Source organism: Streptomyces sp. NPDC086989, from assembly GCF_044745505.1.
GTDB lineage: Bacteria > Actinomycetota > Actinomycetes > Streptomycetales > Streptomycetaceae > Streptomyces.
The window spans coordinates 447578-494214 of record NZ_JBIVAL010000007.1 but is presented as its reverse complement, the minus strand read 5'-3'; the positions used below and the strand labels follow the sequence as shown (position 1 = coordinate 494214).

Annotated in this window: 38 protein-coding genes (1 of these 38 cut by a window edge); 20 read left to right on the top strand and 18 right to left on the bottom strand. The window is 73.7% G+C overall.

Annotated elements, in window-relative coordinates; translation table 11 throughout:
• Together ACIPK4_RS20160 and ACIPK4_RS20155 are read right to left on the bottom strand one after the other, a co-directional pair.
• Positions 1 to 728 (bottom strand): SidA/IucD/PvdA family monooxygenase (locus ACIPK4_RS20160; RefSeq protein ID WP_402314371.1); only part of this gene is annotated, 728 nt, incomplete at its 3' end.
• A gap of 136 nt (positions 729 to 864) precedes the next feature.
• On the bottom strand, positions 865 to 2319 hold the full coding sequence (locus ACIPK4_RS20155) for an MFS transporter (RefSeq protein WP_402314368.1): 1455 nt from the start codon (positions 2317 to 2319) through the stop codon (positions 865 to 867).
• A gap of 149 nt (positions 2320 to 2468) precedes the next feature.
• Between ACIPK4_RS20155 and ACIPK4_RS20150 the strand changes: the two genes are divergently transcribed.
• Both ACIPK4_RS20150 and ACIPK4_RS20145 read left to right on the top strand, forming a co-directional pair.
• Entirely contained in the window at positions 2469 to 2870 is a 402-nt protein-coding gene (locus ACIPK4_RS20150; protein ID WP_402314367.1) for a DUF1992 domain-containing protein, read from the top strand.
• Positions 2871 to 2972: 102 nt separating this feature from the next.
• A complete protein-coding gene (locus tag ACIPK4_RS20145; RefSeq protein ID WP_402314413.1) occupies positions 2973 to 5630 on the top strand; it encodes a SpoIIE family protein phosphatase in 2658 nt (885 codons plus the stop codon).
• Positions 5631 to 5669: 39 nt separating this feature from the next.
• On the opposite strand, the gene ACIPK4_RS20140 is transcribed toward ACIPK4_RS20145, so the two are convergent.
• Together ACIPK4_RS20140 and ACIPK4_RS20135 are read right to left on the bottom strand one after the other, a co-directional pair.
• Complete coding sequence (locus ACIPK4_RS20140) at positions 5670 to 6413, bottom strand: carbonic anhydrase (protein WP_402314365.1); 744 nt, start codon at positions 6411 to 6413, stop codon at positions 5670 to 5672.
• 91 nt (positions 6414 to 6504) lie between these two features.
• Positions 6505 to 7707 (bottom strand): Gfo/Idh/MocA family protein, encoded by a 1203-nt coding sequence (locus ACIPK4_RS20135; RefSeq protein ID WP_402314363.1) that lies wholly within the window; start codon positions 7705 to 7707, stop codon positions 6505 to 6507.
• A 123-nt stretch (positions 7708 to 7830) separates the two neighbouring features.
• On the opposite strand from ACIPK4_RS20135, the gene ACIPK4_RS20130 reads away from it, so the two are divergent.
• Positions 7831 to 8181 (top strand): hypothetical protein, encoded by a 351-nt coding sequence (locus tag ACIPK4_RS20130; protein ID WP_402314361.1) that lies wholly within the window; start codon positions 7831 to 7833, stop codon positions 8179 to 8181.
• Between the two features lie 14 nt (positions 8182 to 8195).
• On the opposite strand, the gene ACIPK4_RS20125 is transcribed toward ACIPK4_RS20130, so the two are convergent.
• On the bottom strand, positions 8196 to 8849 hold the full coding sequence (locus ACIPK4_RS20125) for an isochorismatase family protein (RefSeq protein WP_402314358.1): 654 nt from the start codon (positions 8847 to 8849) through the stop codon (positions 8196 to 8198).
• Between the two features lie 138 nt (positions 8850 to 8987).
• Positions 8988 to 9968, bottom strand: a complete 981-nt coding sequence (locus ACIPK4_RS20120; protein WP_402314356.1) for a GlxA family transcriptional regulator — start codon at positions 9966 to 9968, stop codon at positions 8988 to 8990.
• A gap of 168 nt (positions 9969 to 10136) precedes the next feature.
• Here ACIPK4_RS20120 and ACIPK4_RS20115 point away from each other — a divergent pair, with 168 nt between their 5' ends.
• The 4 genes from ACIPK4_RS20115 to ACIPK4_RS20100 all read left to right on the top strand — a co-directional run bounded on the left by ACIPK4_RS20115 (position 10137) and on the right by ACIPK4_RS20100 (position 13196).
• Entirely contained in the window at positions 10137 to 10835 is a 699-nt protein-coding gene (locus ACIPK4_RS20115; RefSeq protein WP_402314354.1) for a DUF4389 domain-containing protein, read from the top strand.
• Positions 10836 to 10927: 92 nt separating this feature from the next.
• Positions 10928 to 11563 carry a metal ABC transporter ATP-binding protein gene (locus ACIPK4_RS20110; protein WP_402314352.1) on the top strand — a complete coding sequence of 212 codons (636 nt, stop codon included), beginning with the start codon at positions 10928 to 10930 and terminating at the stop codon, positions 11561 to 11563.
• Positions 11560 to 12426 (top strand): metal ABC transporter permease, encoded by an 867-nt coding sequence (locus tag ACIPK4_RS20105; RefSeq protein ID WP_402314350.1) that lies wholly within the window; start codon positions 11560 to 11562, stop codon positions 12424 to 12426. Before ACIPK4_RS20110 ends, ACIPK4_RS20105 begins: the two co-directional genes overlap by 4 nt.
• On the top strand, positions 12384 to 13196 hold the full coding sequence (locus ACIPK4_RS20100; protein ID WP_402314348.1) for an ABC transporter substrate-binding protein: 813 nt from the start codon (positions 12384 to 12386) through the stop codon (positions 13194 to 13196). Before ACIPK4_RS20105 ends, ACIPK4_RS20100 begins: the two co-directional genes overlap by 43 nt.
• Positions 13197 to 13284: 88 nt before the next feature.
• On the opposite strand, the gene ACIPK4_RS20095 is transcribed toward ACIPK4_RS20100, so the two are convergent.
• The 3 genes from ACIPK4_RS20095 to ACIPK4_RS20085 all read right to left on the bottom strand — a co-directional run bounded on the left by ACIPK4_RS20095 (position 13285) and on the right by ACIPK4_RS20085 (position 17648).
• On the bottom strand, positions 13285 to 14025 hold the full coding sequence (locus ACIPK4_RS20095; RefSeq protein ID WP_402314346.1) for a DJ-1/PfpI family protein: 741 nt from the start codon (positions 14023 to 14025) through the stop codon (positions 13285 to 13287).
• 63 nt (positions 14026 to 14088) lie between these two features.
• The gene (locus ACIPK4_RS20090) at positions 14089 to 15765 is read right to left on the bottom strand and encodes a class I adenylate-forming enzyme family protein (RefSeq protein ID WP_402314344.1); all 1677 of its coding nucleotides are present in this window, start codon (positions 15763 to 15765) and stop codon (positions 14089 to 14091) included.
• Positions 15762 to 17648 (bottom strand): CoA transferase, encoded by a 1887-nt coding sequence (locus ACIPK4_RS20085; RefSeq protein ID WP_402314342.1) that lies wholly within the window; start codon positions 17646 to 17648, stop codon positions 15762 to 15764. The genes ACIPK4_RS20090 and ACIPK4_RS20085 overlap by 4 nt, the downstream gene beginning before the upstream one ends.
• Positions 17649 to 17868: 220 nt before the next feature.
• On the opposite strand from ACIPK4_RS20085, the gene ACIPK4_RS20080 reads away from it, so the two are divergent.
• Complete coding sequence (locus tag ACIPK4_RS20080) at positions 17869 to 18999, top strand: acyl-CoA dehydrogenase family protein (RefSeq protein WP_402314410.1); 1131 nt, start codon at positions 17869 to 17871, stop codon at positions 18997 to 18999.
• Positions 19000 to 19025: 26 nt separating this feature from the next.
• On the opposite strand, the gene ACIPK4_RS20075 is transcribed toward ACIPK4_RS20080, so the two are convergent.
• Positions 19026 to 20084, bottom strand: coding sequence for a sugar ABC transporter permease (locus ACIPK4_RS20075; RefSeq protein WP_402314340.1), 1059 nt, complete (start codon positions 20082 to 20084; stop codon positions 19026 to 19028).
• On the bottom strand, positions 20081 to 21289 hold the full coding sequence (locus ACIPK4_RS20070; protein ID WP_402314338.1) for an MFS transporter: 1209 nt from the start codon (positions 21287 to 21289) through the stop codon (positions 20081 to 20083). The genes ACIPK4_RS20075 and ACIPK4_RS20070 overlap by 4 nt, the downstream gene beginning before the upstream one ends.
• A 212-nt stretch (positions 21290 to 21501) precedes the next feature.
• On the opposite strand from ACIPK4_RS20070, the gene ACIPK4_RS20065 reads away from it, so the two are divergent.
• Complete coding sequence (locus ACIPK4_RS20065; protein ID WP_402314336.1) at positions 21502 to 22221, top strand: hypothetical protein; 720 nt, start codon at positions 21502 to 21504, stop codon at positions 22219 to 22221.
• A 157-nt stretch (positions 22222 to 22378) separates the two neighbouring features.
• Positions 22379 to 23011, top strand: a complete 633-nt coding sequence (locus ACIPK4_RS20060) for a sigma-70 family RNA polymerase sigma factor (protein ID WP_402314334.1) — start codon at positions 22379 to 22381, stop codon at positions 23009 to 23011.
• A 51-nt stretch (positions 23012 to 23062) separates the two neighbouring features.
• On the opposite strand, the gene ACIPK4_RS20055 is transcribed toward ACIPK4_RS20060, so the two are convergent.
• On the bottom strand, positions 23063 to 24574 hold the full coding sequence (locus tag ACIPK4_RS20055; protein WP_402314332.1) for a hypothetical protein: 1512 nt from the start codon (positions 24572 to 24574) through the stop codon (positions 23063 to 23065).
• A gap of 70 nt (positions 24575 to 24644) precedes the next feature.
• Entirely contained in the window at positions 24645 to 25343 is a 699-nt protein-coding gene (locus tag ACIPK4_RS20050) for a TetR/AcrR family transcriptional regulator (RefSeq protein ID WP_402314330.1), read from the bottom strand.
• A 186-nt stretch (positions 25344 to 25529) separates the two neighbouring features.
• Between ACIPK4_RS20050 and ACIPK4_RS20045 the strand changes: the two genes are divergently transcribed.
• The 5 genes from ACIPK4_RS20045 (at position 25530) to ACIPK4_RS20025 (ending at position 33697) form a co-directional block, all read left to right on the top strand.
• Complete coding sequence (locus ACIPK4_RS20045) at positions 25530 to 26561, top strand: medium chain dehydrogenase/reductase family protein (protein ID WP_402314328.1); 1032 nt, start codon at positions 25530 to 25532, stop codon at positions 26559 to 26561.
• A gap of 107 nt (positions 26562 to 26668) precedes the next feature.
• The gene (locus ACIPK4_RS20040; protein ID WP_402314326.1) at positions 26669 to 28099 is read left to right on the top strand and encodes an MFS transporter; all 1431 of its coding nucleotides are present in this window, start codon (positions 26669 to 26671) and stop codon (positions 28097 to 28099) included.
• Positions 28100 to 28196: 97 nt separating this feature from the next.
• Positions 28197 to 29144, top strand: coding sequence for a polyphosphate kinase 2 family protein (locus tag ACIPK4_RS20035; protein ID WP_402314323.1), 948 nt, complete (start codon positions 28197 to 28199; stop codon positions 29142 to 29144).
• A 64-nt stretch (positions 29145 to 29208) separates the two neighbouring features.
• Positions 29209 to 31929 carry a cation-translocating P-type ATPase gene (locus ACIPK4_RS20030; RefSeq protein WP_402314321.1) on the top strand — a complete coding sequence of 907 codons (2721 nt, stop codon included), beginning with the start codon at positions 29209 to 29211 and terminating at the stop codon, positions 31927 to 31929.
• Between the two features lie 13 nt (positions 31930 to 31942).
• The gene (locus tag ACIPK4_RS20025) at positions 31943 to 33697 is read left to right on the top strand and encodes a SulP family inorganic anion transporter (protein WP_402314319.1); all 1755 of its coding nucleotides are present in this window, start codon (positions 31943 to 31945) and stop codon (positions 33695 to 33697) included.
• A 48-nt stretch (positions 33698 to 33745) separates the two neighbouring features.
• Here the strand turns inward: ACIPK4_RS20025 and ACIPK4_RS20020 are convergent, their stop codons facing one another.
• A complete protein-coding gene (locus ACIPK4_RS20020; RefSeq protein WP_402314317.1) occupies positions 33746 to 35092 on the bottom strand; it encodes a diacylglycerol/lipid kinase family protein in 1347 nt (448 codons plus the stop codon).
• A 428-nt stretch (positions 35093 to 35520) separates the two neighbouring features.
• Here ACIPK4_RS20020 and ACIPK4_RS20015 point away from each other — a divergent pair, with 428 nt between their 5' ends.
• Positions 35521 to 36228, top strand: a complete 708-nt coding sequence (locus ACIPK4_RS20015; RefSeq protein WP_402314315.1) for a DUF5979 domain-containing protein — start codon at positions 35521 to 35523, stop codon at positions 36226 to 36228.
• 132 nt (positions 36229 to 36360) lie between these two features.
• On the opposite strand, the gene ACIPK4_RS20010 is transcribed toward ACIPK4_RS20015, so the two are convergent.
• Positions 36361 to 37011, bottom strand: coding sequence for a dihydrofolate reductase family protein (locus ACIPK4_RS20010; RefSeq protein ID WP_402314312.1), 651 nt, complete (start codon positions 37009 to 37011; stop codon positions 36361 to 36363).
• A 158-nt stretch (positions 37012 to 37169) separates the two neighbouring features.
• On the bottom strand, positions 37170 to 38678 hold the full coding sequence (locus tag ACIPK4_RS20005) for a protein kinase (RefSeq protein ID WP_402314309.1): 1509 nt from the start codon (positions 38676 to 38678) through the stop codon (positions 37170 to 37172).
• 347 nt (positions 38679 to 39025) lie between these two features.
• Between ACIPK4_RS20005 and ACIPK4_RS20000 the strand changes: the two genes are divergently transcribed.
• Both ACIPK4_RS20000 and ACIPK4_RS19995 read left to right on the top strand, forming a co-directional pair.
• Complete coding sequence (locus ACIPK4_RS20000; RefSeq protein ID WP_402314307.1) at positions 39026 to 40225, top strand: cytochrome P450; 1200 nt, start codon at positions 39026 to 39028, stop codon at positions 40223 to 40225.
• Positions 40222 to 40443, top strand: a complete 222-nt coding sequence (locus ACIPK4_RS19995; protein WP_402314305.1) for a ferredoxin — start codon at positions 40222 to 40224, stop codon at positions 40441 to 40443. Before ACIPK4_RS20000 ends, ACIPK4_RS19995 begins: the two co-directional genes overlap by 4 nt.
• A gap of 52 nt (positions 40444 to 40495) precedes the next feature.
• On the opposite strand, the gene ACIPK4_RS19990 is transcribed toward ACIPK4_RS19995, so the two are convergent.
• Complete coding sequence (locus ACIPK4_RS19990) at positions 40496 to 41158, bottom strand: deoxynucleoside kinase (protein ID WP_376194417.1); 663 nt, start codon at positions 41156 to 41158, stop codon at positions 40496 to 40498.
• A gap of 580 nt (positions 41159 to 41738) precedes the next feature.
• On the opposite strand from ACIPK4_RS19990, the gene serC reads away from it, so the two are divergent.
• A complete protein-coding gene (gene serC / locus ACIPK4_RS19985) occupies positions 41739 to 42854 on the top strand; it encodes a phosphoserine transaminase (RefSeq protein ID WP_402314303.1) in 1116 nt (371 codons plus the stop codon).
• A 222-nt stretch (positions 42855 to 43076) separates the two neighbouring features.
• The gene (locus tag ACIPK4_RS19980) at positions 43077 to 45752 is read left to right on the top strand and encodes an ATP-binding protein (protein ID WP_402314301.1); all 2676 of its coding nucleotides are present in this window, start codon (positions 43077 to 43079) and stop codon (positions 45750 to 45752) included.
• Between the two features lie 11 nt (positions 45753 to 45763).
• Here ACIPK4_RS19980 and ACIPK4_RS19975 read toward each other — a convergent pair whose 3' ends face one another.
• Positions 45764 to 46637 carry the 3' portion of a dihydrofolate reductase family protein gene (locus ACIPK4_RS19975; protein ID WP_402314299.1) on the bottom strand. Its footprint extends 668 nt past the window's final position, so the window shows 874 of its 1542 coding nt (coding positions 669–1542); the start codon falls outside the window, past its right edge — the gene reads right to left on this strand; the stop codon is at positions 45764 to 45766.

Here is a 46637-nt window from a genome sequence, read left to right as displayed (position 1 = left end):
ACGAACTTGCTCGTCTGGTAATTCTGCAGCCCGATCGACCGGACGAGCATCGTCACCCGGCTCTGCGGCAGGTTCTCGTGCAGGGCGTAGAACATTTCCGCCGCGCTCTGCGCCCCGCCGACCACGACCGCCCGGACGGGTTCGTCCCGTGGAATGCGTGCAATGCGCGTCCGGTACTGCGCACTGTGGATCAGCCGGTCGTCGGGCAGGGAGGAAAACACCTCCGGGACCCGCGGGTCACGGCCGCCGCCCACCACCAGATCGCGGCAGCGGATCTCGTCCCCGTCGGTGAGCAGGACGCGCCACCCGGACACCGATCCGTCCGCGTCCACCACCGGGTCGACCTGCGCGGCCCGGGCGCCGTAACGGATCTCCACCCTCTCCAGCGACGTGGCGACCCACTGGAGGTAGTCGGAGAACTCCCACCGGTACGGGTGGAAGGTGCCCAGGTTCACGAACTCGTCCAACCGGCCTTGCTCGTGCAGGAAATTGAGGAACGTGAACCTGCTCGACGGATTGCGCAGCGTCACCAGGTCCTTCAGGAAGGACACCTGGCTGCGCGCCCACGGCATCAGCAGGTCCCGCTGCCATTTGACGTCCGGGCCCTGCTCCAACAACAGCGTTCCGTCCGCCAATTCGGCGGATCCGGACTCCTCGATGGCCACCGCGAGCGCCAAATTCGCCGGCCCCGCACCGATCGCCAGAACACCGACCTCCCGAACAGCCACGCTTCCCCCTCGCACAGTGATCCCAGTCGCGGACAGGCAGTAGCGAGGCTAGATTTCCGCCGTTCCCGGGAGATAGGGGAACTTGTCCCTTCGACTGGGGAATCTGGTCGGGAAAACGCGGGGCGCAAGCGGGATCTCAGGACACCGGGGCGGGATCGCCGCCCGTCCGGGCGGGGGCGCCGGCCGGCGCGGCGTCCACCGCCCCCGCGGTCCGGCCGGCCTCCACGGCCCCCATGGCGGCCAGTCGCCGCAGCGCGGAACGGCGTTGGACGACGGCGACGGCGGCGACCGCGGCACCGAGCACCAGCCAGCCCGCCGGCCCGGCCGTCATCACGGCGCCGGTCAGCAGGACCGGCCCGGCCGACTTCTGTAGGGACTGGGACATGCCCGCCACACCCAGGTACGAGGCCCTCGCCTCCCGGGGGGCGAGGGAAACGGCCAGCTCCCAGGAGCTCACGGAGCGCAGCAGTTCGGCGGCCGTGACGAGCCCGGCCGCCGCCAGCAGGGCGATCGAGGCGGCCCAGGCACCGTGTCGGGGGGTGAGGGCGATGAGCGCGCAGCAGCCGAGCAGCACCAGCCCGTACAGCCGGGCGGCCGCGGCGGCCTGACGGGGCAGGCGGACCCGCGCGGACACGGTCATCTGCAGAACCACGACGAGCACGGTGTTGAGGAGGAGGAAGGCGGGGACCACGGCGTGCGGCGCGTCGGTGTGGCCCACCAGCCACAGGGGCAGCCCGACCCCCAGGATCGAGTCGTCCAGGCACAGCGGGATGTCCAGGAGCACGAACCGCAGATAGCCGCGATCCCGCCACGGGCTCCGGGCCGCCGGCGGCTGATCGTCCGGGGCACCGGCATCGGCGGCCGTGGTTCCGGCGCCGGCGGCCTCCCCACCGGGGCCCGCGGCCGCACCGGCCGCCCCCGGTGCGGCGGCCGCGGGGGCCGCACCCCGCCGGCCTGCGCCGCACTCCCGGGTGCGCCACACCAGCGCCGCGGCGGCGAGGAACGACAGCGCGTCGCCCAGGATCAGGACCTGGTACGCACCGCGGGTGCCGACGGCCAGGCCGAGGGCGGCCAGGCCCGCGCCCAGCGCGTAGCCGGCGTTCGCCACGCTCCGCGACAGCGCCTGGTACGTGCCGCGCCGCTCGCCCGCCGCCCGCGTGGCGAAGAGCATCTCGAGCATCTTGGCGGCCCGGTCGCCGAGCGAGGTCACGGCGACGACGAGCAGCAGCACGTCGAAGCGGGTGACCACGAGCAGCGCGCTGATCGTGCCGAGGCGCAGCAGGTGGCAACCGATCAGCAGCGTGCGTACGGGGAAGCGGTCGGCCAGGTGGCCCGCCAGCGGCGAGCCGGCGACGCCCGCCACTCCGGCCGCGCCCAGCAGCAGGCCCAGCTGCCGCCCGTCGAGACCGGTCACGAAGGTGAAGAACAGGACGCAGGACGCGCCCCACACCCCTGTCCCGGTGCGGTCCAGCAACTGGGCGAACAGCATGATCCGGGCGTCCCGGCCGCCGGGTGGCCGCCGCAACTGCGCCAGCAGTCCGGCTCCGTCCCGCCCGCCCGTCCGCTTCCCCGCACCGCGCTGCCGCCTCATGTCCGTTCCTCCGCATCCCCCGGTAAAAGTATCTCGATGTCGAGATACTTTGCGCAGCCTGCCGGAGAATAATCTTGACGTCAAGATAAATTCCCGGGCCGACGGCCGCCCCGGCGCTACGCTGACCGCAGGGACGTCGAGGAGGGACCGTGACCGAGCGCAAGCCACCGGGCGTGAGCGTCGAGTCCTGGGTGGACCGGCAGATCAGGGAGGCCGCCGAGCGCGGCGAATTCGAGAAGCTGCCGGGCTACGGCAAGCCCCTCGCCGCGATCGACGCCCCGTACGACGAGTTGTGGTGGATCAAGGACAAGATGCACCGCGAGGGCTTCGCCGCCCTGCCGCCGGCGCTCGCCCTGCGCAAAGAGGCCGAGGACGCCCTGGAGGCGGTGCGCGCGGCCCGATCGGAGCGCCAGGCGCGCGACATCCTCACCGCGGTCAACGAGAAGATCCGCGCGGCCCTGCGCAGGCCGCCGCCGGGACCGCCCCTCCACCTCACCGAGTTCGACGTCGACGACGTCCTCAGGACCTGGCGGGAGAGCCGCGGCGACTGACGGCGCGCCCGGGCCGCGGTCGCGGCGCGCCCGGCCGCGGACCACCGACAGTGCTACAAATGGTCTCGTGGCCCATCCTTGCAACCCGTGCCGGGGACGTCGGTGCGGTCACTGAGCCAAAAGCGCCCGCGCAGCGTCGCCCGACAGGTCTTCGTCCTTCAGGTGGCGATCGTGGTGCTGCTCGCCGCCGGTGCCGTACTCGCCCTCGTACTCCAGTCCCGGCACGACGTGGACCGCGAGGCCCGGACCCGCTCGGTGGCGGTCGCGCAGACCTTCGCCCACTCGCTGGGGCTGCGCCAGGCGCTCCGGGCACCCGACCCCTCCAAGATCCTCCAGCCGCTCACCGAGGTGACGCGCAAGGACGCCGGGGTGGACTTCATCGTCGTGATGAACGACCAGGGGATCCGCTACACCCATCCGCTGCCCGACCGCATCGGCAAACGGTTCGTGGGCACCATCGCGCCCTCCCTGGCCGGCCAGGTGTACACCGAGAGCGTGAAGGGCCCCCTGGGCCAGGAGATCCAGGCCGTCGTGCCCGTCTTCGCCGACCCGTACAAGGACGGCGGCCCGGTCGTGGGCCTCGTGTCGGCCGGGCTCACCGTCAAGAACGTCACGGGCGTCTTCCAGCGGCAGCTGCCCCTCATCCTCGGCACCAGCGCGGTCGCCCTGGCGCTGGCCACCGCCGGCGCCGCACTGATCAGCCGGCGGCTGCGCCGCCAGACCCGCGGGCTCGGCCCCCTCGAGATGACCCGCATGTACGAGCACCACGACGCGGTGCTGCACTCCGTCCGCGAGGGCGTGCTGATCACCGACGGCGGGGGCCGGCTGCTCCTCGCCAACGACGAGGCGAAACGTCTTCTCAGGCTGCCGCCCGACGCCGAGGGCCAGCACATCCGGGAGCTGTCGGGGCTCGACCGGCAGATGGCCGACCTGCTGCTGTCCGGCCGGGTGGCCACCGACGAGGTGCACGAGGCCGGGGACCGGCTGCTGGTCGTCAACCAGCGTCCGACCCGGCCCCGCGGCAGGCCCGAGGGCACGGCCGTCACCATCCGCGACTCCACCGAGATGCAGGTGCTCAGCACCCGGGCCGAGGCGGCCCGCAAACGGCTCAGGCTGCTGTACGACGCGGGCGTCGGCGTCGGCACCACCCTGGACGTGAAGCAGACGGCCCAGGAGCTCGCGGACGTCGCCGTCCCCCGCTTCGCGGACTTCGTCACCGTCGATCTGGCGGAACCCGTCCTGCTCGGCGACGAGCCCACGAGCGTCAAGATCGACCTGCGCCGGACGGGGGTGAGCGGCATCCGGGAGGACGTGCCGCTCTACCCTCGGGGCCGGCTGATCGACTTCCTGCCGTCCACGCCCCAGGCGCGGGGGCTGAACAGCGGCCGCGCCGAGCTCGTGACCGATCTGACCGAGGCGCCCGGCTGGCACGCCCAGGACCCGCCCCGGGCCCGGGCCATCATCGACTACGGCGTCCACTCCCTGATCACGGCGCCCCTGAAGGCCCGCGGCGTCGTCCTCGGCGTGGTCAACTTCTGGCGCGCCGAGAAGGAGCCGTTCGACGAGGAGGACCTGACACTGGCCGAGGAGCTCGTCGCCCGCGCCGGGGTCAGCATCGACAACGCGCGCCGCTACACCCGCGAGCACGCCCTCGCGGTGACCCTCCAGCGCAGCCTGCTGCCGCGCGACCTGCCCGAGCAGAGCGCCGTGGAGGTCGCGCACTACTACCTGCCCGCGCAGTCGGGGGTGGGCGGCGACTGGTTCGACGTGATCCCGCTGCCGGGCGCCCGGGTCGCCCTCGTCGTCGGCGACGTCGTCGGGCACGGCCTGCACGCCGCCGCGGCCATGGGCCGGCTGCGCACGGCCGTCCTGAACTTCTCCTCCCTGGACCTGCCGCCCGACGAGCTCCTCGCCCGCCTCGACGACCTCGTCCAGTACATCGACCAGAGCGTGGACGGCGACGGGGCCGAGGGCGGCCTGATCGGGGCCACCTGCCTCTACGCCGTGTACGACGCGGTGACCCAGCGCTGCACGGTGGCGCGGGCCGGCCACATGCCGCCGGCGGTGGTGCGCCCGGACGGCACGGTGGAGATCCCGGAGCTGCCCGCGGGCGCGCCGCTGGGGCTCGGCGGGTTCCCGTTCGAGTCGGCGGAGCTGGACCTGAGCGAGGGCACCCAGCTGGTGCTCTACACCGACGGGCTGATCGAGGACCGGGCCCGGGACATCGACGAGGGGCTGGCACGGCTCCGCGCGGCCCTGGCACACGCGGACCGCAGGCCCGAGGAGACCTGCCGGGCGGTCCTGGAGCAGCTGCTGCCGGTACGTGCGCGCGACGACGTGGCCCTGCTGGTCGCGCGGACCTCGGCCCTGCCCCCGGAGCGGATCGCCGAGTGGGAGGTCCCGTTCGAGCCGAGCGCGGTCGGGGCCATGCGGGCCGTGGCCGTGGAGAAGCTGGAGGAGTGGGGCCTGGGAGAGCTCGCCTTCGGGACCGAGCTGGTGCTGAGCGAGCTCATCACCAACGCGATCCGGCACGGCGCCGAGCCGGTCCGGGTACGGCTCCTGCACGACCGGGTGCTGACCTGCGAGGTCTTCGACGGCAGCAGCAGCTCGCCGCGGCTGCACTACGCCAAGACCACCGACGAAGGGGGCCGCGGCCTGTTCCTGGTGGCCCAGCTCAGCCGCCGCTGGGGAGCCCGGTACACACCCGAGGGGAAGGTCATCTGGTCCGAGCAGCCCCTGTCCGGCCCGGAGGAGACCTGACCGTCCCCGGGCGGGGTGCTGGCGGCCGCGGAGATCCGCTCAGCGGATCCGGCGCACCCGCTGGCTGGTGAGTTCGTACCGTGCCCCGATCACGGCCAGCTTCCCGGCGGCGACCCGGGCGGCGAGATCGGGCTCGGCCGCCAGCCGGGAGCGGACGAGCCGTACGTTCTGGGTGACCGCGGCATCGACGCGCGCGTCCCGGCGCAGCGTCCGGTCGACGGCCGGACGGATCTGCTGCGCCAGGTAGCGCAGGTGGCCCGGCAGCTGGTCGAGCCGCTCGGTGGCGCGGACGGCGGCGGTCACGGCCCCGCAGGACTGGTGCCCGAGGACGACCACCAGCGGGATGCCCAGCTCCACGACGCCGAACGCGATGCTCCCGAGCACGGCGTCGTCCAGCACCTCACCGGCGGACCGTACGGTCATCAGATCGCCGAGCCCCTGGTCGAAGACCAGCTCCGGCGGTACGCGGGAGTCGACGCAGCCCAGGATGACGGCGAACGGGTGCTGTCCCCCGACCAGCGCCTGACGTACGGTCCGGGTGGCGTCGGGGTGCCGCTCGTGGAAGGTGCGCCAGCGGGCGTTTCCCGCGGCCAGCTCCCGCAGCGCCGCCTCGGGGGTGCCGGGCCGCGGACCGTAGGGGCCGCTCCGGGAGCCGGCCCCGGTGGAACCGCCGCCGGCCGCCAGACCGGCGCCCAGGGCCACGGCCCCGGTCAGGGCGCCCCGCACCAGCGCGCGCCGTCCGTGGGTCCCGTCGGCCCGGTGACGCTCGGCAAGGACGCTCATGCGGGCAACGTAGGTCCCACCGGGCCGGGGATCCGCAGACAGGCCCGCCCTTGGGGAACTCTTGGGCACAAACACCCCGGCCGGGGGCCGGTCAGTGGTGTGCCGAGGGGCTCTGGCCCCCGTCGAAGTACGCCACCAGGGCCGGGTCGAGCGGCGGTACCCGTCGGGGCGTGCCCCCGGAGCGCAGGGATTCCGTCGCCAGGCAGCCCACCGCGACCGCCATCCGGGCGGCGACGGGCGAGGTGTCCGTCGCTCCCCCGTGGCGGGCGAAGCGCAGGAATTCGTCCATCAGCAGCGGGTCGGCGCCGCCGTGACCGCCGCCCTCCGTGTCCGGGACGGTGTGGGTGGCGTCCGGCCCGGCCCGGTAGCCGGAGCGCCGGCTGTTCCAGACGCGGACCTCGGCGCCCGGGCCGTCACCGAAGTTCTCCAGGCGGCCGGCGTCCCCGATGACGGTGTAGTTGCGCCAGTAGTCGGGGGTGAAATGGCACTGCTGGTAGGCGGCGAGCACCCCGTTGGTGAGGCGCAGGTTGAGCAGCGAGACGTCCTCGACGTCGATGACCGGGTTGAGGCCGCGCTGGGTGTGCGGGGGCCAGTGGCCGTCCTCCTGGCCCTCGGGCGGCCGGTCGTCGCCCCTGGGCTCACCGGGGGCACGGCGGTGCGGGTTGTCCCCGTAGACCATGAGGTCGCCCATCGCCTGGACGTCGTCGGTGTAGGCGCCGGCCAGCCAGTGCAGCACGTCGATGTCGTGGGCGGCCTTCTGGAGCAGCAGGCCCGTCGTGTACCGGCGTTCGGCGTGCCAGTCCTTGAAGTACCAGTCGCCGCCGTGGCCCACGAAGTGCCGTACCCACACGGTCCTGACCCGGCCGATCGCCCCGGCCGCGATCAGTGCGCGCATCGTGCGCACCACGGGCATGTGCCGCATGTTGTGCCCGACGTACAGGCGGGTGCCCGTCGCGCGGGCGGTGCGCAGGATCTCGTCGCAGCGCTCCACGGAGATGTCGAGCGGCTTCTCGACGAAGACGGGCCTGCCGGCGACGAGCGTCCGGCAGGCCAGGTCGGCATGGGTGTGGTCGGGGGTCAGGACGAGGACGGCGTCGATGCCGGGGCCCTCGGTCACCGCCCGGGGATCGGCGGTGACGTGCGCGCCCGGGAAGGCCGCGGCGGCCGCCGCCCGGGCCCGCGGACCGGGATCCGCGACGGTGGTGACGGTGGCGCCGCGGCCCGGCCGGTGCGCCGTGCGCGCGAGGCTGCCGCGGAGCCCGAACCCGAGGACGCCGATGCGAAGGTCGGTCATGGCGGACTCCCTTCCCCCCGGCGCCGCGTTCATCCGCCCGGCCGCGCACCGGATGCCGCCCGCGCCCCGCCGGGGCAGGCTGTGCGCAAGGCCATCCACCACCGCACAGACGAGGACCGCGCCATGTCCCACAGTCGGCGTATCGGCGTCATCACCGCGGCCGCAGCACTGCTGCTGACGGTCACCGCCTGCTCGGGCCTGGGCCGGAGCACCGTCGGCGTGCTCACGTTCCGCGGCAACGACTCGCCGGTCTTCCTGAGCTACTCCAACACGCCGGTGGTGGGCTGTCACAAGATCGCGCTGCCGAAGGGCGCGACGCACGTCGAGAACAACACGCTCGTCGACATCATCCTGTACCCGACGCTGGACTGCAGGAAGGTCGCCGGGGCCGACGGCATCTACGTCGCCACGACGCTGTCGGACGTGACGGCCCCGGTCGCCCTGCCCTGGCGCAGTTTCAGCGTCGTCCACTGACCCCGGGGCGGGCCTCACCCCAGGAGGGCCCCGGCCGTCGGGGCGACCGTGCCGAAGAGGTCACCGATCGTGGCGAGGCTCGCCGTCTGGAGGGCTGCGGCGGACACCGGGCTGCCGTCGGGCGCGGTCAGCGCGCGGGTCGCGGTGGCGTCGGCGACGACGCAGGGGCGGTAGCCGAGGTGGAAGGCGCCCTGGGCGGTGAACGTGACGCACATGTGCGTCATGAATCCGGCGATCACCAGGTCGGGGCCGGCGCCCAGCTCCCGCAGGGTCTTCTCCAGTTCGGTGGCGTGGAAGGCGTTGGGGGCCTGCTTGACCACGACCGGTTCCCCCTCGCGCGGCGCGACCTCCGCGCTGATGGAGCCGATCTCGGCCCGGATGTCGTACGGGGTCCCCTCGCCGCCGTCGTTGACGACGTGGACGACCGGGGTCCCGGCGGCCCGGGCCGCCGCCAGCAGGCGGGCGCCCGCCGCGAGGGCCTGCTCGGCGCCCTCCAGGGCCAGCGCCCCCGACCGGTAGGTGTTCTGGAAGTCGATCATGACGACGGTGGACCCGGCCAGGCGGGGGAGCTCGCCCGGGAGGCCGAGGAGCTCGCGCAGCGTGGTGGACGCGGGCACGGGCACGGCGGACGCGGATGCGGATGCGGATGCGGATGCGGATGCGGACATGGTGGACCGTCCTTCGGGTCGGGAAGCGGGAAGCGGGCACGGCGAAGCCGTGCTCCGGCGCGGGTGCGCCGGGCAGTGGGTGGTGCGTGCTGGGTGGTGCGTGCGTGGGGGGTGGTGCGTGGTGGCTGTGGGAAAGGGTCAGTGCGCCGTGCGGAACCGGCGCCGGTAGGCGGCCGGGGTCGTGGCGATCTGCTTGCGGAAGGCCCGGTGCAGGGTCTCCACCGAGCCGAGACCGGCTGCCGCGGCGACTTGTTCCAGCGGCTCGTCGGTGGTCTCCAGCAGCCGTCGGGCGGCCTCCACCCGTACCGCTTCCACGTACGCCGCCGGGCTGGTGCCCAGCTCCTTGCGGAAGGTCCGGGCGAGGTGCCGCTCGCTCATGCACATCCGGGCGGCGAGCGCGGCGGCGGACAGGTCCGCGCCGAGGTGGTCGGTGATGTGGGCCCGCAGGGCGTCGATGTCCCTGCGGGAGGCGGGCGGGCGGCTGAGCGGAACGCTGAACTGGCTCTGGCCGCCCTGCCGCTTGAGGTACATGACCAGCTGCCGGGCGACCGCGAGGGCCAGGTCCTCGCCGTGGTCCTCGGCCACCAGGGCCAGGGTCAGGTCCATGCAGGCGCTGATCCCGGCCCCGGTCCACACCCGGCCCGACCGTACGAAGATCGGGTCCGGGTCCACCTCGACCCGCGGGTGTTCGGCCGCCAGCTGGGCGGCGGTGGACCAGTGGGTGGTGGCGCGGCGCCCGTCCAGCAGGCCGGCCGCGGCCAGCAGGTGCGCGCCGACGCACACCGAGGCGACCCGTGCGGCGTGCGGGGCGGTGGCGGCGATCCACCGCACCACCTCGTCGTCGACGCGGGCGACCGGGCCCTCCTCGGCCGCCTCGACGGCGCCGGGCACCACCAGGGTGTCCACGGCGGCGCCGACCTCGGCGAACGAGAGGTCGGTGACCAGCCGGACGCCGGCCGAGGTGGTGACCTGGCCGCCGTCCGGACCCGCCAGGCGCACGTCGTACAGCCGGCGCCCGGCCTCCCGGCCCGCGAGGGCGAAGACCTCGGCGGGACCGGTGACGTCGAGCAGGTCGACATCGGGGAAGACCGCGATCACGACGCGGTGGGGCGTGGACATGCGTCCATCCTGGCCGTGCCGCCGGACGTCCGCAATGACGGTTGTCTGTCACATCGGGACATCGGCCCGCGGGGTCCGAGTGGAGCCCGGTCCCCGCTGCGCGGATGATGGAGGTGCCCCGCTCCGGTCGCTCACGACGCCGGACACGGGCAGGGACGGTGACGCAACATGCCCGCGAACGCTTCCGCCCACCGCTCGGTCAGGGTGAACGCCTACCTGGACGCCCCGCTGTCGCGGTGGCTCTGGCTGGTGAAGTGGCTCCTGGCGATCCCGCACTACATCGTGCTGGTCTTCCTGTGGATCGCCTTCGTCGTGGTCAGCGTGATCGCCTTCTTCGCGATCCTGTTCACCGAGCGCTATCCGCGCGGCCTGTTCGACTTCAACGTCGGCGTGCTCCGCTGGTCGTGGCGGGTCTCGTACTACGCGTACGGCGCCCTGGCGACCGACAGGTACCCGCCCTTCAGCCTCGGCCCGGAGCCCGGCTATCCGGCACGCCTGGAGATCGCCTACCCCGAACGCCTGTCCCGGCCGCTGGTCCTGGTGAAGTGGTGGCTCCTGGCGATCCCCCAGTACCTGGTCATCGGCTTCTTCACCGGCGGCATGCACCACGGCCGGTGCGCCGGCGGCGGTCTCATCACGCTGCTCTCCCTCATCGCGGCGGTGGCGCTCGCCTTCACCGAGAAGTACCCGCGCGACCTGTTCGACCTGGTGGTGGGGCTGAACCGGTGGGTGCTGCGCGTCGCCGCCTACGCCGCGCTGATGACGGACGAGTACCCGCCGTTCCGGCTCGACCTGGGCGGCGACGACCCGGCCCCGGCCCCGGCGGCCTCCCCCGGACCGGACCGCGGCGGACCGGACTCCGCCTGACCGGCCCGGAACCGGAGGGGCCCGCCGTCCGACCAACTCCCCATCGGGGCGCCGGCCGGCGCCCGGCTCCGGCAACCACGGGAGGGCCACGGATGGGCGGACTGGACGTACGCATGCGGGGGGTCGCCTGCCGCCACGGCCGCGTCGAGGCGGTCGCCGACGTGGACCTGGAGATCGCAGCGGGCGAGCGCGTCGCACTGACAGGGACCAACGGCTCGGGCAAGACCACGCTGCTGCGCGCGGTCCTCGGACTGCACCGCCAGGTGTCCGGGAGCATCCTGGTCGGCGGCCGCGGCACCGCTTCGGCCGCGGAGTGGGCCTGGCGGCGGCGGTGCTGCGCATGGATCCCGCAGAAGCCGGCGGCCGGCCGCTTCCCGCTCCTCGGCGACGAACTCCTGGCCAGCGGCGGCGCACCGGCCGAGGCCGCCGAGGCGGCCCGGAAGCTGGGGGTCGGCGCGCTGCTCGGACGGCCGCTGCACACGCTGTCCGGCGGCCAGCTCCAGCGGATGTACCTGGCCCGGGCCATCGGATCGGTGGCCGCCGGGGCCGAGGTGCTGCTCGCCGACGAGCCGACCGCCGCACTGGACTTCGGCGGCCAGGAGGAGGCGGCCGACGTGCTGGCCGCACTGCCGGTGACCCTCGTCGTGGTCACGCACGACCGGGCACTGGCGCAGCGCTGCGACCGCGTGCTGGAGATGGCCGCGGGCCGGCTTCGGGAGGCCGGGTGATCCTCGCCGGCGCCGCTCTCGGCGAGCTGCTCCAACTGGTCCCCGTACAGCGGGCCGGATTCGCCCTGCTGCTGGCGGCGGCCGGCCTGCCGGTGATCGGGGTGGTCATCGTGGGGCTCGACATCATGCCGGTCCGGTTCGCGATGATGCACGTCGCCCTGCTGGGCATCGCGGTCGGGCTGCTGACCGGGCTCGACCCGATGCTGTGCGCGCTGGTGGCCTGCGCGCTGGCCGGGGCGGGAGTGGCTCCGCTGGCCCGGACCCCGGACGGGCTGTCCGGGGCGATGGGCCTGCTGATGAGCCTGGCCATCGCCGCCGCGCTGCTCGTCCTGGCCGTGTCGGGGGTCAACGCCTCCGGTGCGTTCGCCCTGTTGTGGGGGTCGATCCTGTCGGTGGGGACCGCGGACCTCGTGGTGCTCGGCGCGCTGGCGGCCCTCGTACCGGGGTTGTTCTGGTGGCGGCGGCGCGACGTGGCCCTGCTCCTGTACGACCGTGAGCTCGCCCAGTGTTCCGGGGTTCCCGTGCGGGCGCTGACCGTGGTGCTGCTGGTCCTGGTCGCCGTGGCGGTCGCCGGCGCGATCAAACTCACCGGCGCGCTGCTGGTCGACGCCCTCACCCTGCTCCCGGCTCTCGCGGCCCGCCGCCTGGGCACCTCGCTGCGGTCCATCACCCTGTGGGCGGTCGGGATCGGAGTGACCGTGAACCTCACGGGCTTCCTCGTCGCCCTCCGTCTCGACTGGCCGCCCGGGCCGGTCCTCGTCCTCACCGCCGGGACGGTCGTCCTCGCGGTCCATCTCGTTCCCGAACGGAGCATCCCCACATGGCGCGCACCCGCGTCCGATTCGCTTCCCTCCTCGCACTGAGCGCGGCACTCGCCCTCGTCACCGGCTGCGGGGCCGAAGCCGGCGACGGCACCGCATCGAAGGACGGCACACCCGGCCAGGGCGGCGGGAAACCGGTCGTCGTGGTCACCACCAGCTGGGAGGGCGCCTTCGCCAAGGCCGCCGGAGCCGAGGACGTCAAGGTGATCGTGCCCCAGTCCGTGCACCACGCCCCGGACTACGACCCCAAGCCGTCCGACCTCGCAGCCGTCGGCAAGGCCGACTTCGTGCTGTACGCGCCGTTCGAGCCGTACGCGGCGAAGATCAAGGAGGCGGCGGGCTCGAAGGCCAAGCTGGTCGAGGTGAACCTCGACAACGACTCCGGCAGGGCCAGGTCCGAAGTGGCCCGCCTGGGCAAGCTGTTCGGCACGGAGACGGCGGCCGCGCAGTGGACGGCCTCGTTCGACGCCGAGTACGCGAAGCTGGCGAAGGACGTCCGGGGGGCCTGGCCGGGCGGGCGGAGCCCGGCGGTCGTCAGCCAGGTGTTCACCACCTGGTCGGCCGAGCTGGCCGGGGCCACCCAGGTCGGCACGTACGGTCCCGAAGCGGTCACCCCCGCGCAGCTCGCGGAGCTTTCGGGGAAGAAGCCGGCGCTGGTCCTGGACAACGCCCACATGACGACCGGGACCGTGCTGCCCGACTCGGGCGCCAAGCAGGTCGAGATCGTCAACTATCCCGGCGAGGACCTGGACCTGCTGCCCGTCTACCGCAATGCCGCGGCCGCCCTGAAGAAGGCCATGGGCGGTTCCTGACGGCCCGCGGGCACAGCGGGAGGGGCGGGAGAGCACCGAAGTGCTCTCCCGCCCCTCCCGCCTCTGATGCCTCCTGCGCCTCCCGCGCCTACGGCAGCCGGGCCGCGGCCCGCGTCCAGACCGTGCCGCGCGCCTCGTACTCCAGCATGGACTCCACGTTCGTCGCCGCGTCCGCACCGAGTTCCCGGCGTACGAGCCACAGGGCGAGGTCGAGACCGGAGGTGATGCCGCCCGCCGTGACCAGGTCCCCGTCGTCGACGACCCGGGCGTTCTTGAGCATGCCGCCCTGCTGTTCGAGGTCGGGCCGGGCCCTGTGGTGGGTGGTGCAGGGCCGGTTGCGGGTCACTCCGGCGGCGGACAGCAGCATGGTTCCCGTACAGACGGCGCCCAGGGTGAGGCCGGGGCGGACCGCCGCGGCCAGGTTCCGGGGGAGCACGCCGCTGCGGATCTCGGCCCACACCCCGGGGCTGTCGCGGCGCGCGTATCCGCCGCCCGGCACGAGAAGGACGTCCGCCGAGCCCGGGGCCCAGGCGTGCTCGACCCGGACCTGGGTCCCGTACGCGGCCTGCACCGTGCCCGGGCCGGTGGCGGTGACGTAGCGGACGTCGACCGCGCGGTCCGTGAAGAAGCGGGCGGCGCAGAAGACCTCGTAGGGGGCGGCGAAGTCGAGCTCCTCCACCCCGTCGTACATGACGACCTGTACGCGCAGCGGTCCGGCCGGATTCGCGGCGGTCGGTGGTGGCGTCGCGGAGGCCGGCGCTGTGGCCGCGCCCGCCACTGCGGCGGCGCCGATCGCGGTCGAGGCGCGGAGCAGGTTCCTGCGGTTCATCCGGTGGTCCCGTCGTCGTTCCGTCGTTCCGTCGTTCCGTCCTACCGTCGTGCCGTCGTGCCGTCAGCCCGCATGGGCGAGCGGGGGTGCGGTGGCCGCCCCCGCGAGCCGTTCGCGCAGGGCGGTGCGGTCGGGTTTGCCGGCCGGGGTGAGCGGGAGTTCTGCCAGGACCAGCAGCCGCTCGGGGTGTTTGCGCCGTTCGAGGCCCCGGCGCGTGAGGTGTGCGGCCAGCGAGGCGAGCGTGGGGGCCTCGGGGCCGCGCGGTACGACGCAGGCCGCGAGGCGCTCGCCCATCAGCGGGTCCGGGACTCCGACGCACACCACGTCCCGGATCCGGGGGTGGGCGGCCAGCTCCCGCTCGACCTCGGCGGGGCTGATGTTGGCCCCGCCGCGGATGACGATGTCCTTGAGGCGGCCGACGAGGTGCAGGACGCCGTCCCCGTCGATCAGGCCGAGGTCTCCCGTGCGGACCCAGCCCCCGGGCGTGCGGTAGCGGGCGTCCAGGTCCGGGGAGGCGACGTAGCACATGGGGGTCATGGGGCCGCGGGCGATGATCTCGCCGATCTCGCCGTCGGGCAGCTGTTCGTGCGTGTCCGGGTCGGCGATGTGGATGTCCGCGACGCGGGGGTCGGGGCGGCCGGCCACGATGCCCGTCCCGTCGGCGTCCGGGACCTCGCGGCGCAGCCCGGTGTGACAGTTGACGCCGTCCGCCGAGCCGTAGAGGTTGACGACCGGGCAGCCGAACGCGCGGGCGGCGTCCTCGGCCGTGGTCTCGTCCAGGGCCGATCCCCCGAGGACCAGGGCGGTCGGGGAGGGCAGTTCTCCCCCGCCGGACCCGGGGTGTCCGAGCCGGTCCAGCATCATGCGGACCATCGTGGGGACGCCCAGGACGTGCGTGGGCCGGTGCTCGCGCACGGCGGCGAGGGCGGCCTCGGGGGTGAAGTGGTCGAGCAGGATCAGGGTTCCGCCGTGCCGGGCGAGGGTGACGGCGGTGCCGCTGGATCCGAACGCCGACCCGAGCGGTACGAGGAACAGACAGCGCGGCGGGGTCGCGTCGGGCATGAGCGAGGCGAGGAAGTTGCCCCGGCCGCCGGCAAGCGCGTTGTGGGAGTACGCGACCATCTTCGGTTCCGCTTCGGAGCCGGAGGACACCAGGATGCGGGCGGCGCCGTCGGGGTCGGGGCGGGCCGGAACGAACTCGGTCGGGTCGGAGCGCAGCAACTCGGAGAGGAGAATCGTTCCTTCAGAGGCGGTTCCCGTCCGTCCCGCGGCGATGACGTGGCGCAGGGCCGGCAGGGAATCCGCCAGGGCCCGGAGTTCGGCGGCATGGTGGTGGCCGCGGTGTTCGACGGCGGCGATGACCGCGACGGCCTCGGCCCGGCTCAGCAGGTTCCCGGCCTCCAGGCTGCCGCGGCCGACCGGGAAGGGCAGTGCCACCGCGCCGAGGGCGGCCAGGGCCAGCTCGGCGATGACCGCGTTCCGGCCGCCCGGGAGCTGGACGCCGACCACGTCGCCGGACCGGATGCCGAGGCCCGCGAGGCCGGTGGCCAGACATCGCACCTTGCGGTCCAGGGCGGTGTAGCAGAGCGCGCCCTTGGCATCGATGACGGCCGTGGCGTGCAGGTCGGCGATCTGCCGGGCGCGGAACAGGCTGTAGAGGTCGAGGTCGGGGCAGGTCCCGTCGGCCGCCCAGGCACGGCGGAGGCCGGCGGGCAGCAGGTCGTGCAGGGCGACGGTCATGCGAAGCTCCAGGGGTCGGGAACGGCGGGGGCACCGTGCGCGTCGCGGCTGATCGAGCCGGGGAAGCGCGGGTCGTGGTGCAGGTCGGCCGGGTCGGTGGTGACCGCGGTCGCGGACAGGCCGTGGTCGCGCAGCTGGGCCAGGGCCGCGCCGGTGGGCAGGGCGCGCAGGTCGTACGCGGCGGCCGCGGGCGCACAGGCGTCGGTGGGGGCGATCCAGCCGTCCGCGGTGCGCAGCGGCCGGCGGAATCCGGCGGGCCGGCGCGGCTCCTGCCCGCGCAGCGCCCGGCGCAGGGCGGGGGCGGTGAGGGCGTCGGCGGCGCCGAGCAGCGAGGAGTCGACGCGGACGCCCGACCCGGTGCGCTCCCGCAGGAGCAGCCCGGCCAGTACGGCCTCGGCTCCCATGAGTCCCCCCAGGACGTCGAGCAGGGTCATCAGGGACGGCGCGGGGGCCTCGTCCCGCGGGCGGGCGGCTTCGCCGACGCCCGTGCGGGCCTGGACCATGAAGTCCGTGCCCATCGGGGCGTCGGGGACGCGGTCCGCCCAGCCGCCGGTGTACGCGTAGACGAGCGCGGGGTTCACGGCGGCCAGGTGCGCGGAGTCGAGTCCGAGCGCGGCCGCCTTGCCGGGGGCCCAGTTGTGGAGGAAGACATCGGCCCCGGCGGCCATCTCGCGCAGCCGGCGGCGGCCCGCGGCGGATTTGATGTCCACCTCGGCGGCCTGCTTGCCCCGGTTCAGTGCGAGCCAGCGGGCGGAGATCCCCGAGCAGGCGGGCGGCATGCCGCGCAGCGGGTCGCCGCCCGGCGGCTCGATCCGTACGACGTCGGCGCCGAGCAGCCCCAGCAGGTGGGCGGCGAGCGGGGCCTGGATCCGGCGGCCGGCTTCGAGGACGGTGAGGCCGGCCAGCGGACGGGCCGCGGAGGGCGCGGTGGCGGGGCCGGTCCGGGCCCGGGGGCCGGATCCGTACGGGGCGAGGGACCAGGGCGGGGCGCCGTCCTGTTCGGCGGCGCGCTCGTCGAGGGTCCGCAGCCGGCAGACCTCGGCTCCCGAGACCGCGGCGGCGCCCTCGATCCGCCGCCAGGTGTGCGTGCGCGCCGTGGTGTGCAGGGCCGGGGGGAAGGGGGCGCAGGCCGTGGCGTACCGGAACTGGAACGGCCGCCACCCGGCCCGGACGGCGTCGAAGGGGGCCTCCAGGGCCCGCCAGAACGCGGCCCAGGAACCCGGCTCCAGGGTCTCCAGCTCGAAGACGACACCGTCGGAGGAGGTGAACGGCGGTCCTCCTGGGGCGAGTTCGACGGCCTCGCCCTCATCGGCGCCGGCCGCGGCGAGATACTGGGACACCGCCAGCAGTCCGGCCCGCTCGGCGCTCGTGGACACCCTGCCGGCCGGGCCGCCCCGGGCCTGGGCCAGCAGCCCGGCGAGCAGTCCCGAGACGGCGAGGACGCCCGTGGCGGTGGTGGCGTAGTCGACGGCCAGCCCACGGGGGGCGCCGTCGCGCCGCCCGTGCACGGCCATGATGCCGGTGGCCGCCTGAACGGTGGCCTCGTCGCCCATGCCGTCCGACGGACGGGCCGACCAGCGCACGGACGCCTCCTGAGGGTCGAACCCGGCGCCGGACAGGGTGAGGCGCGCCGTACGGCCGTCGCCGGACCCGGCGGTCCTGCGTCCCGCGCCCGCGCTCGCGGCCGTGCCCGGGCCCGCTCCCGAGTCCCTCGTCTCCATGCTCGCGTCCGTCCTCGCGTCCGTCCTCGGGCCCGTCCTCGTGTCCGCGCCGAGGAGCTCCAGATGCTCCACGGCCGGGCCCAGCAGCCCGGGCGGCCCCGAGGCGGCGAGGTGCAGTCCTTCGAGCGGCCGGACCGTGCGGGTGACGGCTGGTGACGCCATGCCTCTCCTCTTCTCCTGGCGCGGCGGCGGTGACCGGCGCCCCGGATGTGCTCGACGCGGGAACCCGGGCGGGTACGCGCCCGACCAGTTCCCCGGGGAGACAGTCGGACGGCTGCTCCCACGGGTTCCCAGGGCGTTGGAGGAAGTGGTGCAGAACCGAGAGGAAGCCGGCCGGGAGGCCGGCGGTGCAGGTCCCGAACCGCACCCCGGAGAAGCCGGGTTGCGGGACCGGGTCGAGGAGTTCGTACGGAGTCGGGTCATGCCGTACGAGCCCGTGCTCGACGCGGGTGGAGTGCACGGCGCCGCGGCCCTGCGGGAGTTGCAGGACCTCGCGAAGCAAGAGGGCCTGTGGGCGCTGCCGCACTCGGCCGAACTGGGCGGTCAGGGGCTTGCCTTCGCCCGGTACGCACGGCTCGCCGAGGCCGAGGGGGCCAGCGACCACGGACCGGCGGCCCTCGGCTCCGCGTCCCTGCTCGATGCCACGATGCTCCGCAGGCACGGCGGCGACCGGATCCGCGCCCTGTACCCCGGACGCCTGACGGCCGGGGAGCTGCGCGCCTGCTACGCGATGACCGAGCCGGACACCCCGGGCACCGACCCGGCCGGTACGGTGACGCGCGCCGAGGAACAGCCCGACGGCAGCTGGCGGGTCACCGGCCGCAAATGGTTCGTGTCGGGTGCCGCCGGGGCGGACCTCGTCACCGTCCTGGTCCGGACCGACGGGGAGCCCGGCGACCGCGAAGGCCTCTCCCTCCTGGTGGTGCCCACCGGCTCCCCCGGCTTCCGCGTCGTACGCGAACTGCCCGTGTTCGGGGCCGCCGGCCAGTGGGAGATCGGGTTCGACGGGGTCGTCGTGCCCGGCGACCACCTCCTCGGGCAGCGCGGACAGGCCCTCGCCATCGCCGGGGAGCGGCTCCAGGTGGGCCGGACCCTGCGCTGCCTGCGCTGGCTCGGCCAGGCCCAGCGCGCCTTCGACCTCATGTGCCGGCGCGCCGGCTCCCGTACGGGGTCGCGCGGTCCGCTGGCCGGTCACCAGCTGGTCCAGCGGCACGTCTTCGAGGCGCTGCTCGCGCTGCGCACCACACGGCCGCTGGTCCACGAGGCAGCGGCCGTGATCGGGGCGGGTGGGGACGCGCACGTGGAGGTGGGACTGGCCAAGGTCGCCGCGGCCCGCATGCTCCAGCAGGTCGCGGACGCGGCGATCCAGGTGCACGGTGCGGCCGGGCTCGGCCCCGACACCCCGCTGCCGGCGCTGTTCCGCACGGGCCGCGCGGCCCGCATCCTCGACGGCCCGGACGAACTCCACATCACCTCGGTGGCCCGCCGGGTGCTCCGTACGTACGGACCCTGAGGCGCGGCGGCGCGCCCCGGCGCCGGTCAGACCTCCAGGAGGCCGGCCGGCCCGGTCAGTGCGGCCAGGCCGAGGGCCAGGAAGAAGTCGCCCCACACCAGTTCGTGCCGGACCGCGATGCCCCGCTGCGCGTCGTAGCAGCCGTCCAGGAGCATGCCCCGGGTCAGGTGCTCGCCGACCAGGCGTTCCAGGATGGCGGCGGCCCGGTACGCGTACTGCGCGGCGCGTGGGCCCGGCAGGCGGGCGAGTTTCAGCAGCGCGACGGCCGCGATGGCGGCTGCGGAGGTGTCCAGCGGGCCGACGGGCCGTTCCTCGTCCGCCGGCGGGACGAGCGGGGTGCAGGGTCGCGTCCACACGTCGGCCAGTCGCTCCGCGGCCGCCCGCAGCCGGTCCGGGGCGGTCCCGGCGACCTCGGGGCGGTGCAGGGCGTCGGCCACCGCCAGCAGCAGCCAGGCACTCCCCCTGCTCCAGCCGGCCGGGGGCTCCGGGCACGGCCGCCAGCCCGCCTGCGCATCGAACTCCCAGGCCGGTACGGTGCGTCCGCCCGCACCGAGGCACAGGTCGAGGTGCCGGTGCAGGTGGGATGCGGCGGCCCGTACACCGTCCGGGCCCGCGGTGGCCAGCAGTGCGACCGTGCCGGGCACGCCGTCCACCCGGGCCAGCAGCCGGGGGCCGCCGAAGGCCGCTCCCCAGGGCACCAGCCCGAGTCCGGTGTCGAGCGCGGCCAGCACCGCCCGTGCGCCGGCCGCCCGCAGCTCGCGCGCACCGGCGTCGTCGCCGGCGAGCGCCGTCCCGTACCAGAGGATCAGCCCGCGCGCGGCGGTGTCGGCCTCGACCCAGCCGGCCAGTCGCGCCGTGCACGCGGCGGCGGCCGCCCGGTCGTCCGCGTCCCCGGTGTGCCGGGCCCGCAGCCACAGCAGCCCGGCCCAGAAGCCGCCGGTCCACGCACCGCGGCCGGTGGTCGTCCAGTGGCCGGTGGCCGGGTCGGCGTACAGCGGGAACCGGTCGCCGGTCTCGGCACGGGTACGGGCGGCCCGGTCGAGGACGTCGGACAGCGCCCGCCCGGCCCAGTCGCCCGGGCTCACGCCGCCGCCTCCGTGCGCGGGCCGCGCCGCTCCCGCCCGGCCCAGGCCGTCGCGACGGCGCCCGCCAGCGCGAACTCCCCGGCGACGAGCAGCCAGCCCGGCCCGTACCGGCCCGCCTCGGCGAGCGGCCCGAACAGCGGGGGACCGATCGCGAACCCGGCGAAGAACCCTGCGGCGACGAGCGCGGAGTCCTGGCCGGCCCGGCCGGGGGCGGCCCGCTGCATCACCAGCACCATCGAGACGGCGTTGCCGGAGACGGCGAACACGCCGACGGCCACGGCGGCCACCCAGACCAGTGGCCGTACGTACAGGGCCGCGGCCAGCAGGGACGCGGCCAGGACCGCCCCGGCCGCCAGTCCTGCGGGCAGCCGTTCGGCGCGCCCCGGCCGGGCCGCCCTCGACCAGCCGACCCGCCCGGCGACACCCGCGACGCCGAGCACCGCCACCAGGGCCGCGGCCTGGGTCGGCCCCATGCCGAGCTCGCGGGCCCCGAAGAGCGCCACGTACGTGTTGACCGAGGCGATGCCGCAGCCCAGGAACAGGGAGAACACCGCCAGCCACGCGACGGCGCCCCGCGGCAACAGCGACGTGCGCGGCTGCCCCCGTGTCACAGGCGGATCGGCGGGCAGTGCCCGGTGTGCCCAGAGGGCGGCCGCGGCGGCCGCGGCGGCGGCCGTCCAGAGCGCCCCGCGCCAGCCGACGGCTGCGGCCAGCGCCGCCAGCGGCAACCCGGCGGCGAACGCCCCGAGTTGTACCCCGGACTGTTTCATCCCGGTCACCGCTCCCCGGCGGGCGGGCGCGACGGCGGCCAGGATCGCCTTGTTGGTCGCGGGATTGGCGAGCGCCTGGGGCACTCCTCCCAGGGCGACGGCGGCGAGCAGGAACCCCGGGCCGGACGCGGCGCCGATCAGCGCGAGCGCCGCCGCTGAGACGAGCAGCAGCACGACGAGGGAGCGGCGCGGCCCCGTCCGGTCCACCATGCGGCCACCGACGGGAGAGAGCACGGCCGCCGCCCCGAAGCCAATCGTCGTGGTCAGACCGAGGACGGTCGGCGAGAGGCCCCCTTCATCCACCAGGCGCGGGCCGAACGCCCCGAGCAGGAACAGCTGGAGCATCGAGAAGGCCATGGCGGCGGTGAGCAGCGCCGTGAGCGGGCCGTCCGCGCCTGCCCCGGCGGTGTTCGCCGCTGTCGTGTGCTGCGCCACTGCCGACTCCCTTGCTGCGCCTGTCATTTGTGTCCAGGGCAGTGGTCGCGGCGGCCAACGTGCCGGTTCCCAAGGCTTGTTGTGATGTGCGACACATGGGGTTTTGTCCGGTGATGCCAATTCCGGGCGCCCCTCTGTGACCGCCTCGGGAGGGGTGCGACGATGAGCCCGCCATGACCCGGGGACGATGCTGTCGCGCTGCACGGGCTGCGATGTTCGCAGCCACCTGCGTGCTGCTCGCCTCCCTCGCCCACGTCCTGATGACGGGGACGCCCGTCCCCGCGTGGACCATGGCGGCGGCCTCCGCCGCCACCGGTGTGCTGGGCTGGTCACTGGCCGGCCGCGAACGCGGGCTCCTGGCCGTCACGTCCACGACCGTCGCCGTCCAGGCCGCCCTGCACGCCGGGTTCGCGCTGGCTCAGGCGGCCGCCGCGGGCGATGCGGGGGCCTCCCTCGCCCGGCGGTGGGCCGGGTACCTGCTGTGCGCCGGTCCGGCCGCACGCCCGCCGGGCGGCCACGTCCACCACGTGACGGGGGCGATGACCGGCAGCGGCACGGCCATGGCGATGCAGGCGCCGATGCCCGTGCCGGTGCACGTGCCGGCGCAGGGTTCCGTGCCCCTGCCGCTGCCCGCCGGGCACGACATGGGCTCCCTGCCGATGTCACCGGCCGGCATGCTGGCCGGACACCTGCTCGCCGCCCTGCTCTGCGGGCTCTGGCTCGCGTACGGGGAGCAGGGCGCCTTCCGGGTCCTGCGGGCCCTGGCCGGGCTGCTCCTCGTACCGCTGCGGGTGGTGCTGCGCCTGCCCGCGCCCGTCGGCCGGCCGCGCCTGCGGATGCGCCCGGACCGCCGGGTCCGCCCCCTGCGCGGGCTGCTGCTCGTCCGTTCCCTGACCTCGCGGGGGCCACCGCCCGGGACCGCTGTCAGCTGACAGCCGGCTCACCGACGCGCGCGACGCCACGGCGCTGCACGCCTCGGTCATCGGACCCGCCGACCGGCGGGCCGTACCGCTCACCGGCCCGCCTCGCCACGCAGTGCGTGCGCGGCGCCGGATCCCGGATCCCGGATTCCCAGAAGGACATCAGGCGATGACCCCTGCCCTGCTTCCCCGTCCGACCGTCGCCGAGACGGCGCCGCCGCGCCACACCGGCGGCCCGGACGAGCCGACGACCCTGCTGGCGCTCGCCGCCCGCGACGGCGACCCCGACGCGGTGGACCGCTTCGTACGGGCGCTGCACCGCGACGTCCGGCGCTACGTGGCCCACCTCAGCGCCGATCCGCAGTCCGCGGACGATCTGACCCAGGAGACCTTCCTGCGCGCCCTGGGCAGCCTGCACCGCTTCGAGGGCCGCTCCTCCGCCCGCACCTGGCTGCTCTCGATCGCCCGGCGCACCGTCATCGACAGCCTGCGCCACAAGGCGGCCCGCCCCAGGATCTCGGACCGCGACGACTGGCAGTCCGCCGCCGAACGGGCCCAGCCCCGCGGCCTTCCGGGGTTCGAGGACGGGATCGCCCTCGCGGAACTCCTCGGGGCGATACCCGCCGAACGCCGTGACGTGTTCGTCCTGACCCAGGTCCTGGGGCTGCCCTACGCGGAGGCGGCGTCCGCGCTCGGCTGCCCGGTCGGCACGGTGCGCTCCCGCGTGGCCCGCGCCCGCACGTCGCTGATCGAACTCCTCGCGAACGCCGAGCGTCCCGAGCTCGCGGCGTCGGCCGCCTGACCCGCCGGCCCGGGGCGGGACATCCCTCCCCGGGCCGGCCCGCACCTGGGCCTAGCCGCCCTTCAGGCGGCGGACGACCTCGTCGGAGACGCGTTTTTGGAGGTCGGCGAGTTGCTCGGGGGTGTAGGTGCTGAGGTCGCCGGGGGCGGGGCCCGGCCCGCCCTGGTCCTTCTGTCTCTGTTTCTCCTGTTCCCGGCGCTGGAGTTCCTGTTCCTCCGGTGAGCCCGGTGCCGCGTACGCGCACTGGACGAGCGCCCCGTCGGCGGTCTTCAGACAGGTGGCCTCGCGGCCGGCGACCTGGCCCCTGCCCTCCACCCGGTACCGGATGTTCTGCTCGCTGCCGATCGTGGCGGTCCAGGTGCTGCCGCCGGTGGGTACGACCTCGAACACCCGGTCTTCGTTGTAGCAGCAGACGTCCCGGTACTCGGCCTTGATCAGCTCGACGAGCGCCTTAGGCGACGACCACGTCGGATCGAGCCGGTGGACGGTCATCGGGGCGAGCCCGCCGCCCTGGTGCCGCGTCGGCACCGTGGACACGGCCACGACCGAGCTGGCCTCCCCCTGCGGGGTGAGCGGGGTGACGTACGCGCTGCGGCCGCTGCCGTCGCGGTACTGGAGGGTGAACTCCGACTCGTTGCCCTCGTTGGCCCCGTCCTCGGACGCGTCCCAGCCGCTGCGCTCGAACCACCAGTCGCTGAAGCTGCCGACCGCGGCGGTGCCCTCGCGCTGGCGGGCCGCGAGGCTCAGCGGATAGGTCGGGCCGGGCACCGCGGTCGTGTCAGAGGTGATCGTGAGCTTCCCGGTCCTGCCGTTGTACAGCGCGAGACCGGCGGGCCGCTCGGTGACCACCAGGATCCCGGTCTGGCGTTTGAGCGGGACGACCACGATCGGGGTGTCGCCCGAGCAGGTCACGTAGGCGTCGTCGGCGTCGAAGCGCACCCAGCGCTTCTGCGCGGAGATCTTCCGGCCCAGGTTGTGGGTGAACCAGCCGCCGATCCGGGCGTCGGCCCTGTCCACGTCGAACGCACAGCGCTGCTGGCTGCGGCCGTTGCCGCCGAGCGGGATCTCCTGCACGAGACCGACCTCGTATCCGGCCAGCCAGCCGCTCCGTTCGACGAGGGTCGCGAAGCGGTTCGAGTCGGGCAGGTACGTGATGTCGGAGATCTCACCGGTGACGTCGCCGAGGTGTGGGGCGGCCTGCGCCTTCCCGACCAGGTAGGGCGCCCGGGCCGCCAGCTCGGGCACCGGCTCGCTCACGATCCGTACGTCCTTCATGTACGCGCGGTCCTGGAGGTACGGCCCGTACATCAGCCACCAGACCGCGAGGCCCAGCCCGAGGAAGCCGCCCACCCATCCGAGGACCACCGCCGCGGTGCCCCCGCCTGGCGAACCCCTGCCCCTCCGCGCCAGCTTGACCACCAGCCACAGCAGTGCGGCGAGGGCGCCCGCCAGCAGCGGCGCGGCGAACCAGGAGAAGACCTTGCGGAGCTCCCAGGCGATGATCGTGGTGGCGTACGAGGCCCACCACAGGAACAGACCCAGCAGAAGAACGGGTATCCCCACCCGCAATGCCCGACCCATGAGCGCCCCCCGACGTCAGCTGGGGCAATTCTGTACCCCCCAGGGGCGGTTGTCAGCCGTTTTGCGGCCTGCTCCGGTCGCCGAGGGGGTCGGTCAGGGCGCTCACCTCGGCCTCGTAGAACAGGGCCGGGTCCAGGCCCATGCCGGTGAAGTGGCCCGCCAGTTCCAGGGACAGCACGCCGTGCAGCCTGCTCCAGAAGGCCAGCGCGAGCCGCAGGGCCGCCGGCGGGGCGTCGGGACGGCTCACGGCCCACTCGCGGTGTCCGGCCAGGTGTTCCTCGAAGGCGCGGGGCTCCCCGCCGCAGGCGGGTTCCGGCGCGGCGGCCGTGCAGGCACCGAGGAGGACGGACATCATCTCCGCGGCGATCTCGGTGATGTCCTGCGGTGCGTGGTAGCCGGGTACCGGGGTGCCGTAGACGAGGAAGTAGCGGTGCGGGTCCTCCAGGGCCCAGCGGCGCAGCACCCTCGCCAGTGCGGCGGGGCCGGGCCGGTCCGCTCCCCCGTCGCCGGCGGCCCCGAAGGCGTCGGCCAGGCTGCGGTAGGCGTCCCGGATGAGCTCGGTGATCAGCTCGTCCCGGTTGGCGAAGTACCGGTACAGCGCCGGCCCGCTCATGCCCATCTGCTTGGCGATCGCGTTCAGCGACAGCGCGGACGCGCCGGAGCCGGCGATCTGCTGCCAGGCCTTCTCCTTGACCTCTTCGCGCACCTGCTGCCGGTACCGCCCGCGGGGGGTCTGCGCACTTCCGGCCATGCCGGCCACCTCTCGTAGCCCGTCTTCTGGGGAGTTAGAAGCTATCACCATCGGCATGCCCACTCGCGATCGAACGAACTGCTCTTGACATCGGTGCAATGCCCGTTCATTCTCGTTATAGCTTCTAACGAACACGAGAAGCGCTCATCCGATCCGCGTCATCGGCGCGAACTCCTGGAGGCCGTCATGAACACCGTCGAGCGCATCGAGATCGTGCTGCCGGGCAAGGTCGAGCCGGAGGGCCTGGAGCTGCACCGGGGGCCGGTCCCCGCTCCGGCGGACGGCCAGGTGGTGGTCGCGATGGAGGCGACCGGGGTCTCCTTCGCCGAACAGCAGATGCGCCGCGGGCGGTACTACGACCAGCCCGAGTTCCCCTTCGTCCCCGGCTACGACCTGGTCGGCACGGTGCAGGCCGTCGGCAGGGGCGTCGACCCGGGGCTGCTCGGCCGACGGGTGGCCGCCCTGACGAAGACCGGAGGCTGGGCCAGCCACGTCGCCCTCGACGCCGCCGACGTGGTGGAGGTCCCCGACGGCGTGGGCGCGGCGGAGGCCGAGACCGCGGTCGTCAACGGCATCACCGCCTGGCAGATGCTCCACCGCAAGGCCCGGGTGCGGGCCGGCCAGACCGTCCTGGTCCACGGGGCCAACGGTGGCGTCGGCTCGATCCTGGTCCAGCTGGCGCTCGCCGCGGGCGCCCGGGTGATCGGCACCGCCTCCACCCGCCACCACGACGCGCTGCGCGCCCTCGGGGTGACCCCCGTCGACTACCGCTCGGGCAACGTCCCGGCGCGGGTCCGGGCCCTCGCGCCCGACGGGGTGGACGCGGTGTTCGACCACGTCGGCGGCGACGGCATCGTGGACTCCTGGCGGCTCCTGGCCCCCGGCGGCACCCTCGTCTCGTACGGCAGCGCCGCCACCCGCGACGACGAGGGCTCGGGCTCGTGGCCGGTGCTCAAGCTCGTCGGACGGGTATGGCTGTGGAACGGCCTGCCCAACGGCCGCCGCGCGTACTTCTTCAACGTGTGGGCGGGTCGCGCCTACGCCAGGAACCGCTTCCGGGCGCGCCTGCGCTCCGACCTCACCGAGGTGTTCACGGCCCTCCAGCGCGGCGAGATCACCCCCCAGGTCGCCGCCCGCATCCCGCTGGCCCGCGTCGCGGAGGCGATGCGCCTGGCCGAGTCCGGCACGGTCGCCGGAAAGGTCGTCCTGGTCCCGTGACGGGGCCAGTCCCGTGACGGGACCGGTCCCGGCGTGCGCCGGGGCCGGGCCCGGCGCAGTCTGAAACGAGCGCGCCCGTGGTGGACGGGCGTGTGGAGGTGGTTCCGGTGGACCAGGCACGAACCCCGCAGCGGCCGTCCGGCGCGCAGCGGCGCATCCTCGCCCCGCTGGCGCTCGCCCAGTTCATCTGCAGCTTCGCCGGGTCCAACATGAACGTGATGATCAACGACATCAGCGAGGACCTCGACACCACCGTCCAGGGGGTGCAGACCGCCATCACGATCTTCCTCCTGGTGATGGCCGCACTGATGATCCCGGGCGGCAAGCTGACCGACATCCACGGCCGCAAACGCTGTCTCCTGGCCGGCCTCGTCATCTACGGCATCGGCGCCCTGCTCAGCGCCGCCGCCCCGGGGCTGGGCGTGCTGATCCTCGGGAACTCGATCCTGGAGGGCATCGGAACGGCCCTGCTCATCCCGCCCGTCTACATCCTCACGACGCTCATCTTCACGGACCTGACCTCACGCGCCCGCGCCTTCGGCGTCATCATGGCGCTGGGCGGCATGGGCGCCGCCGCCGGACCGCTGATCGGCGGGCTCATCACGTCGTGGCTGAGCTGGCGGGCGGCCTTCGTGTTCCAGGCCCTGGTCATCGTCGTGATCATCGTGCTGAGCCGCAGTCTCGAGGACCCCCTGCCGCCCGATCCGGCGCGCCGCTTCGACACCACGGGAGCCGTCCTCTCGGCCACCGGCCTCGTCCTCGTCGTCATGGGCATCCTCGCGGCCGACGACAACGTCTGGCTGATGATCGGCCTGCTCGTCCTCGGCGCCCTCGTGCTCTTCTGGTTCTTCCGGTCCGTCCGGGCCAAGGAGCGGGCGGGGAAGGAACCCCTGCTGTCCACCAGCCTGTTCCGCAGTCGCACCTCCAACCTGGGCCTCGTCACGCAGAACGTCCAGTGGCTGCTGCTGATGGGTTCCTCGTTCACCATCGCGGCCTACCTGCAGGTCGTGCGCGGCTACGACGCCATCCAGACCGGCGTCATCTTCACCGCCGCCACCCTCGGCCTGCTCGTGTCCTCGCTCGGGGCCCAACGGCTCGCCGAGCGGCGGCCCCAGCGCACCCTCATCATGACCGGCTTCGTCGTCACGATCGCCGGCATCGTCGTCCTGATCGCGATGGCCGGCGGTTCCCCGAACCCCTGGGCCCTCACCCCCGGGCTCCTGCTGATCGGGCTGGGCCTCGGCGTGATGCTGACCCCCTCGGTCAACGTCGTCCAGTCGAGCTTCCCCGAGGAGCGGCAGGGCGAGATCTCCGGCCTCTCCCGCAGCGTGTCGAACCTCGGCTCCTCGCTGGGCACGGCCGTGGCCGGCACCATCCTGGTCGCCGGGCTCACCAGCGGCGCCTACGCCGCCGCCATGATCACGCTGGCCGTGATCGGGCTCGCCGGACTCACCGCCGCGGTACTCCTTCCGCGGCAGCCGTCCCCGGGCACGGCGCCGGCCTCCGCCCCGGACCCCACCACACGGCACACGCCCTGACCTACGGGGAGCCGTCACCCTTTCTCTCCCACCGGCACCCGCCGGAGGGCGATCTTGACGGGTCGAGCACAGAATGACCACGAGAGGGGTGAGGGTGATGGCGGACGGGAGAGCCGAACGCATCGCGGATTTCATCGAGCCGCTACGGGTGCGACCGGGATCCAAGGTGCACCTGGAACGGGACTTCGATCCCCGTTACAAGGGCGGCCTGAAGAAGCAGCAGGGCGCAGAGCTGCTGCGGACCGGGGTGTCGCTGCTCGCCGAGTACCAGGACCGGCTGGCCGCGCAGGACACGTACGGCGTGGTGCTGTGCCTCCAGGCGCTCGACGCCGGGGGCAAGGACGGCACGATCCGGCACGTGATGAGCGGCGTCAATCCCCAGGGCGTGCGCGTCAGCAGTTTCAAGGTGCCCTCGGCCGAGGAACTCGACCACGACTACCTGTGGCGATACGCCCAGCGGCTGCCCGCGCGCGGCGAGATCGCCATTTTCAACCGCTCGCACTACGAGGAGGTCCTCGTCGTACGGGTGCACCCGGAGGTACTCCTGCGGCAGAAGCTCCCGCCGCACGGACCGGACCCGGACATCTGGGAACGCCGCTACCGGGAGATCAACCAGTGGGAGCGCTATCTCACGGACAACGGGTTCAAGGTGGTGAAGATCTTCCTGAACCTGTCCAAGGAGGAGCAGCGCACCCGCTTCCTGAAGCGGATCGACCTGCCGGAGAAGAACTGGAAGTTCTCCGCCGCCGACGTCCGGGAGCGGGGCCGGTGGGACGACTACCAGCACGCGTTCTCCGAGATGCTGTCCGCCACGAGTACGCGGTGGGCCCCGTGGTACGTCGTGCCGGCGGACCGGAAGTGGTTCGCGCGGATCTGCGCGGCGGCGGTCCTCGCACACACCCTGATGGAGATCGATCCGCAGTACCCGGAGGTGGCGCCGGAGGCACGCAAGGACCTCCTCGTCACGAAACGGAACCTGGAGCGGGAGGCCCCCGCCGGGGCCCCGGCCGACCCGTACGCCGCCCGGCAGAAGAAGCGCGGCTAGGCAGCCCTCGGGCGGCCCGCGACCGGCCCGGATGCGTCCGCGGCCCCGGATCGGAGGCACCACCATGACAGTGCGGTCGGATTCCGCGGCGGAACGGCCCCGGGCTGCCGGGGACGGCTGGTACACGCGCTCGCCCGAGGAGGTCGTGGCGGCGTTCGGCGTCGATCCCGCGGCCGGTCTGTCCGCTGCCCGGGCCGCGGAACTCCTGACCGCGAACGGTCCCAACGCACTGCCCGAGGAGGCGCGGACCCCGGCCTGGCGCCGGTTCCTGGCGCAGTACCGCAGTTACATGCAGATCGTTCTGGTGGCCGCCGCGATCGTCTCGCTGGCCATCCGGGAGTGGACCACCGCCATCCTGCTGATCGTGCTGACCCTGCTGAACGCGGTCATCGGCCTGCGTCAGGAGGGCAAGGCCGAGAGCGCCATGAACGCGCTGAAGTCGATGATGAAGGCGACGGCGCGGGTGCGCAGGGACGGCCGGGAGGCCGAGATCCCCGCCGAACAGCTCGTCGACGGCGACATCGTGCTGATCTCCGCCGGGGACCAGGTGCCCGCGGACGGACGTCTCATCGAGGCCAGCGCCCTGCAGATCGACGAATCGGCGCTCACCGGCGAGAGCGTTCCCGCCGCGAAGGACACCGGTCCGCTGGCGGGCAGCCGGCTCGCACCGGGCGACCAGACCAACACGGTGTTCATGAACACCCCGGTCACCCACGGCAGCGGCGTCATGGTCGTCACCGCGACCGGTGCGCACACCGAACTCGGCAAGATCTCCGGGATGCTGTCGGCCACCGAGAAGGAGGTGCCGCCGCTCACCAAGGAGCTCGACCGGCTGACCCTGTGGATCACGGCGGCAGCGGGCCTCACCATGATCGTGATGTTCGCCCTGGGCCGCCAGCGGGACCAAGCGTGGGACGTGTTGTTCGTCAGCGCGGTCTCGCTGGCCATCGCCGCCATCCCCGAGGCCCTGCCGACGGTGACCCAGGCGATCCTCTCCGTCGGCAGCCTGAACCTGGCGAAGCGGCACGCCATCGTGAAGGAACTGCCGTCGGTCGAGACGCTGGCGTTCACGTCGGCCATCAACTCGGACAAGACCGGCACCCTGACGATGAACCAGATGACCGCCGTCGAAGTGCTGAGCCCCACCGCCCGGTACACCGTGTCGGGCACGGGCTACGGGCTCGAAGGGAAGGTCCACCACGCCGCCGGGTCCGCCGCGGGCATCGAGGACGCGATCCTGCCGTACGTGGTGGCCAGCGACGCCAAGCTGGTGGGCGGCCGGGTGGTGGGTGATCCCACGGAGGGCGCGCTGCTGGTGCTCGCGCACAAGGCCGGGCTGGACACCGACGCCACCCGCGACGCCCTCCCCCGGCTCGCCACCCTCCCGTTCGACCCCGAGTACAAGCTGATGGCCACCTTCCACTCGGCCACCGACGCCTCCGGGCGGCAGGTCGTGCGCTGCTTCGTCAAGGGCGCGGCCCCGGCGGTGCTGGCGCGGGCGACCACCGCGCTGGCGGCGGGGCAGACGGTCCCGTGGGACGCCGATCTGCTGCGCCGCGCCGAGGCGGCGAGCGAGCGGATGGGCGGTGAGGGGCGCCGGGTGATGGCCGCGGCCGGCCGTGACCTGGACCCGGACGGCTTCGATCCGGACGGCGATCTGCTCGCGTACGTCACCGGCCTGCGGGTGACCAGCCTCGTCGGCATGGTCGACCCGCCGCGCGAGGAGGCCAAGGCGGCGGTGGCCGACGCCCAGGCGGCGCACATCCGGGTGCGCCTGGTGACCGGGGACGACGTCACCACCGGCGCGGCGATCGCCCGCCAGATCGGCATTCCCGGCGAGGCCGTTCTCGGCGCCGACTTCGCCGCGATGAGCGAGGAGGAGCAGCTCGCCCGCATCGAGGGGATCGGTGTGGTGGGGCGGGTCGCGCCGGAACACAAGGTGCTGCTCGCGAACACGCTCAAGAAGAAGGGCGAGGTCGTGGCGATGACCGGGGACGGCGTCAACGACGCCCCGGCCATCAAGGCCGCGGACATCGGCATCGCCATGGGCAGCGGCACGGACGTGGCGAAGAACGCCGGACGCATGATCCTTTCCGACGACAACTTCGCCACCATCGTCTACGCGGTGGAGCAGGGCCGCACGATCTACGACAACCTCACCAAGTACATCCGGTTCGTGCTGCTCCTGCTGGTCACGTTCGTCCTGACGTTCCTCGGGGCGACGGTCTTCAACATCGCCGCCGGTGAGCCGTTCACCCCGCCGCAGGTGCTGTGGATCCACTTCGTCGTCAACGCCTCCTTCGGCTTCGCGCTCGGCTTCGACCGGGAGAGCGCCGGGCTCATGCGGCGCCGGCCGCGGCCGCGCGGGGAGTCGGTGCTCACCCGGCCCGTGCTCGTCACGGTCGGACTGGGCGGGCTGGCGATCACCGTCCTCCTGCTCACGCTGATCCGGCTCGGCGAGAGCCACTGGGACGGCGTCGGGACCGGCCAGTCGATCGCGTTCACGGCCTTTTCGCTCTGCCTCATCGTGGCCGCCTTCGAATGCCGCAGTGAGACGGAGTCGGTGCTGACCCCGTCGACGTTCGACAGCAGGCAGATGAACTGGGTCGCCCTGGCCCAGTTCGTGCTCTCCGTGCTGGTGACCCAGATGGACGGGTTCCGCCGCCTGCTCGGGACGACCGAGATCGACGCGCGGCAGTTCGGCTGTGCGCTGCTGGCCGCCCTCGCGCTCCTGCTCGTGTGGGAGCTGGGCAAGCTGGTGGCCCGCCGGGCGAAGGCCGCCTGAGGAAGGTCCGTCCGTGACCACCCGGCACGACGGGCACAAGGTCCTCTCCCTCCTGCGGTCGGTCCCCGGGATCCGCGCGGCCTCGTCGTACCGGCGCGCATGGCTGGTCAAGGACCTGGTGGCGGGAGTCGTCCTGACCACGCTGCTGGTGCCGCAGGGCATGGCGTACGCCGAACTGGCGGGCCTGCCGGCCATCACCGGCCTGTACACGACGGTCCTGTGCCTGCTCGGGTACGCGGTGTTCGGCCCGTCCCGGATCCTGGTGCTCGGCCCGGACTCCTCGCTCGGGCCGATGATCGCCGCCACCGTGCTGCCGCTGGCGGCGGCCGACGGGGATCCCGGCCGGGCCGTCGCACTGGCGTCGATGCTCGCGGTCATGGTGGCGGCCGTCATGATCCTGGCCTCGGTGGCGAAGCTCGGCTTCGTCGCCGACCTGATCTCCAAGCCGACGATGATCGGTTACATGAACGGCCTGGCCCTGACCATCCTGATCGGTCAGCTGCCCAAGCTGCTCGGCTTCAAGGTCGATGCGGACAACCTGATCGGCGAGTGCGCGGGCCTGGTGCACAAGCTCGCCGACGGGGCGGCGGTGCCGGCCGCCGCCGCGGTGGGCCTCGGCGGAATCGCGTTGATCCTGGTCCTGCAGCGCTTCCTGCCGAAGGTCCCCGCGGTGCTCGTGATGGTGGTCCTGGCGATCGCCGCGGCCTCCGTCTTCGACCTGGCCGAGCACGGAGTCGGCCTGGTCGGGGTACTGCCCGAGGGCTTCCCGCCGTTCACCCTCCCCGACGTGCGGGCCGCCGACCTCGCGCCGCTGCTCGGCGGTGCCCTGGGCATCGCCCTGGTGTCGCTGGCCGACACGATCTCCAACGCGTCCGCCTTCGCGGCCCGCACCGGGCAGGAGGTCCACGGCAACCAGGAGATGGCGGGCGTCGGTGCGGCCAACCTGGCGGCCGCCCTCTTCCAGGGCTTCCCCGTCAGCACCAGCGGGTCCCGGACGGCGGTGGCGGAACGCGCGGGCGCCCGGAGCCAGCTGACCGGGGTCGTCGGAGCGGCGCTCATCGTCCTCATGCTCGTGCTGGCCCCGGGCCTGTTCCGCAACCTCCCCCAGCCGACCCTGGCCGCCGTGGTCATCACCGCGTCCCTGTCCCTGGCCGACGTACCCGGAGCGGTACGTCTGTGGCAGCAGCGCAAGGAGGAGTTCCTGCTGTGCTTCGCGGCCTTCGCGGGGGTGGCCCTGCTCGGCGTGCTGCCCGGGATCGCCGTCGCCGTGGGCCTGTCCGTCCTCGGAGTCTTCCGGCGCGCCTGGTGGCCGTACGAGACCGTGCTGGGGCGGGTTCCGGGCCTGGAGGGCTACCACGACGTCCGTTCCTACCCGCAGGCCGAACAGCTGCCGGGGCTGGTCATCTACCGCTTCGACGCCCCGCTCTTCTTCGCCAACGCCAGGTCGTTCCGGGACGAGGTCAGGCGACTGGCCGGCGGGGACCCGCCGCCGAGCTGGATCGTGGTCGCGGCGGAACCCATGACCGACGTGGACACCACCGCCGCCGACGTCCTGGAGGAGCTGGACGAGGCGCTCAACGCGCAGGGCGTCCACCTCGTGTTCGCCGAGCTCAAGGACCCCGTACGGCGCAAGATCGAGCGGTACGAACTCACCCGTACCATCGACCCCGCGCACTTCTTCCCCACCGTGGAGGCCGCCGTCGCCGCGTTCCGCCTGCGCACCGGAGCGCAGTGGTCCGCCGGCCCTGCGGCCCCCGACGAGACGTGACCGCCCGGCGGGCGGTTCGAGCCCCGGCGGGCGGCCGCACCGGGTCGCTCAGGCGCCGCCGTCGCCGCGTCCCCGCGCGGCCCGTCCCACGGTCAGCGCCAGGCGCCGGACCCGGCGCCAGTCCATCGGCACCGTGGCGCGCGGCACGCCGGGACGGTTGCGGGGCACGCGCACGCGCAGGACGCCGGACGCGATGCGGCAGCGCACCGGGGTGGACAGCATCAGCGCCTCGCCGTCGACACCGACCGGGATGGCGGGCGCGTCCGCGTCCACGACGACCTCCCGGGCGGTGAGCGTGGTCAGACCGCGGCCCTGCCCGCCGTGCAGGAGCAGCTCCGCCGCTTCGGCGGCGTTCGCGACGTCGACGCCCAGCACCCCCAGTTCACCGGAGTCCAGTCGCTCCCGGCGCCCGAGCCCGGCCGGATCCCCCCCTTGGTAGGGGTTGTTGCTCACCAGCACGGCCTGGGGGCCGTCCATGGCCAGCGCATCCGCACGCACGCCCAGCCGCGTTCCGCCGTCCTGCGTCAGCAGGGACGGCAGCATCTCCAGGATGGTGCGGGCCTTGTCGTCGCGGTAGGCCGGACTCTGCACGATCTCCGCGTACACGCCGAACGAGGCGCTGTTCACGAAGACGCGCCCCGGGCTGCCGGGCACCGCGTTCCCCTCGTGGATGACGCCGAGGTCGATGTGCAGTTCGACGCCGTCGGTCAGTGCGTCGAGGCAGCGGGACGGGTCCTGCCGGTCCAGGCCCAGGTCCATGGCGAAGTGGTTGCGCGTTCCGGCGCTGATCACCATGAACGGGACGTCGTGTTCCACGGCCACGGCGGCGACCAGGGCCTGTGTGCCGTCGCCGCCTGCGACGCCGAGCAGGTCGGCGCCGTCCGCGACGGCCCGCCGCGCCAGCTCGGCGACGTCGTCCGGCCGGGCAGGATCGAGCACGAAGACCTCGGCGCCCAGGGCCCTGGCCCGCTCCGCCAGGCCGAACTTCTCGACCTTACCGCCGCCCGAGCGCGGATTCATGATCAGGTAGGGCCGCTCGGCCCGGTCGGCGGGGTGTTCCGTCATGCCCGGCGCGCCGTCCGCCGCCAGGGCGGCCTTGGCCGCGGCGATGGCCAGGGCCCACAGGGCGAGCGAGACCAGCACGACCCACAACAGCCCCGCGGTCGCGTACAGCAGCAGGAGGGCGAGCGGGGGGACGACCACCAGCAGCACGGCCAGCGCCCTGATCCAGCCGGTGTGGGTGAGCATCCACCACACGCCGGCGGCGGTGAGCGCCAGCCCCGCCCAGCCCAGCGCCATCAGCACGAGGCTCGCGAGGCCCCCGGCCACCAGCAGAACCACGGGCGCCGCCAGGCCCGCCACCAGGGCCAGACGTGCGGTCCAACGCCTGCTCATGGGACAACCTCCCGCCTGGGGCGGCCTCCCGCCGCGTCACCGGCTGCCGGACGGAACGCACGCCCACTTCAGGCTACGAGCGCCGCCCCCGCGCGGCCTGCCCACCGCGCCCGCTCGTGGTCGCACCGGCGGCCGCCCGCGTCGGACGGCACGGGTGACCGGGCCTCGTCCTGGCGGCCCCGTCCTCACCCCGTCGCTGCTTCCCCCCTCGTCGCGGCGGCCCGGGAAGGTGCGCGCGGACCTGGCGGCCGGCCGCTCCTGACGCCCGCTGCCGGTTAAGGGCACGTCAACCGGACCTTAAGGCAGTCTGAGAAATGTGTGGGGCCGTGACAGAAGTGAACTCTGAGCGTGCCGACGGCCGTATCCAGGACGTGGTGGGAGGACGTCGTCCAACGGATCGAGGAGTGCGGATGTCCAGGAAACGGACTATGAGTCTCAAGAAGAAGCTCGTGTTCTCTGTCGTGTCGGCAACCGTCGCGGCCGGCGCGGCCGTCGCCACGATGGCGACCGGAAACGCCGCCGTTCCCGGCGACGTAGTGTGCAAGGGGTCGACGGTCACGCTGTCGGGCGAAGCGGGGGCACCGGCCGCGACCAGCGGGACGTTCCCCGTCGGGACGAAGCTCAAGGTCACCAACCTCGACAACGGCCAGGCCACCACCGTCACGGTCAACGGCCCCTCCGGCAGCTGCGTCCTGCTCAACAACGCCGCCTTCGACAAGGTCCGCGAACCCGGCAAGAACCTCATCCGGCGCGCCCGCATCGAACGCGTGGCCGGTGGCGGTGGCGGCGGCGCGGGCGGTGGCGCCGCCGCGCCGACCCGCGCGGCGGGCGCGACGGGCGCGGCGGGCGCGACGGGCGCGGCGGGTGTGCAGGTACCGCCGGCCGGCGGGGAGGTCGTGTGCCCCGGGTCGACGGTCACGCTGTCGGGCGAAGCGGGGGCACCGGCCGCGACCAGCGGGACGTTCCCCGTCGGGACGAAACTCAAGGTCACCAACCTCGACAACGGCCAGGCCACCACCGTCACGGTCAACGGCCCCTCCGGCAGCTGCGTCCTGCTCAACAACGCCGCCTTCGACAAGGTCCGCGAACCCGGCAAGAACCTCATCCGGCGCGCCCGCATCGAACGCGTGCCGTAGGCGACCGGGGCCGGGGCTGTGGCCGCCGGGACCAGGCCCGGTGTCCGGGAGCGGACGGATACCGCTGAGGGGCCCGGCCGCGTGGGGTGAACGGGGTGCGGCGGAGTGGTGTCCGCCGCACCCCGCCGCCGTCTAGAGGCCGTCCTCGCGGCCGAGGCCACGGTCGGGTGCGCTCATGTCCCCCGTCCGGGGGGTGCCGTCCGCGAGCCCGTAGCGCAGCAGCACGGTGCCCTTGCGGCCGGCTGCCGGAGGTTCGAGGAGGGTGAGGTTCGTCGGCACCTCCCCGCCGTCGAACACCTTCTTCCCGACGCCGAGCAGGATCGGGTGCACCCAGAGGTCGAGGCGGTCGAAGAGCTTCTCGTGCAGCAGGGTCTGCACCAGGTTCAGGCTCCCGACGACCTTCACGTTCTCGTGCCGGTCGCGGATCTCCCGCACCGCGCCGGCGAGATCCGGGCCGAGCTGCGTGGACCCGGCCCACGAGAGGTCGGGCTTGCCCCGGGAGGCCACGTACTTCGGGACGCGGTTGAAGAGCGCGGCGAACTCGCCGTCCTCACCGCCCTTCTGGTGCGGCCAGTAGGCGGCGAAGATGTCGTACGTCCGCCGGCCGAGGAGGAGGGCGTCCGTGCCCTGGTACGCGGTGCCGACCTGCGCGCCGGACACCTCGTCCAGCAGCGGTGCCTGCCAGCCGCCGAACGGGAAGCCCACCGGGTCCTCGTCGGGCCCGCCGGGCGCCTGCCCGACGAGGTCGAGGGTCGCGAACATCTCGATGTGGATGAGGCCCATGCTCCACTCCCGTTCCGATCGTGCGGACCCGCGACATCGTGCCCTGCCCGCCCCGCCGGACCGGGACGCCGCACCGGCCCGTCCCCCTCCCGTGGGACCAGGCGACGGGGTATGCGGCGGGGCCCGGGGCGGGGACACCACCGAGCGCGACGGAAGCGTCAGTTCCGGCAGGTCACCGAGAAGGGGATCTGCTGCGACACGACTCGGACGGGATCGCGGATCTCCACGCCGATCGTGCTGTTCAGCGTTCCGGCCTTCGCGTACGTCGTCACCTGCACGGTGTCCCGTCCCGTGGCGCGGCCCCCGGCCCCGGTCCCGCCTCCCCTGAGCGTCATGACGCGCCATTGCGGATCGACCACCGAGCCGTCATCGGACACCCAGCGGTAGGAGATCCGGACCGGTTCCGCGGCGGTGAAGGTCGCCGTGAACGTGGGCGCCCGGTCGGCGGGCGGTGAGCAGGGACCCGTGTAGGCGGTGTTCGAGCCCGCCACGGACACCTGTACGGTCGCCGCCTCGGGTGCGCTCGCCCCGACGGGTACCTGGTCGGGGCTCCGGTCCGCACCCCCGTCGCGTTCGACGAAGGCGTAGCCCAAGGCGGCGGCGAGCAGCGCGGCCGCGGCTGCGCCGCCCACCACGGCGGCCCGGACCCGTCGCTTGCGCCGGGGGGCGGCATGTACCGGCGCCGCGGCGGGCGATGCGACGGGCGCATCCGCCGTGGCGGCTTCGAGCGGTGCGGCGCCCGCTCCGGGGGACGCCTCCGGGCCCGGAGCGACGACCGGCGCATCGACGGTCTCCGGATCCGCGGACGGATCGGCGGCCCCCGCGGAACGGGCGACGGTCCGCAACGCGGCTGCGACGTGCTCGGCCGGGGTCCGCTCGGCCGGCTCCTTGCGCAGCAGCCCCTCGATGACGGCGGAGAGGGGGCCCGCCCTGCGCGGGGACGGCGGATCCGTCTCGACGACGGCGCGCAGCGTGCTCAGCGCCGTGTCCTGCCGGAACGGGGAGCTGCCCTCGACGGCCGCGTACAGCAGCACGCCCAGGGACCACAGGTCCGACTCGGGGCCCGAGGGCCGTCCCAGCGCCCGCTCGGGCGGCAGGTACTCGGGGGACCCGACGACCTCGCCCGTCATGGTCAACGCCGTACTGCCCTCGACCATGGCGATGCCGAAGTCGCTGAGCACCACCCGCCCGTCGTCGGCGATCAGCACGTTGCCCGGTTTCACGTCCCGGTGTTCGACCCCGACGGCGTGCGCGGCCCGCAGCGCGGTCAACACCTCGCCGCCGACGTGCGCGGCGCGCTGCGGGGTGAGCGGGCCCCCGGTCCGCAGCAGATCGGCCAGCGACCGGCCGCGGATCAGCTCCATCACGATCCAGGGGCGGTCGTCGTCCATGACGACGTCGTGGACCGTCACGACGTTGCGGTCCGCTATCCGTGCCGTCGCCCAGGCCTCCCGTTCCAGCCGGGCGTAGAGCCGTGCGATGTCGCCGGCGTGCAGGCCGGCCGGGGGACGCACCTCCTTGACGGCGACCTCGCGCTGTAGCGTCTCGTCGCGGGCGCACCACACGGTGCCCATACCGCCCGTGCCGAGAGGGGACATCAGGCGGTAACGGCCCGCGACCAGCCGTCCGCCGGCTCGTTCCTCCGGTGCGGTGTCCACGTCGTACATCAGGGCGATCCCCCCGTTCCTGTTCCACTTGCCTCGGCTTGCCGCCACGCACCACACGTGCGGTCCGGCCCGACGGTTCGACACGGCGGGGGAAAGCCGCGGAACTTGTCAGAACAAGCACGAAAGGAGGGGACCCGAACCGGTCACGGGCACGCGTGAGCGCCGCCCGCATCCGTATTGCCTTCACTATCACTCATTGCAACGTGCGTTGCATTCGACGGCAGGCCATTGCACCGATTCACCTGCTTTCACCTGGCACAACGCAATGCAGCGATTGACCATCTCGTGAATGCAACGTAGCTTTCCAAACAACTGAAGCACGTCACAGCGCGAAACGAGGAACGGTCATGAGCGAGTCCCTCCACACCGTCACGACGCTTCCGGCGCAGCGCCGGACCGGCTGCCCCTTCGACCCGCCGGCCGAGCTGACCGAGGCCCGCCGGCACGGCCCCATCAGCCGCTACACCCACCCCGGCGGCGTACCCGGCTGGCTGATCACCGGATACGACCTCGTCAGGTCGGTCCTGGCCGACCCCCGGTTCAGCTCCCGCAAGGACCTGCTGAACGTGGTCGACTTCGAGCTCCCTCCCGCGCCGCCCGGCGAGTTCCTCCTCATGGACGAGCCGCAGCACAGCCGCTACCGCAAGCCGCTGGTCGGCAAGTTCACCGTGCGGCGGATGCGGCTGCTCACCGAGCGCATCGAGCAGATCACCGCCGAGTGCCTGGACGCCATGGAGCAGGCCGGACCGACGGCGGACCTGGTGACCGCGTTCGCCAAGCCCATCCCCACCATCGTGATCTGCGAGATCCTGGGCGTGCCCTACGAGGACCGGGCCTCCTTCCAGGAACAGATCGACGCGTTCATGGGCGGGGAGGTGAGCGACGAGGAGCTGATCGCGGCCTACACCGCGACCCAGGAGTACCTCGCCCGGCTGGTGGCCGCCAAGCGCGCCAACCCCACCGACGACGTGCTCAGCGAACTCACCGACAGCGATCTGACGGACGAGGAGCTGAAGGGCATCAGCCTCATCCTGCTGGCGGCCGGCTTCGACACCACGGCGAACATGCTGTCCCTCGGCGCCTTCGCCCTGTTGCAGAACCCGGCGCAACTGGCCGCGCTGCGCGCCGATCCCGCGCTCACCGACGGGGCGGTGGAGGAACTGCTGCGGTACCTCAGCGTCGCGAAGACGTTCATGAGGACGGCACTGGAGGACGTCGAGGTCGGTGGCCAGACCATCACGGCCGGCACGACGGTCGTCCTGTCGTTCAACACCGCCAACCGCGACCCCGGCCGCTTCGCCGACCCCGACGTCCTCGACCTGCGGCGGCCGCACGAGGGGCACCTGGCGTTCAGCCACGGCATCCACCAGTGCCTGGGCCAGCAGCTGGCCCGCATCGAGATGCGGGTGGCGTTCCGCGCCCTGGTCGACCGCTTCCCCACGCTGCGCCTGGCCGTACCGGCCGACGAGGTCCGCCTGCGTCCGGAGGCCGCGGACATCTACGGGGTGAAGAGCCTGCCGGTCACCTGGGACGAGGACGGGAAATGAGCACGGGCCGCCTGAGCATCGACCGCGAACGCTGCATCGGCGCCGGCATGTGCGCGATGACCGCCCCCGAGGTCTTCGACCAGGACCCCGACGACGGCCTCGTACTCCTGCTGGACGCCGAGCCGCCCGCGGCACACCGCACGGCCGCCCGGATGGCCGCCGGCCTGTGCCCCTCCGGTGCCATCACCTTCGGCGTCCCGGGATCCGGCGACGCCTGAGGGCTCCGTCGCCGGACGGTGACCCGCCGGTTCGGCCCGTGCGGGAACTGCTTCAGGCCCGGCGCCGGCCCGCCGCCAGGGCGTCCTTGACCTCCTGAGCCACGCGGGCCGCGTCCTCGGGGTTGTTCACCACGTCCGTGCAGTTCATGTCGATGACGAGGACCTCGCTGGCCGAGTAGTGCTTGTGCACCCAGTCGTCGTAGCCGGACCACAGCGTCCGGTAGTACTCGACGAGGCTGTCGTCCTGCTCGAAGTCGCGGCCCCGCAGTCCGATGCGGTGCAGCACCGTCTCGAAGTCGGCCTTGAGGTAGACCATGAGGTCGGGCGCCTTGCGGTACGGCAGGCCGTCGATCTCGCGCATCATCTCCTCGAGCAGTCCCTCGTACACCTGCATCTCGAGGGAGCTGATCCGGCCGAGGTCGTGATTGACCTTGGCGAAGTACCAGTCCTCGTATATGGACCGGTCGAGGACGTTGTCCCCCTGCTTGTAGGCCTCCTTGATCGCGGCGAACCGCGTCTGGAGGAAGTAGAGCTGGAGCAGGAAGGGGTAGCGCTTCGCCTGGATCTCTTCGGGGCTCGCCGTGTAGAAGAGCGGGAGGATCGGGTTGTCGTCCACGCTCTCGTAGAAGACTTCGCTGCCCAGCTCCTTGGCCAGAAGCTCGGCCACGCTCGTCTTGCCGATTCCGATCATGCCTCCGACGCAGATCACTGGCATACCTCACTTCTCCCTGGGGATCTTCTGTTCGCGGGCGGGGAGGGCAGGACGCCCCGCACCACTGAGACGCACGCCGGAAGTCACTCGATTCCCCAAGATCTTCATGATCAGCGTCAGGTGGGCCCCGTCCGTCCTCGACCGGCCGGACTGACCGTTCCGCAGATGCCGTGTACAGCGACGAGCGCCACCGCCCCGCGGGCCGCCCTGAAGCATAAATGACGATTCGCCGCCCACAGGTCCGACCGGCCCCGCAGGCCGGCCGGGGCCGAGCGCCGACCGGGACGACGTGTGCCGCATCTCACGTGCCGTGCGGGAGGGCGTCACCGGACCGCTACAGATCACGGGGAATCCGGACATGCCTCCTGTCCTGGCCGGTCGTTGGGGCGGGAGTTCGTTGCCGTCGGCTGAAACCTGCTGCTAACGTCCCGTCCGACCAGGGGACATGACGCGTTCGTCCTGACGCGTGGAATGTCAGTTCTTCCCCGTCTCCCCGCCTTCTCATGGCATCCAGCGCTGCATGCCGTTGCAATCGAATCCCGACGCCTGCCCGACGTGCGGCGGCAGAACAGAGAACAACGTCATGACCAGCATCGTCATTCCGGCCGACCTCCTGCCCGCCGACGGGCGTTTCGGGGCGGGCCCCTCCAAGATCAGGCCGCAGGCGCTGGAAGCACTGGCCGGCGGCCGTGAAGTGCTCGGCACCTCCCACCGGCAGGCACCGGTCAAGTCGCTCGTCGGCCGGATCCGCGCCGGACTCGCCGACCTGTACGACCTCCCCGACGGCTACCAGGTCGTCCTGGGCAACGGCGGAGCCACCGCCTTCTGGGACATCGCGGCCTTCGGACTGATCGCGAACCGGTCCCAGCACCTGGTCATCGGCGAGTTCTCCGCCAAGTTCGCCACCTCCGCCACCACGCCGTGGCTGGCCGGGCCCTCGGTCATCCGCGCCGAGCCCGGACTCAGCGCACAGCCGGTGGCCGAGGCCGGGGTCGACAGCTACGCGCTGATCCACAACGAGACCTCCACCGGCGTGGCCGCGTCCGTCCGGCGCGTGCCGGGAGCCGACGACGGCGCCCTCACCCTCGTCGACGGCACGTCCGCGGCGGGAGGCATGGCCGTCGACATCAGCCAGTGCGACGCCTACTACTTCGCGCCCCAGAAGAACCTCGGGTCCGAGGGCGGCCTCTGGATCGCGATCCTCTCCCCCGCAGCCGTCGAACGGGCCCACGCGGTCGCCGCCTCCGGCCGCTACATCCCGCCGTTCTTCTCCCTGCCCGTGGCCATCGACAACTCCGCCAAGGACCAGACCTACAACACCCCGGCCCTGAGCACCCTCGTCCTGCTCGCCGAGCAGCTCGACTGGATCAACGGTCAGGGCGGCATGGCCTGGGCGGCGGCACGCACCGCTGACTCCTCCTCGCGCCTCTACACCTGGGCCGAGAAGTCCCCCCTCGCCAGTCCGTTCGTCACCGACCCCGGGCTGCGTTCGCCCGTGGTCGCCACCATCGACTTCGACGACCGGATCGACGCCGCGGCCCTGGCGAAGGTCCTGCGGGCGAACGGCATCGTCGACACCGAGCCGTACCGCAAGCTGGGCCGCAACCAGCTGCGCGTGGCCTGCTACCCGTCCGTCGAGCCGGCCGACGTGGAAGCCCTGACCGCCTGCATCGACCACGTCGCCGGCCGCCTCGCCTGACCCCCTCGCCTGACCCCCTCGCCTGACACCGGCCCCGGGCGGCCCCACCCCGCGCACACGGGGGTGGGGCCGGCTGCGGCCTCCGCCGAGCCCCTGGTCACGGACGCGGCCCGCATGCCCCTGGTCCATACGGGGCGGTGACCGTCGGGATAGTCTCCGGTGGCCGTCGCGGGTCCCGCCGGACCCGGGCGGATGGTCGGCACGGGGTCGTGGGGGTAGGTCGTGCGGGGGCGGTACGCGGAGCGGGAGCGGATCGAGCAGTTGCTCGCGGACGCCCGCCGGGGGGCGAGTGGTGTCCTGCTGGTGCACGGCGAGGCCGGGATCGGGAAGACCGCGCTGCTCGACCATGCCGCCGACCGGGCCCACGGTGTGCGGGTGTTGCGGGTCGAGGGCATCGAGTCGGAGATGGAGATGGCCTTCGGCGGGCTGCACCAGCTCTTCCTGCCGGTGAGGGACCTGGTCGACGCGTTGCCGGGGCCGCAGGCGGCGGCGTTGCGGTCGGTGTTCGGTCTGAGCGGTGAAGGGGTGCGCGACCGCTTCGTCGTCGGGCTCGCGGTGCTCTCGCTCCTGTCGGAGGCCGCGGCCGCCGGTCCCCTGCTGTGCCTGGTCGACGACGCGCAGTGGCTCGACCAGCCGTCGGTGGACATGCTGACCTTCGCCGCGCGCCGCCTGCGGGCGGAGGGCGTGGTGATGCTGTTCGCGGTCCGCGACGGGGCGCCCGGCGCCGCCGTGAAGGGGCTGCCCCGGCTGCCGGTCGAGGGCCTGGACCGGGCGGCTGCCGCCGAGTTGGTGCCGGACCTGCCGCCGTACGTCGTGGACCGCGTCATCGAGGAGGCCCGCGGCAACCCGCTGGCCCTGATCGAACTTTCCGCCGCGCTCACCCCGGCCCAACGGGCCGGACGGCTCGGCCCCTCCGCGCTGCCCGAAGCGGCCGCCGGACTGCCGAGCCGGCTCCAGGACGGCTTCCTGGAACAGGTCCGGCGGCTTCCCGAGGCCACCCGGGCGGTGCTGCTGGTGGCCGCCGCCGACGACACCGGGGACCTCACGGTGGTGCTGCGTGCGTCGGGCCGGCTCGGCTCCACGGTCGAGGATCTGGAGCCGGCCGAGCGCGCCGGGTTCGTCCTACTCTCCGGTGAGGTGCTGCGGTTCCGGCACCCCCTGGTGCGGTACGCCGCGTACCGGGGCGCCCCGCTCGCCCGGCGGATCGCCGCGCACCGGGCACTGGCCGGGGTGCTGGGCGGGGCCGGCCATGCGCACCGGCGGGCCTGGCACCTGGCCGCCGCGTCGACCGGTCCGGACGAGGGGGTCGCCGAGGAGCTGGAACGTGTCGCCGAGTGGGCCGACAGCCGCCAGGCGATGGCGTCCGCGTCCGCCGCGTACGAGCGTGCCGCGCAGCTCACCGCGGATCCGCGGGCGCGGGCGCGGCGGCTGGTGTCGGCAGCGCAGCGGGCCGCCGATGCAGGGCAGGACGAGCGGTGTGGCGCACTGGCCGACCGGGTGCCGCAGCCGCTGGAGGACCCGGACGTCGCGGCGAACTTCGCGCGTGCCCGGGCCGTGGTCGAGCTCGGCTACCGCAGGCCGGCGACGGCGGCCCGGATCCTGGTCGACAGTGCGGACCTGACGGACGCCGAGCGACCGGACACGGTGGCGTCGCTGCTGACCGATGCGGTCCACGCGGCGTTCTGCGCCGGGGACGCGGCGCTGATCGAGGAGGTCGCGCTCCGCTCGCCCGCCGTGCCCGTGCTGGCCGTACCGGCAAGGCTGTTCGGCGGTGACGTGCCCGGCGGACTGGAGGCGGTCCGCGCACTCGTGGACGCCCCGGCCCACGGTGTGACGGCCCGTCTGATGAGCGGGATCTACCTGCAGTTGACGGGCGATCACCGAGCAGCCCGGGAGGCTGCCGCGGGAGTCGTCGCGCTCTGCCGCGACCAGGGCGTCAGCGGCTGGCTGCCCACCGCGCTACACCTTCAGGTCCAGACGGAGCTCTCCCTGGGCCGCCATGACGAGGCGTCGGCACGGGCCGTCGAGGCGCTCCGGCTGGCCGAGTACCACGACCTGGCCCACCGGGCCGCGCACCTGCGTGCCGCCCTGGCGATGCCGGCCGCCGTACGGGGCGAGGAGGAGCGGGTCCGTGAGCTGACCGGTGAAGCGCTGGAGTACACCCGGCCGCGCGGGGTGGGGCGGGGCACGGCGGACGCCCTGTGGGCACGGGGGGTGCTCGAACTCGGCCTGGGCCGGGCGGATGCGGCGTTGGAGCGGTTGGAGGCGGCCCGCACGGAGGTGGCCCACCCGCTGCTCTGCCTGCCGCTGCTGCCGGATCTGATCGAGGCCGCGGTGCGGGCCGGCCGCCCGGAGCGGGCCTCGGAGGCGGCCCGGTCGCTCGGGGAGTGGGCCGGGGCGCTGGGACAGGACGCCCTCGCCGCGTCGGCCCGCCGCTGCCTGGCGCTGACCGGCCCGGACGGCGAGGCCGAGGCCCACTTCGTCGCGGCGCTGGCCCTGCACCGGGGCGGCAGCGGCTTCGACCTGGCCCGTACGGCGCTGCTGTACGGGGAGTGGCTGCGTCGCCTGCGGCGCCAGATCGACGCCCGGGACCCGTTGCGCGCCGCTCTCGACGGTTTCGAACGGCTGGGTGCCCGGCCCTGGGCCGACCGGGCCCGGACGGAACTCGGCGCTGCGGGTGGGCAGACCGGGCTGACGGCTCGCGAGGGCGGCCCGATGAGCGTGCTGAGCCCGCAGGAGCGCGAGGTGGTCCGGCTGGCGGCGGCCGGTGCCAGCAACCGGGAGATCGGCGCCCGGTTGTTCCTGAGCCCGCGCACGGTCGGACACCACCTCTACCGCGCCTTCCCGAAACTGGGCGTGAGTTCCCGCACCGAGCTCGCCGGCCTGCTGGCCTCATGAGGCGGCCGGCCTCATGAGGCCGGGCCCGGTTCCGGCGCCGACCAGATCAGCCGGGTCTGCGTGGTCCGGTAGCCGGCCCGGGCGAACGCGGCGGCCATCGGCGCGTTGTCGGTGTCGGTGGTGGCGGTGATCAGCTCGGCCCCCGCCTCCACCTGCACGCGGGTGATCTCGGCCAGCACGTCATCGACGTAACCCTGTCCGCGCAGCTCGGGGACGACGCCCAGGTAGCCGACGTTGCGGCTGTACGGCGTCGCCGAGGGCAGGGCCAGCCCGGCGACGCGGCCGTCGGGGGTGCGGGCGATGCGCCACCAGGAGCGTTCGCCCGGGCAGTCGAGGTAGAAGTCGACCTCCTCCCGGGCGGTGGCTTCCGCTCCCATGAGCGCCAGGTTCCGGCGGGTCTCCCCGTCCAGGCTGCCCACCGCGATCCGCCGGAAGACGTCGAGGAACTCCTCGTCCGTACCCTCGGTGAAGACGAGGCGCCCGCTGGAGGCGGGGAGTCCGGCCTCGGGAGTCCATTCCAGACGCAGCCGTTCGACGACGTCGGTCAGTCCGGCCGCCAGGGCGGCGTCCCGCCGCCAGTCCGCGGCCGCGACCGTGGCGGGGTCGTCCCGCCAGCCGTTCGGCAGGGTCAGGTTGTAGAGCGGCGCCTTGGCCGCCCCCTGCTCGGCGAAGGCCCGCAGGCCCGCGCGGATCAGCCGGGCCCCGAGCGCCGCGCGGTCGGCGACCGAGGGGTCGACGTACAGGCAGTCCAGCGCGACCGGGTGCTCGCTGGTGGCCCGGCCCCACCACAGGGCCCGGGCCACCACCCGGCCGTCCTGCTCTGCGATCCAGGTCCACTCCGGGCGGTACATGCCCTCCGCGAGGTCCCCGAGGTACCGGTCGGCG

Coding starts and splice junctions, on each gene's coding strand:
- serC (WP_402314303.1), top strand. CDS start 41,739: ATGACCAGCATCGTCATTCCGGCCGACCTCCTGCCCGCCGACGGGCGT.
- ACIPK4_RS20000 (WP_402314307.1), top strand. CDS start 39,026: ATGAGCGAGTCCCTCCACACCGTCACGACGCTTCCGGCGCAGCGCCGG.
- ACIPK4_RS20045 (WP_402314328.1), top strand. CDS start 25,530: ATGAACACCGTCGAGCGCATCGAGATCGTGCTGCCGGGCAAGGTCGAG.
- ACIPK4_RS20155 (WP_402314368.1), bottom strand. CDS start 2,319: ATGAGGCGGCAGCGCGGTGCGGGGAAGCGGACGGGCGGGCGGGACGGA.
- ACIPK4_RS20085 (WP_402314342.1), bottom strand. CDS start 17,648: ATGGCGTCACCAGCCGTCACCCGCACGGTCCGGCCGCTCGAAGGACTG.
- ACIPK4_RS20135 (WP_402314363.1), bottom strand. CDS start 7,707: ATGACCGACCTTCGCATCGGCGTCCTCGGGTTCGGGCTCCGCGGCAGC.
- ACIPK4_RS20115 (WP_402314354.1), top strand. CDS start 10,137: ATGCCCGCGAACGCTTCCGCCCACCGCTCGGTCAGGGTGAACGCCTAC.
- ACIPK4_RS20100 (WP_402314348.1), top strand. CDS start 12,384: ATGGCGCGCACCCGCGTCCGATTCGCTTCCCTCCTCGCACTGAGCGCG.
- ACIPK4_RS20120 (WP_402314356.1), bottom strand. CDS start 9,968: ATGTCCACGCCCCACCGCGTCGTGATCGCGGTCTTCCCCGATGTCGAC.
- ACIPK4_RS20015 (WP_402314315.1), top strand. CDS start 35,521: ATGAGTCTCAAGAAGAAGCTCGTGTTCTCTGTCGTGTCGGCAACCGTC.
- ACIPK4_RS20140 (WP_402314365.1), bottom strand. CDS start 6,413: ATGAGCGTCCTTGCCGAGCGTCACCGGGCCGACGGGACCCACGGACGG.
- ACIPK4_RS20065 (WP_402314336.1), top strand. CDS start 21,502: ATGTTCGCAGCCACCTGCGTGCTGCTCGCCTCCCTCGCCCACGTCCTG.
- ACIPK4_RS20090 (WP_402314344.1), bottom strand. CDS start 15,765: ATGACCGTCGCCCTGCACGACCTGCTGCCCGCCGGCCTCCGCCGTGCC.
- ACIPK4_RS20110 (WP_402314352.1), top strand. CDS start 10,928: ATGGGCGGACTGGACGTACGCATGCGGGGGGTCGCCTGCCGCCACGGC.
- ACIPK4_RS20095 (WP_402314346.1), bottom strand. CDS start 14,025: ATGAACCGCAGGAACCTGCTCCGCGCCTCGACCGCGATCGGCGCCGCC.
- ACIPK4_RS20030 (WP_402314321.1), top strand. CDS start 29,209: ATGACAGTGCGGTCGGATTCCGCGGCGGAACGGCCCCGGGCTGCCGGG.
- ACIPK4_RS20050 (WP_402314330.1), bottom strand. CDS start 25,343: ATGGCCGGAAGTGCGCAGACCCCCCGCGGGCGGTACCGGCAGCAGGTG.
- ACIPK4_RS20130 (WP_402314361.1), top strand. CDS start 7,831: ATGTCCCACAGTCGGCGTATCGGCGTCATCACCGCGGCCGCAGCACTG.
- ACIPK4_RS19995 (WP_402314305.1), top strand. CDS start 40,222: ATGAGCACGGGCCGCCTGAGCATCGACCGCGAACGCTGCATCGGCGCC.
- ACIPK4_RS20035 (WP_402314323.1), top strand. CDS start 28,197: ATGGCGGACGGGAGAGCCGAACGCATCGCGGATTTCATCGAGCCGCTA.
- ACIPK4_RS19990 (WP_376194417.1), bottom strand. CDS start 41,158: ATGCCAGTGATCTGCGTCGGAGGCATGATCGGAATCGGCAAGACGAGC.
- ACIPK4_RS20010 (WP_402314312.1), bottom strand. CDS start 37,011: ATGGGCCTCATCCACATCGAGATGTTCGCGACCCTCGACCTCGTCGGG.
- ACIPK4_RS20005 (WP_402314309.1), bottom strand. CDS start 38,678: ATGTACGACGTGGACACCGCACCGGAGGAACGAGCCGGCGGACGGCTG.
- ACIPK4_RS20060 (WP_402314334.1), top strand. CDS start 22,379: ATGACCCCTGCCCTGCTTCCCCGTCCGACCGTCGCCGAGACGGCGCCG.
- ACIPK4_RS20020 (WP_402314317.1), bottom strand. CDS start 35,092: ATGAGCAGGCGTTGGACCGCACGTCTGGCCCTGGTGGCGGGCCTGGCG.
- ACIPK4_RS20125 (WP_402314358.1), bottom strand. CDS start 8,849: ATGTCCGCATCCGCATCCGCATCCGCATCCGCATCCGCGTCCGCCGTG.